Source organism: Evansella halocellulosilytica (genome assembly GCF_002335745.1).
GTDB classification, from domain to species: Bacteria; Bacillota; Bacilli; order Bacillales; family Salisediminibacteriaceae; genus Bacillus_CA; species Bacillus_CA halocellulosilytica.
Genome location: NZ_NIST01000001.1, coordinates 1,863,737 through 1,921,407 on the forward strand (window position 1 = coordinate 1,863,737; position 57,671 = coordinate 1,921,407).

57 protein-coding genes, 1 pseudogene and 1 riboswitch (2 of these 59 running past the window's edge) are annotated in these 57,671 nt (G+C 39.3%); of the genes and pseudogenes, 40 read left to right on the plus strand and 18 right to left on the minus strand.

Annotated elements, in window-relative coordinates:
* The 15 genes from CD001_RS08865 to CD001_RS08925 all read left to right on the plus strand — a co-directional run.
* A protein-coding gene (locus CD001_RS08865) for a glycosyltransferase (RefSeq protein WP_096187153.1) crosses the window boundary here: on the plus strand, window positions 1-500 show its end. The gene continues 697 nt to the left of window position 1, outside the view; 500 of the gene's 1,197 nt are visible here — the last part of the coding sequence; the start codon falls outside the window, past its left edge; its stop codon occupies window positions 498-500.
* 50 nt (window positions 501-550) lie between these two features.
* On the plus strand, window positions 551-2,341 hold the full coding sequence (locus tag CD001_RS08870; protein ID WP_096187154.1) for an ABC transporter ATP-binding protein: 1,791 nt from the start codon (window positions 551-553) through the stop codon (window positions 2,339-2,341).
* A gap of 43 nt (window positions 2,342-2,384) precedes the next feature.
* Window positions 2,385-3,431 carry a glycosyltransferase gene (locus CD001_RS08875; protein WP_096187155.1) on the plus strand — a complete coding sequence of 349 codons (1,047 nt, stop codon included), beginning with the start codon at window positions 2,385-2,387 and terminating at the stop codon, window positions 3,429-3,431.
* 55 nt (window positions 3,432-3,486) lie between these two features.
* A complete protein-coding gene (locus CD001_RS08880; protein ID WP_096187156.1) occupies window positions 3,487-4,410 on the plus strand; it encodes a phosphoribosyltransferase family protein in 924 nt (307 codons plus the stop codon).
* Between the two features lie 90 nt (window positions 4,411-4,500).
* Window positions 4,501-5,538, plus strand: a complete 1,038-nt coding sequence (galE, locus tag CD001_RS08885) for a UDP-glucose 4-epimerase GalE (protein WP_096187157.1) — start codon at window positions 4,501-4,503, stop codon at window positions 5,536-5,538.
* A 94-nt stretch (window positions 5,539-5,632) separates the two neighbouring features.
* Complete coding sequence (locus tag CD001_RS08890) at window positions 5,633-7,573, plus strand: asparagine synthase-related protein (RefSeq protein WP_096187158.1); 1,941 nt, start codon at window positions 5,633-5,635, stop codon at window positions 7,571-7,573.
* Window positions 7,574-7,587: 14 nt separating this feature from the next.
* Entirely contained in the window at window positions 7,588-7,719 is a 132-nt protein-coding gene (locus CD001_RS25955) for a paeninodin family lasso peptide (RefSeq protein ID WP_142303563.1), read from the plus strand.
* A gap of 317 nt (window positions 7,720-8,036) precedes the next feature.
* Window positions 8,037-10,007: an asparagine synthase-related protein gene (locus tag CD001_RS08895; protein ID WP_096187159.1), complete on the plus strand. Its 1,971-nt coding sequence runs from the start codon at window positions 8,037-8,039 to the stop codon at window positions 10,005-10,007.
* Window positions 10,004-10,159 (plus strand): paeninodin family lasso peptide, encoded by a 156-nt coding sequence (locus CD001_RS25960; protein ID WP_142303564.1) that lies wholly within the window; start codon window positions 10,004-10,006, stop codon window positions 10,157-10,159. Before CD001_RS08895 ends, CD001_RS25960 begins: the two co-directional genes overlap by 4 nt.
* Before the next feature lie 164 nt (window positions 10,160-10,323).
* Window positions 10,324-11,259 (plus strand): aldolase, encoded by a 936-nt coding sequence (locus CD001_RS08900; protein WP_096187160.1) that lies wholly within the window; start codon window positions 10,324-10,326, stop codon window positions 11,257-11,259.
* Window positions 11,256-11,570, plus strand: coding sequence for a lasso peptide biosynthesis PqqD family chaperone (locus CD001_RS08905; RefSeq protein ID WP_096187161.1), 315 nt, complete (start codon window positions 11,256-11,258; stop codon window positions 11,568-11,570). Before CD001_RS08900 ends, CD001_RS08905 begins: the two co-directional genes overlap by 4 nt.
* Before the next feature lie 37 nt (window positions 11,571-11,607).
* Window positions 11,608-12,051: a lasso peptide biosynthesis B2 protein gene (locus tag CD001_RS08910; protein ID WP_096190537.1), complete on the plus strand. Its 444-nt coding sequence runs from the start codon at window positions 11,608-11,610 to the stop codon at window positions 12,049-12,051.
* Window positions 12,044-13,210, plus strand: coding sequence for a nucleotidyltransferase domain-containing protein (locus CD001_RS08915; RefSeq protein ID WP_096187162.1), 1,167 nt, complete (start codon window positions 12,044-12,046; stop codon window positions 13,208-13,210). The genes CD001_RS08910 and CD001_RS08915 overlap by 8 nt, the downstream gene beginning before the upstream one ends.
* Window positions 13,211-13,220: 10 nt before the next feature.
* Window positions 13,221-15,023 (plus strand): ABC transporter ATP-binding protein, encoded by a 1,803-nt coding sequence (locus CD001_RS08920; protein WP_096187163.1) that lies wholly within the window; start codon window positions 13,221-13,223, stop codon window positions 15,021-15,023.
* A 341-nt stretch (window positions 15,024-15,364) separates the two neighbouring features.
* Entirely contained in the window at window positions 15,365-16,342 is a 978-nt protein-coding gene (locus CD001_RS08925) for a metallophosphoesterase (protein ID WP_179298672.1), read from the plus strand.
* A gap of 261 nt (window positions 16,343-16,603) precedes the next feature.
* Here CD001_RS08925 and CD001_RS08930 read toward each other — a convergent pair whose 3' ends face one another.
* Window positions 16,604-17,452, minus strand: a complete 849-nt coding sequence (locus tag CD001_RS08930; RefSeq protein ID WP_096187165.1) for a M55 family metallopeptidase — start codon at window positions 17,450-17,452, stop codon at window positions 16,604-16,606.
* A 239-nt stretch (window positions 17,453-17,691) separates the two neighbouring features.
* Between CD001_RS08930 and CD001_RS08935 the strand changes: the two genes are divergently transcribed.
* Entirely contained in the window at window positions 17,692-18,438 is a 747-nt protein-coding gene (locus CD001_RS08935) for an SAM-dependent methyltransferase (protein ID WP_096187166.1), read from the plus strand.
* A gap of 130 nt (window positions 18,439-18,568) precedes the next feature.
* Here the strand turns inward: CD001_RS08935 and CD001_RS08940 are convergent, their stop codons facing one another.
* Window positions 18,569-18,778 (minus strand): hypothetical protein, encoded by a 210-nt coding sequence (locus tag CD001_RS08940; protein WP_096187167.1) that lies wholly within the window; start codon window positions 18,776-18,778, stop codon window positions 18,569-18,571.
* Between the two features lie 442 nt (window positions 18,779-19,220).
* Here CD001_RS08940 and CD001_RS08945 point away from each other — a divergent pair, with 442 nt between their 5' ends.
* Window positions 19,221-20,063, plus strand: coding sequence for an MBL fold metallo-hydrolase (locus CD001_RS08945; protein WP_096187168.1), 843 nt, complete (start codon window positions 19,221-19,223; stop codon window positions 20,061-20,063).
* Window positions 20,064-20,231: 168 nt separating this feature from the next.
* On the opposite strand, the gene CD001_RS08950 is transcribed toward CD001_RS08945, so the two are convergent.
* The 6 genes from CD001_RS08950 to CD001_RS08975 form a co-directional block, all read right to left on the minus strand.
* On the minus strand, window positions 20,232-21,314 hold the full coding sequence (locus CD001_RS08950; protein WP_096187169.1) for an isocitrate/isopropylmalate dehydrogenase family protein: 1,083 nt from the start codon (window positions 21,312-21,314) through the stop codon (window positions 20,232-20,234).
* Between the two features lie 34 nt (window positions 21,315-21,348).
* Window positions 21,349-22,854, minus strand: coding sequence for an FAD-dependent tricarballylate dehydrogenase TcuA (gene tcuA / locus CD001_RS08955; RefSeq protein ID WP_096187170.1), 1,506 nt, complete (start codon window positions 22,852-22,854; stop codon window positions 21,349-21,351).
* Between the two features lie 56 nt (window positions 22,855-22,910).
* The gene (locus tag CD001_RS08960; protein WP_096187171.1) at window positions 22,911-24,110 is read right to left on the minus strand and encodes a 2-methylaconitate cis-trans isomerase PrpF family protein; all 1,200 of its coding nucleotides are present in this window, start codon (window positions 24,108-24,110) and stop codon (window positions 22,911-22,913) included.
* 148 nt (window positions 24,111-24,258) lie between these two features.
* Window positions 24,259-25,197: an NAD(P)-dependent oxidoreductase gene (locus tag CD001_RS08965; RefSeq protein ID WP_096187172.1), complete on the minus strand. Its 939-nt coding sequence runs from the start codon at window positions 25,195-25,197 to the stop codon at window positions 24,259-24,261.
* A 20-nt stretch (window positions 25,198-25,217) separates the two neighbouring features.
* Window positions 25,218-25,703 (minus strand): AbrB family transcriptional regulator, encoded by a 486-nt coding sequence (locus CD001_RS08970; protein ID WP_096187173.1) that lies wholly within the window; start codon window positions 25,701-25,703, stop codon window positions 25,218-25,220.
* Window positions 25,700-26,224, minus strand: coding sequence for an AbrB family transcriptional regulator (locus tag CD001_RS08975; RefSeq protein ID WP_096187174.1), 525 nt, complete (start codon window positions 26,222-26,224; stop codon window positions 25,700-25,702). The genes CD001_RS08970 and CD001_RS08975 overlap by 4 nt, the downstream gene beginning before the upstream one ends.
* 116 nt (window positions 26,225-26,340) lie before the next feature.
* Between CD001_RS08975 and CD001_RS08980 the strand changes: the two genes are divergently transcribed.
* Window positions 26,341-27,207 (plus strand): LysR family transcriptional regulator, encoded by an 867-nt coding sequence (locus CD001_RS08980; protein WP_096187175.1) that lies wholly within the window; start codon window positions 26,341-26,343, stop codon window positions 27,205-27,207.
* A gap of 68 nt (window positions 27,208-27,275) precedes the next feature.
* Here the strand turns inward: CD001_RS08980 and CD001_RS08985 are convergent, their stop codons facing one another.
* The 3 genes from CD001_RS08985 to CD001_RS08995 are packed head-to-tail and all read right to left on the minus strand — an operon-like array spanning window position 27,276 to window position 30,346.
* Window positions 27,276-27,725 (minus strand): tripartite tricarboxylate transporter TctB family protein, encoded by a 450-nt coding sequence (locus CD001_RS08985; RefSeq protein WP_096187176.1) that lies wholly within the window; start codon window positions 27,723-27,725, stop codon window positions 27,276-27,278.
* A complete protein-coding gene (locus tag CD001_RS08990; protein WP_096187177.1) occupies window positions 27,725-29,215 on the minus strand; it encodes a tripartite tricarboxylate transporter permease in 1,491 nt (496 codons plus the stop codon). The genes CD001_RS08985 and CD001_RS08990 overlap by 1 nt, the downstream gene beginning before the upstream one ends.
* Window positions 29,216-29,248: 33 nt before the next feature.
* Window positions 29,249-30,346 (minus strand): type 2 periplasmic-binding domain-containing protein, encoded by a 1,098-nt coding sequence (locus tag CD001_RS08995; RefSeq protein ID WP_096187178.1) that lies wholly within the window; start codon window positions 30,344-30,346, stop codon window positions 29,249-29,251.
* Between the two features lie 324 nt (window positions 30,347-30,670).
* On the opposite strand from CD001_RS08995, the gene CD001_RS09000 reads away from it, so the two are divergent.
* The 7 genes from CD001_RS09000 to CD001_RS09035 all read left to right on the plus strand — a co-directional run bounded on the left by CD001_RS09000 (window position 30,671) and on the right by CD001_RS09035 (window position 37,520).
* Entirely contained in the window at window positions 30,671-31,651 is a 981-nt protein-coding gene (locus tag CD001_RS09000; RefSeq protein ID WP_096187179.1) for a LacI family DNA-binding transcriptional regulator, read from the plus strand.
* 6 nt (window positions 31,652-31,657) lie between these two features.
* Window positions 31,658-32,551 (plus strand): ribokinase, encoded by an 894-nt coding sequence (gene rbsK / locus CD001_RS09005; RefSeq protein WP_096187180.1) that lies wholly within the window; start codon window positions 31,658-31,660, stop codon window positions 32,549-32,551.
* Window positions 32,548-32,937, plus strand: coding sequence for a D-ribose pyranase (gene rbsD, locus CD001_RS09010; RefSeq protein ID WP_096187181.1), 390 nt, complete (start codon window positions 32,548-32,550; stop codon window positions 32,935-32,937). Before rbsK ends, rbsD begins: the two co-directional genes overlap by 4 nt.
* Window positions 32,938-32,953: 16 nt before the next feature.
* On the plus strand, window positions 32,954-34,453 hold the full coding sequence (locus CD001_RS09015; RefSeq protein ID WP_096187182.1) for a sugar ABC transporter ATP-binding protein: 1,500 nt from the start codon (window positions 32,954-32,956) through the stop codon (window positions 34,451-34,453).
* Window positions 34,440-35,384, plus strand: coding sequence for an ABC transporter permease subunit (locus CD001_RS09020; protein WP_096187183.1), 945 nt, complete (start codon window positions 34,440-34,442; stop codon window positions 35,382-35,384). Before CD001_RS09015 ends, CD001_RS09020 begins: the two co-directional genes overlap by 14 nt.
* A gap of 16 nt (window positions 35,385-35,400) precedes the next feature.
* Window positions 35,401-36,327, plus strand: coding sequence for a ribose ABC transporter substrate-binding protein RbsB (gene rbsB / locus CD001_RS09025; RefSeq protein WP_096187184.1), 927 nt, complete (start codon window positions 35,401-35,403; stop codon window positions 36,325-36,327).
* Between the two features lie 842 nt (window positions 36,328-37,169).
* Entirely contained in the window at window positions 37,170-37,520 is a 351-nt protein-coding gene (locus CD001_RS09035) for a CHY zinc finger protein (protein WP_096187186.1), read from the plus strand.
* A 703-nt stretch (window positions 37,521-38,223) separates the two neighbouring features.
* On the opposite strand, the gene CD001_RS09040 is transcribed toward CD001_RS09035, so the two are convergent.
* On the minus strand, window positions 38,224-38,436 hold the full coding sequence (locus CD001_RS09040) for a hypothetical protein (protein WP_096187187.1): 213 nt from the start codon (window positions 38,434-38,436) through the stop codon (window positions 38,224-38,226).
* 303 nt (window positions 38,437-38,739) lie between these two features.
* A riboswitch (SAM riboswitch) is annotated at window positions 38,740-38,834 on the plus strand.
* Window positions 38,835-38,931: 97 nt separating this feature from the next.
* On the opposite strand from CD001_RS09040, the pseudogene CD001_RS09045 reads away from it, so the two are divergent.
* From CD001_RS09045 to CD001_RS27435, 4 genes and pseudogenes are all read left to right on the plus strand, one after another.
* Window positions 38,932-39,092: pseudogene (locus tag CD001_RS09045) on the plus strand (dimethylsulfone monooxygenase SfnG); the annotation flags it as partial.
* Window positions 39,093-39,148: 56 nt separating this feature from the next.
* The gene (locus CD001_RS26880) at window positions 39,149-39,493 is read left to right on the plus strand and encodes an NADPH-dependent FMN reductase (protein WP_257009757.1); all 345 of its coding nucleotides are present in this window, start codon (window positions 39,149-39,151) and stop codon (window positions 39,491-39,493) included.
* 257 nt (window positions 39,494-39,750) lie between these two features.
* Window positions 39,751-40,197 carry a pyridoxamine 5'-phosphate oxidase family protein gene (locus tag CD001_RS09055; protein WP_096187188.1) on the plus strand — a complete coding sequence of 149 codons (447 nt, stop codon included), beginning with the start codon at window positions 39,751-39,753 and terminating at the stop codon, window positions 40,195-40,197.
* A gap of 23 nt (window positions 40,198-40,220) precedes the next feature.
* The gene (locus tag CD001_RS27435) at window positions 40,221-40,769 is read left to right on the plus strand and encodes a hypothetical protein (protein WP_218839246.1); all 549 of its coding nucleotides are present in this window, start codon (window positions 40,221-40,223) and stop codon (window positions 40,767-40,769) included.
* On the opposite strand, the gene CD001_RS09060 is transcribed toward CD001_RS27435, so the two are convergent.
* Window positions 40,710-41,810, minus strand: coding sequence for a citrate synthase/methylcitrate synthase (locus tag CD001_RS09060; protein ID WP_096187189.1), 1,101 nt, complete (start codon window positions 41,808-41,810; stop codon window positions 40,710-40,712). The genes CD001_RS27435 and CD001_RS09060 overlap by 60 nt on opposite strands.
* A gap of 121 nt (window positions 41,811-41,931) precedes the next feature.
* Here CD001_RS09060 and CD001_RS09065 point away from each other — a divergent pair, with 121 nt between their 5' ends.
* Complete coding sequence (locus CD001_RS09065) at window positions 41,932-42,807, plus strand: LysR family transcriptional regulator (RefSeq protein WP_096187190.1); 876 nt, start codon at window positions 41,932-41,934, stop codon at window positions 42,805-42,807.
* Between the two features lie 20 nt (window positions 42,808-42,827).
* Entirely contained in the window at window positions 42,828-43,808 is a 981-nt protein-coding gene (locus CD001_RS09070; protein WP_179298675.1) for an alpha/beta fold hydrolase, read from the plus strand.
* A 77-nt stretch (window positions 43,809-43,885) separates the two neighbouring features.
* Here the strand turns inward: CD001_RS09070 and CD001_RS09075 are convergent, their stop codons facing one another.
* Entirely contained in the window at window positions 43,886-45,721 is a 1,836-nt protein-coding gene (locus tag CD001_RS09075) for a M4 family metallopeptidase (RefSeq protein ID WP_096187192.1), read from the minus strand.
* Window positions 45,722-46,444: 723 nt separating this feature from the next.
* Between CD001_RS09075 and CD001_RS09080 the strand changes: the two genes are divergently transcribed.
* The 4 genes from CD001_RS09080 (at window position 46,445) to CD001_RS09095 (ending at window position 50,662) form a co-directional block, all read left to right on the plus strand.
* Window positions 46,445-48,370: a 5'-nucleotidase C-terminal domain-containing protein gene (locus CD001_RS09080; protein ID WP_179298676.1), complete on the plus strand. Its 1,926-nt coding sequence runs from the start codon at window positions 46,445-46,447 to the stop codon at window positions 48,368-48,370.
* 215 nt (window positions 48,371-48,585) lie between these two features.
* Window positions 48,586-48,831: a hypothetical protein gene (locus CD001_RS09085; RefSeq protein WP_096187194.1), complete on the plus strand. Its 246-nt coding sequence runs from the start codon at window positions 48,586-48,588 to the stop codon at window positions 48,829-48,831.
* Between the two features lie 114 nt (window positions 48,832-48,945).
* Complete coding sequence (locus CD001_RS09090; RefSeq protein ID WP_096187195.1) at window positions 48,946-49,956, plus strand: DUF5050 domain-containing protein; 1,011 nt, start codon at window positions 48,946-48,948, stop codon at window positions 49,954-49,956.
* 76 nt (window positions 49,957-50,032) lie between these two features.
* Window positions 50,033-50,662 (plus strand): hypothetical protein, encoded by a 630-nt coding sequence (locus CD001_RS09095; RefSeq protein ID WP_096187196.1) that lies wholly within the window; start codon window positions 50,033-50,035, stop codon window positions 50,660-50,662.
* Window positions 50,663-50,862: 200 nt separating this feature from the next.
* Here CD001_RS09095 and guaC read toward each other — a convergent pair whose 3' ends face one another.
* A complete protein-coding gene (guaC, locus tag CD001_RS09100; RefSeq protein ID WP_096187197.1) occupies window positions 50,863-51,846 on the minus strand; it encodes a GMP reductase in 984 nt (327 codons plus the stop codon).
* 376 nt (window positions 51,847-52,222) lie between these two features.
* Between guaC and CD001_RS09105 the strand changes: the two genes are divergently transcribed.
* Window positions 52,223-52,600 (plus strand): winged helix-turn-helix transcriptional regulator, encoded by a 378-nt coding sequence (locus tag CD001_RS09105; RefSeq protein ID WP_096187198.1) that lies wholly within the window; start codon window positions 52,223-52,225, stop codon window positions 52,598-52,600.
* Window positions 52,601-52,782: 182 nt separating this feature from the next.
* Here the strand turns inward: CD001_RS09105 and CD001_RS09110 are convergent, their stop codons facing one another.
* A complete protein-coding gene (locus CD001_RS09110) occupies window positions 52,783-53,289 on the minus strand; it encodes a type 1 glutamine amidotransferase domain-containing protein (protein ID WP_096190538.1) in 507 nt (168 codons plus the stop codon).
* A 337-nt stretch (window positions 53,290-53,626) separates the two neighbouring features.
* On the opposite strand from CD001_RS09110, the gene CD001_RS09115 reads away from it, so the two are divergent.
* From CD001_RS09115 to CD001_RS09125, 3 genes are all read left to right on the plus strand, one after another.
* On the plus strand, window positions 53,627-53,890 hold the full coding sequence (locus tag CD001_RS09115; protein ID WP_096187199.1) for a CD3324 family protein: 264 nt from the start codon (window positions 53,627-53,629) through the stop codon (window positions 53,888-53,890).
* 171 nt (window positions 53,891-54,061) lie between these two features.
* Window positions 54,062-54,697 carry a FusB/FusC family EF-G-binding protein gene (locus tag CD001_RS09120; RefSeq protein ID WP_096187200.1) on the plus strand — a complete coding sequence of 212 codons (636 nt, stop codon included), beginning with the start codon at window positions 54,062-54,064 and terminating at the stop codon, window positions 54,695-54,697.
* 20 nt (window positions 54,698-54,717) lie between these two features.
* Entirely contained in the window at window positions 54,718-55,278 is a 561-nt protein-coding gene (locus CD001_RS09125; RefSeq protein ID WP_096187201.1) for a GNAT family N-acetyltransferase, read from the plus strand.
* 148 nt (window positions 55,279-55,426) lie between these two features.
* On the opposite strand, the gene CD001_RS09130 is transcribed toward CD001_RS09125, so the two are convergent.
* Together CD001_RS09130 and CD001_RS09135 are read right to left on the minus strand one after the other, a co-directional pair.
* Window positions 55,427-55,813, minus strand: coding sequence for a MerR family transcriptional regulator (locus CD001_RS09130; protein WP_096187202.1), 387 nt, complete (start codon window positions 55,811-55,813; stop codon window positions 55,427-55,429).
* Between the two features lie 49 nt (window positions 55,814-55,862).
* Window positions 55,863-57,398 carry an MFS transporter gene (locus tag CD001_RS09135; protein ID WP_218839247.1) on the minus strand — a complete coding sequence of 512 codons (1,536 nt, stop codon included), beginning with the start codon at window positions 57,396-57,398 and terminating at the stop codon, window positions 55,863-55,865.
* A gap of 180 nt (window positions 57,399-57,578) precedes the next feature.
* On the opposite strand from CD001_RS09135, the gene CD001_RS09140 reads away from it, so the two are divergent.
* On the plus strand, window positions 57,579-57,671 hold the beginning of the coding sequence (locus CD001_RS09140; RefSeq protein ID WP_096187203.1) for a VOC family protein. Its footprint extends 135 nt past the window's final position; only the first 93 of its 228 coding nucleotides appear in the window; the start codon lies at window positions 57,579-57,581; the stop codon falls past the right edge of the window.

Below are 57,671 nucleotides of genomic sequence, written 5' to 3' on the forward strand. Positions count from 1 at the left end.
TTGGGAGATTATCTGTTGAAAAAGGGCAGGATTTAGCTATTAAAGCGATGGCAAAGCTCGTGGAACGAGGACATCATGTGAAATGGTACTGTGTTGGGGAAGGGAAGGCAAAACAATATTATGAAACGTTGATTCAGCAATATGGCTTAGAGGATAAGTTTATTTTGCTTGGGTTAGATACAAATCCATATTCGTACATGAAACAATGTGATATCTATGTTCAACCGTCTCGGCATGAAGGGTATTGTATAACGTTGGCAGAAGCGAAAGTCTTCAAAAGGCTAATTGTGACGACAAACTTTACAGGCGCTAAAGAACAAATACGGCATCGCGAAACGGGCCTAATTGTCGGGGCGGATGATCGAGAGATTTATCTGGCAGTTGAAGAGCTATTGCAGAACGAATGCTTGCGCAGCACAATATTTGATCATCTTGAAAATGAGCAAGTGGATCAATCATTTGATGTCAATCAATACTTTCTCGATACAATTAATGGTTAAAGATTTGCAAAAAGAATGAATCATGACCATAACAAAAAGGTGTGAGCATAATGTTCGAAGCGGCTAAAAAGTTATCCGTACTTTTTAATAAACAAGAAAAAAAGAAATTTATCCTTTTATTTGCAATGATGATCATTGCAGCGATTTTTGAAACGATAGGAATCGGCTTAATCGTTCCATTTGTAGGTGTCGTTACGAACGCTGACTTCATACAGCAGCAAGCCGTTTTAGCCTATATATATAACCTATTTAACTTTCAATCTACGAATGGGTTCATTGCATTTTTAGTTGGGATTCTTCTTTTAGTCTTTTTATTGAAAAACATTTACTTATTATTTTTCTTTTACGTACAGTTCAGGATCATTCTCAATCAACAAGTGAAGTTATCTCGTACATTATTTCATGAATATTTAACAAAGCCTTATACTTTTCATTTGCAGCGAAACAGTGCCGATCTCTTGCGCAATGTGAACGGTGAAGTTTCTAATGTCTTTCAAGGGATCATGATGTCATCGTTCCAATTGGCAACTGAACTTCTTATTGTTGCATGTATTTTAATGTTACTTTTTATCACGGCACCTCTTGCAACCTTAACTGCATTCATAATTCTTACTGTCAGTGTTCTTTCTTTCTATATTTTATTTCGCAAGAAGATTAGCCATCTCGGAATTGAGCAGCAAAGGGTGAACGGAACGATGATTAAGTGGGTTAACCAAGGTTTAGGTGCAAGTAAAGAAGTAAAAGTTTCCGGGAAAGAAGCGTACTTCGTGGATGCTTATGGAAGACAAAGTCAAATAAAAGCAAACAACGGTAGGTATTTAAAAATGCTTGAGCAAGCACCAAGATTATTTATTGAAACGATACTAGTCTTTACCGTGTTAGCCACAATGCTCATTGTCGTTTTCCAAGCAGCAAATACTACAGAAATTGTTTCAACTATGGCACTTTTCGCAATGGCTGCATTCAGGTTAATGCCTTCGATTACTCGGGTTATGGCTTTGATTACGGCAATCCGTGTGCATCAGCCTGCGCTAAATGTCGTCTATGAAGATCTTTTTAATACAAAGAGGAAAGAGAAAGAAGAAAACGAAACAGACGAAGAACAGATGAAAACTGTGAGAAACAACGATAAAAGGTCCTTTGTACAATCACTGCAATTGAACGATGTATCTTATCGCTATCCGATGCAGGAGGAATGGGCGGTGAAAAATATCTCATTAACGATTCCAATTGGTGAATCTGCTGCATTTGTCGGTGCTTCAGGAGCAGGGAAAACTACGATTGTTGATATCCTTCTAGGATTATTAATACCTGAAAAAGGCTCTGTCCTAATTGATGGGAAGGAGTTGAAAAAGCAAAAATCGCTATGGCAGCAAAAAATCGGCTATATCCCGCAATTTATTTTTTTATCAGATGATACGATTCGGAAAAATGTAGCTTTTGGATATGAAAGTCATGACATTAATGATGATGACGTCTGGAGAGCATTAGAACAAGCACAGCTGAAGGAATTCGTTGAACAGCTTCCGGATCAATTGGAAACAAATGTCGGAGAGCGAGGCGTGAAATTATCAGGGGGACAGCGGCAGCGAATTGGAATTGCAAGAGCACTCTACACGAACCCAGAAATTTTATTTATGGATGAAGCAACTTCAGCATTGGATACGAACACTGAGAAGGAAATTATGGAGGCAGTAGATGGGCTCAAGGGAGAAAAAACGCTCATTATCATTGCTCATCGTTTAAGTACGATCGAAAACTGTAATATCGTCTTCAAAGTAAATAAAGGCAGGCTCGTTAAAGTTGATCAAAAATCCGAAAGGATCAGGGAAGTCAATTAAATACACAAAACGTCAGATGTCACAAATTATAAGGGGTGATTCTATGCCAACCATCAGTATTATTGTTCCGATCTATAATGTCGATCAATATTTACATAAATGCATTGATTCAATTTTAAATCAATCATTTCAACAGTTTGAGCTTTTACTAATTAATGATGGATCTACAGATCAATCCGGAGAAATTTGTGACGAATATTCCTTGATTGACGATCGGATTCGTGTGATTCATAAGGAAAATGGTGGAGTATCTTCTGCAAGGAATATGGGAATTGATATGGCTGACGGAGAGTATATCGCGTTTGTCGATCCTGATGACACTATTGCTCCAAACATGTATGAAGTGCTGCTAAATTCAGCTGCATCATTTTGTGCTGATATGACAGTCTGCCCAATAAAAACGATAAACGAAATCACTGGGACCGAGTCTGTTTCACAAGTATGGAAAGAAGTGAATTGTGTCCTTGACCGGCATGTGATTCACGAAAAAATACTCCCAAGTATTTTACAACAAAAAGTATACAGTTTAGTTTCTTCAGTAAATAAGCTGTATCGAAAGACGCTTTTTGATCAATCGGGTGTTCGTTTTGATGTAAGGAAGCACCATAGCGAAGATGCCTTATTAAACTTTACTTTTATTACGAAGATTGAGTCGCTTGTTTTTGTTAATGAGCCGCTGTATAACTATTTCATCCGCTCGAGAGAATCATTAACTCGAAAGGTTCGAGAGGATTTTTATGAATATATCCTTGATAATAAACAATTTATGCTTCGAATATGCAAGACAAATGGCCTGAACGCATATGAAAAAACAGTTATAAATCATTTTACAAATGTGACGATAAATTACATTCAAGTAATTGTAAATAGTGACTTACCGAATAAGCGAAAGCTTGAAATTGTTTCAACAATCGTAAATGATGATCAATTTCATCAAGATATTGGAAAATATCATCCCCCAACTCTATTTCTCAAACTCTTGAAATATATGTGTTTCCTAAAAAGTGAGAAGCTACTCTTTTTAATGACGTATTCAAAAGGAAGGCTGCAGCGTACGGGCTATAAAAAAATCGGCGATCCTATTAGCTAGAACAGGATCTACGTAGGTTAAAGGATATAGCGGTTTAAAAGGTGGTGTGTCATATATGTACTATCGAAATTATACTAATTTACAAAGTCTAATAAAAAAGAATATCGTTCTGCTCCAATCAGGAAAGTTCGATATAATCGTAGGAATCCCAAGAAGCGGAATGGTTCCAGCTTACATGATTGCCCTATATTTGAATAAAAACTGCTGTGATCTAGATGCCTTTTTGCAAAATCGTCCGTTAAAAACAGGGATTACTAGAACGCCAAAAGACGATTTGAAGTATCCACATGACGCGAGGAAAATACTCGTAGTTGATGATTGTATTGCTAGCGGACGTTCACTATCATTGGCGTTACAAAACGTTCCACAGACGGAAAGGGACAAAGTCGTCACTCTTGCGATTTATTCTTCAGAGAAAAGTAGAGAAGACGTTGATTTTTTTTTCGAGTCCCTTCCAGGACCAAGATTGTTTGAATGGAATATTTTTCATAGCAGCATAGTGAAAAGAGCGTGCTTTACGTTAGATGGTGTCATTTGCAACGGTCCGTCCGAAAAAGTCGTCATAGGATCTCAACACGATACGGACTTGATGATGAATTCAGATCCTGTCATTATTCCTTCAGGAAAGATTGGCTGTGTTGTATCCAATCGTACGGAAAAATACCGTGAAATAACGGAGAAGTGGCTTAAAAAACACGGAATTGAATATGAAACATTAATGATGAATGAAAATGGAAATAAGTCGTCTGAACACTTTAAAGCAGAAGTGTACAAAAAATCGGGTCAAGAACTTTTTTTTGAAAGGGATAGAAAAAAAGCACTAGCAATATTTAAATTAACAAAAAAGCCAGTGTACTGTGTTGGGACGAACGAAATGTTCTCTAAAGGAGTTATAGTTTCAGCATTTTATGGTTCGAAGGTATCAAAAAAATTTTTAATTGAAAATATGAAAAATCAGATAAGAAAATTATATTCTTAATGGAAAATATCGTCGGAAAATTTTATGCTCCACTCTAATACGGTTATCTTTAACAATAGTGAAATAATGATGATTCGGAAGGAGAAAAGGATGAAAATCTTAATCACTGGCGGTGCCGGCTATATTGGCACTCATACGTGTGTAGAGTTATTAAATGGTGGATACGAAATCGTCGTCGTTGATAATTACTCAAACAGTAAACCGGAATCATTAGATCGTGTGCGTGAAATTACGAATAAGGATTTTCCGGTGTACGCAGTTGATATACTGGACCGGAAAGCACTAACATCTGTTTTTACAGAAAATGAAATAGACGCTGTTATTCATTTCGCGGGTTTGAAAGCAGTTGGGGAATCAGTATCATTCCCTCTTCGTTATTATTATAACAACGTTACGGGTACGCTTATTCTTTGTGACGTGATGAGAGAATTTGCAGTAAGTAAGATCGTTTTTAGTTCGTCAGCAACTGTTTACGGTATGCAGGAATGCGTGCCATTTCATGAAGATCTGCCGCTGCAAGCTACTAATCCGTACGGACGTACAAAGCTGATGATTGAAGAAATATTGCATGACATTTATCAGTCAAATCATAATTGGAGTATAGCGTTACTACGTTATTTTAACCCAATAGGTGCTCATCATAGTGGCCTGATTGGTGAAGATCCTAATGGGATTCCAAATAATCTTGTTCCTTATATCTCACAAGTTGCTGTCGGAAAACGCGACAAGCTTCACGTATTCGGAAATGACTATCCGACTCATGATGGAACGGGAGTGAGGGATTATATTCATGTATCTGATTTAGCAGCGGGGCATGTAAAAGCTTTAGAGAAAGTTTTACAAACTGAAGGGATCGAAGCTTATAATCTCGGAACAAGTATTGGCTACAGTGTGATGGAAGTTATTCAGGCATTTGAAGAAAATTCCGGAAGAGCAATTCCTTATGAAATCAAAAATAGAAGACTAGGGGATATTGCTGTCAGCTTTGCTGATTCACAAAAAGCGGAAAAGGAGTTAGGGTGGACAGCAAAAAAAGGTCTTGATGATATGTGCCGTGACGCCTGGCGGTGGCAAGAAAAGAATCCAAATGGCTATGAGGAAAAGGAGCAATTGTTAAATAAAAACTGATTGTAGAAAAACGGACACCTTTTTAAAGAAAGAGGTGTTTTGTTCTTTTTCTTTTCAAATAAGCTAGGTTGTTCATAAATGGGGAGGTAAAACGATGAGTGCGATTGCCGGTGTGTTACACGTAAATCAAGAGCCGATAGAAAAAGAACATATAAGTAAGATGATGGAGCCGCTGAAACGATATCCTGCTGACAATCATCAAATATGGCGCAAAGATAAGGTCTTCTTTGGCTGTCATGATCAATGGATGACACCAGAATCGATAAGAGAACCACTCCCTTACTATGATAAAGAAAGAAGGCTAGCTATTACAGCAGACGCAATTATTGATAACCGTCAGGAATTATTTGATTTGCTGCTAATCGACCGAAGGATAAGAGGGACAATGCCTGATAGTTTATTAATTTTAAATGCGTACGATAAATGGGGCGAAAATTGTCCTCAATATTTAATTGGTGACTTTGCCTTTATGATTTGGGATGAGAGGCAGATGAAGTTGTTTGGCGCCCGAGACTTTTCTGGAACAAGAACACTTTATTTTTTCTGCAAAAATAAACGCTTTGCATTTTGTACATTGATTGAACCGCTGTTAGCTTTATCATATTCACCACGTAAGTTGAACGAAGAATGGCTGGCAGAGTATTTAGCGATAACAGGAATGATCGATTCGGCTGATGCAACACTTACACCGTATGAACATATTCAACAACTTCCTCCGTCACACTCTATTTCAGTGACAAGAGAAAAATTGGACATAAAAAGGTACTGCACGGTTACTTCTGTAAAGCCATTACATTTAAAGTCCGATGATGAGTATGTGGAAGCGTTCCAAGAGGTTTTTCAGCTGGCAATTGATTCGAAATTACGTACACATCATAAAGTCGGCTCCCAATTGAGCGGTGGATTAGACTCAGGGGCAGTTGTTAGTTTTGCAGCAAAAAGCTTACAAAAGGAAAATAAAAGACTGCACACGTTAAGTTATATTCCAGTAGACGATTTTATTGATTATACACCGAAACAATTAGTCGCGGATGAGCGACCATTTATTGAAGCGACTGTTAATTATGTTGGAGGAATGACCGACAATTATTTTGATTTTCAAGGGAAGGACTCATATTCGGAAATTGATGACATGTTAGCGATGACTGAAATGCCTTATAAGTTTCTTGAAAACTCCTTTTGGCTAAAGGGGATGTTCGAAAAAGCACAGGAAAAAGGACTTGGCATATTGTTAAACGGTGACAGAGGGAATTATTCGATATCATGGGGTTCAGCGATGCACTATTACGCCATTCTTTTAAAAAAAGTGAAAGTCTTTCAGCTTTACCGAGAACTGAATGATTATTGTAAACAAGTTGGCGGGGCCCGCTTAAGAAGGATTCCGCTTATTGCAAAAATCGGTTTCCCGATCTTGAACGAGTTATTTTCATCTGAAAAACAGTGGCAGCTCCCCCCTTTAATTAGGAATGAATTTGCAGAACAGAGCGGAGTATATACAAAATTGAAACAGTTTGGAATCGATCGGTCGGGCTGGTTTTCTAGATCAAACATATATAAAGAAAGAAAACAGCTCTACGAAAATATTTTTCCATGGAATTCAGGGAATGCCTTTACTTGTAAACTATCTGTACGATACGGCTTATGGAAACGTGATCCGACAAATGACTTACGTGTCGTTCGCTTTTGTTTATCTGTACCCGAAGAACAATATGTTCAAAATGGGATTGACCGTTCCTTGATCCGACGCGCGACAAAACATTATTTACCTGACAAAGTGAGACTAAATCAACGGTTGCGTGGCGTTCAAGGGGCAGACTGGATACATCGGATGATCCCACATTGGAAGATGGTGATAGAAGAACTTGAACGAATGAGTAGAGATGAGCGGATCTTATTTTATATTGACGATAAAATCATCCATGAAGCTCTAATAAAAACTCGCCAAGGACCGAAGGCTGAACTGGCTACAGATCCCGATTACAAAAATATGATGAGAAGCTTGATCGTCTACCGCTTTATACAAACATTTGCTTGAAAGGAGGTGAACATATGAAAAAAGAGTGGCAAAGACCAAGTCTTGAGGAATTGAACGTTAAGATGACATTGTTAGGGGAAACCGGATCACACTTAGATAATGACTTTCCGGAAGGAACTGGAAGGGAAGAGCTGACATTTAGCTAACGTATGAAATAAGTTAGCCATTTCATGACTGATTTATAAATATACTTATGTTCGATTATTTCATAGGTACTGTCTTATTCATAATGGTACTTTATTATAGACAGTACCTTTTCCTTCTACAATCCGCTTATACCAACTTACATCATTATGCGATTGACATTTAGAAATAAAGGTGATAATTTTGATTTATAGTATATTCTTTATAACGAACAAAAAGGAGTTAGCGAAAATATAATTTATTTACAGTAACAATCTATTTTTTTATCCTTTTCGTTCGTTATTGAGAATCCCACTTCGACTAGGTAGGGGGGAATGAAATGAGTGCAATTGCTGGTCTTATTCATTTTCATCATGAACCTAATTTCAAAGAACAATCTAGTAAACTAATTGAATATTTTCGTCAGTTCCCGATTGATGATGTTCAAGTATGGCAGCACGATCAAGCTTTTCTTAGTTGCCATCATCAATGGATTACCCCTGAATCTGTTGGTGAACGACTGCCTTATTATGATCATGAAAAGAGTCTGGTTATTACAGCAGATGTCATTTTAGACAACAGGGATGAATTGTTTGACATGCTTGATGTGAAAAGAAGCGTAAGGAAAAATATGACCGACAGTCAATTATTGTTACTCTCCTATTCGAAGTGGGGAGAAGCTCTTCCGAAATATTTACTAGGCGATTTTGCTTTTATGATTTGGGATGATAGAAGGAAAAAGCTTTTTGGAGCTAGAGACTTTTCTGGTGCACGTACATTGTATTATGTCGAGGATCATCATCGATTTGGATTTTCTACTTTAATCGAACCATTATTCACGCTGCCTAATATGAATAAGAATTTGAATGAAACATGGATCGCCGAATTTCTGGCGATTCCGAACACGATCGAGGCGGTTAATATGAAGCACACTGTATATGAATCGATTATGCAAGTTCCTCCCTCTCATTGTATTACTGTTGATGAAAACGAAACGAAGCTGTTTCATTATGAGCGGATCGGTGCCGATGAAAAACTGACGCTCAAATCTAATGAAGAATATGAAGAAGCGTTTAGAGACGTATTCAATAAAGCAGTGACAGATCGTTTACGTACTTATGGGAAGGTTGGCTCTCATTTGAGCGGTGGCTTAGATTCGGGGTCAGTCGTTAGCTTTGCAGCTGAAGCATTAAAAAAAAAGAACCAACAGCTGCATACATTTAGCAGCATTCCGGAGAAAAACTTTGTTGACTGGACGGATCCATATTATGTTCCTGATGAACGTCCCTATATGAAAGAAGTCGTCCAGCACGTTGGCAACATCTTACCTGAATATAATCGTTTTGAAGGGCAAGACCCTTATACAGAAATCGATCACTTTCTTGAATTAATGGAAATGCCATATAAATTTTTTGAAAATACATTTTGGTTAAGAGGAATAAATGAAACAGCACATAAAAAAGGTGTAAAAGTTCTATTAAATGGGGCAAGGGGCAACCACTCAATTTCTTGGGGGGCATTGTCCTTAAATTACGACTACTATGTTTCACTGTTAATAAAATTGAAATGGACTCGTTTATACAACGAATTAGATCATTATTGTCAGACGTATCGAACTGGAAAAAAGGTGATGATCCCTTTTGTTACGAAACGAGCCCTGTCAATGATGAAAAATAAGTATAAAGGGAACAAACGGTCTAATGAACATCTTCCGATTTTAGTTAATACGCGGTTGGCACAAAAAACGAACGTATTTGAAAAAATAAAAGAATCCGGAATTGTCCTTGGAAGTGAAAAAGTGTCGAATATGAATGAATATCGGAAATGGCATTACGAGTCACTATTTTCTTGGAATAAAAGCGGGACAGCCGAGACGAAGTTATCGTTGCGCAATGCGCTTTGGAACCGTGATCCTACCAATGATTTACGTGTAATCCGCTTCTGTTTATCGATACCTGAAGAGCAATATACGAATTACGGCTATGAACGCTCGTTGTTACGGCGGTCTATGAAACATCAGCTTCCCGATAAAGTGAGGTTAAACCATTATAAACGCGGGCTTCAAGGAGCAGATACCGTCCACCGAATGCGGCAAAATTGGCATTTATTTCTTCGTGAATTAAAGCAGATGGTCACGGATCCACTTGTGGCTGATTGGATAAATGGAAAGGTCGTTCATTCAGCAATCATTCATTTAGGAGAGGAACCTCGACAAGACGTTATTTTTACGAATGAATTTAAAATGTTAACCCGAGCGTTAATTATGTATCGCTTTGTAAAAAATCACGTAACGAAAGGAGGTGCAGTATGAAGAAAAATTGGAGCAAACCTATGATGAGTATACTTGATGTTAGTGAAACGATGAATGGACCAGGAAATGCGAATGCAGATTGTTTTGACGCGTCAGATGGAAAAGATGAAACACATGATGGAAGATCGAATGCAAGCTGCTTAGGTAGTTAAGATAAAATCTTCATAATCCTTTTTGTTAAGCCCTTAATAACACATTCTTTTTAAGGGCTTTATTTTTTACAATCGTTTTTAGAACTTTGGATAAGTAAAGCACCGTTCGCTGACTGATAACCTTTTTAACGATCAGCAAAGTTTTGTTATAGATGGAGGCACATATGACAACTCATGATCAAAAGATTTATAAGGCATTTGGATTAAGTATTGCAAGTGAATTTGCTTTGCCCGAATTAGTAACAATGCATCATCAAGAAGGAAAATCAGCAGATGTGACGATTTCAAGATGTGACTTAATCGACATGTGGGAAGCTTCTTCTGTTTCTAATAAATATTTCGTCATTAACGAAGACCACATCATGTTTAAAATTCCGGGCACGGGCGTTTTCTTAGTACGAAATGGTCGAGAAATCTTAGTTTCTCCTGAGACTGATAGCAAACACGATTACATGCGGCTTTATTTATTAGGAACGTGCATGGGGGCTATTTTGCTACAAAGAAGAATCCTTCCGTTACATGGAAGTGCAATCGCGATTGATGACAAAGCTTATGCAATTGTCGGTGATTCTGGAGCGGGGAAATCGACTCTAGCTTCCGCTTTATTACAAGAAGGCTGTCAACTGTTGAGCGATGATGTCATTCCAGTCTCTTTATCAAATACGGAAAATCCGTTCGTAACACCAGCTTATCCGCAGCAAAAGCTGTGGCAGGAAAGTTTGAATGAGTTTGGATTGAGTTCAAAACAGTATAAGCCGATTATTGACCGCGAAACAAAATTTTCAATCCCAGTGAGAGAACAATTCAGTGACACGTCATTGCCGCTTGCTGGTGTATTTGAATTAGTGAAAACAGATCATGAAGAGATCGAACTTAATCCGATTGATACACTCGCTCGATTTGAAAAGCTATTTTCTCATACGTACCGCCAGTTTTTCATTGCTCCATCAGGCTTAATGGATTGGCATTTTCATACGTGTGCGAAAATCGTCAAAAAGATCGATTTTTATCAACTAAAGCGTCCAGTATCTCATTTTACGGCGCATAAGCTTTCATCGTATATTTTGACAGCAGTTAATCCGGGGGTGGTTGTGAAATGATGATTCATCATGAAACGCTTTCTTTACGTGACACGATTTCTCAAATAGAAGGAAATATTGTCAGTGATATGGACGGAGAGAAAGTGATGTTAAGTATACACAACGGAAAATATTACAATCTTGGAGAAATAGGCGGAGTCATTTGGGAATTGATCGATAAACCTATCACTGTGGAATTAGTCGTTGAATCACTGCTTTCTGAATATGAAGTTAGTCAAAACGATTGTGAAGAGCAAGTTTTAGCATTTTTGAACCATTTATTGAAAGAATCGCTTATTAACATTGAAAATGAACCTTTGGAAAGGGAATAGGATCGTGAGTAAGATAAAGATGTTTTTTGAATTACCGATGAATGTAAAGCTTATGTGCATCGAAGCATTTGTGTATTTAGGCTGGGCACGGGTCTTAAAGGTAAAGCCATTTTCAAAGGTAGTTCCAATCCTAGGTCAGCACATGGAGGAAACTACGACTGTAGAGCCTGATGATCAAACGAGGCAAACATTAAGTCGAGTTTCAGAAATCATCGAATTAGTGAGCCGTTATACTTTCTGGGAAAGTCAATGTTTAGTGAGAGCGATTGCTGCAATGAAAATGCTAGAAAAGCGAGGGATTGAAAGTACTTTATATTTAGGAACAGCAAAGGATGAAACAGGGAAGCTCATTGCTCATGCTTGGCTGCGCAGCGGTCCTTATTATATTTCAGGTATGAAAGGTATGGAACGCTTTACTGTAGTTAGCAAGTTTGCAAAAAGATTGAATTCACACTCTGTTCAAGGAGAGAAATATGGATAACTTAGCATTCAAGTTACGTTTATCGAATGAGTTAAATCTTATACTTGAAATGATCGAAAAAGATGTTCATGAGATTAATGTCGATACAGAAAAGTTCAGGCAACTCGACTGGAATTTTTTTATAAAATTGTCACTGCATCATCGTCTTTATCCGATGTTATATCCAAAGCTGAAAAGACTGAGTGAAAGAGGTGTTCCACCCTCAGTCGTCAAAAAGCTTTATATTCATTATCAAAAAAATACGTTTCAAATGCTTCAATTAAGAAAGGAAATGGAGATTGTCAACAATTTGTTTACTGAAAATAATATCCGACTCCTCTTCTTAAAAGGACCTCATTTAGCTCAACAATTGTATGGAGATTACTCGCTTAGAACGTCTAATGACCTAGATCTCATTGTAAATATCGAAAACTTAAAGGAAGCTGAGCGACTTCTTGATCAGCTAGGCTATGTAAAGGATGATTACATTCGCACGATATTAAGTGACTGGAAATGGAGACATCATCACGTTACGTATTATCACCCTCAAAAAGGCACGAAAATAGAAATTCATTGGCGAATGCATCCAGGTCCAGGTAAAGAAGCAAGCTTTCAGGAGTTGTGGGAAAGGAAAAAAGAATGCACTGACACGTTGTATTCATTAGGAAATGAGGATTTATTTGTATTTCTTATTTTACATGGGGCACGGCACGGTTGGTCACGACTTAGATGGTTAGTTGATATACAAAAGCTATTTAAGATAAATGTGGATATTGCTAAAGCAGTACGTATCATGAAACGCTATAGAAGTGAGCATATGTGTGGGCAGGCTGTCATTCTTTTGTCCTCTTTATTGAACACACATATCCCTGAGGGTATACACTCATTGCGAATGACGAAAAAAGCGAAAAACCTAGCTGAAGGTGCAATCTTTTATATTGAGAGAATGGTAAACCTTCATACTACTCCTGTTCCAGAAGAAGTCTCGACTTACCATAAGCGCTACTTATTTACATTAATGCCGATATCACAAAAACTCTTGTTTCTTTTAAGTTTTCTTTATCCTTACCCTGAAGATGCCGAAACACTACCACTGCCGAAGACCTTACATTTTTTATACTTTCCGCTTCGACCAGTCTTATGGGTTTGGAGAAAAACAAGAAAACAAGCATTCACATAGGGGGATAACGATGGAATCAGTTGTTTACTTTTTAAAACAAATTCATTCTTATGCAGGAAAAGTCCTCTATATAAACTTGGGTGCGATGCTTCTTATCAGTTTGCTTGACGGTATCGGTATTTTATTATTAATTCCAATGATCAGCATGAGCGGCTTTATTAGCATTGATGCAAGTGAAATGCCATTTTCTAGTGCTTTACAATTTTTGCAAGCGATCCCAAATACAATCGGCCTCCCAGTCATATTAGCCTTGTTTGTCGCGATTGTCGTCTTACAAAACTGGCTGCACCGACAAATAACAATAAAAAATGCGGTCATTCAACACGGTTTTTTCCGTTATATGAGAGTGAAAACGTATGACTCACTCCTCCATGCAAATTGGGGATTTTTTATAAAAAAAAGAAAGTCAGATTTGATTAATGTATTAACGTCTGAAATAGCTCGTGCTTCTGCAGGAACGAACTCTTTTTTACAATTTTTATCTTCACTCATCTTTACAGTTATCCAAATTGGCCTTGCTTTTTGGCTGTCTCCCATCATTACAACATTTGTCCTGCTTTGCGGACTCGTACTTCTCTTTTTTAATCGCAGATTCCTTAAACGGTCTCATGAGCTTGGAAAACGTAACTTTCAACTCGGGAAACAATATTTAGGAGGTATAACCGATCAAATAAATGGTATAAAAGATATAAAGAGCCATACGCTGGAAGACTCACGCCTTAATTGGTACCGGAACGTAACGAAAAATATTGAAAATGAGCAAGTTGAATATACGAAACTTAAAACGAAGTCACAATTTTATTATAAGACTGCATCAGCGATTTTTATCGCTCTGTTCATATTTGCAGCAGTGCAATTATTTCATGCTCACGGAGCAGAGCTCATGCTGATCATCGTTATTTTTTCCAGGCTTTGGCCGAGAGTTGCCTCGATCCAAGGCACGTTGGAAGAAATCGCGACAATGATCCCGGCATTTAAATCGGTCGTTCAATTACAGCAGGAGTCTAAAACTGCGAAGGAACTGCCAAATGTGTCAACGGAATATCAGCAGGAAAGAACATTAGAACTCGTTAAGGGCATTGAATGTCGACAAATTTCCTTTCGTTATCAAAAAGAGAGCCATACGTTTGCGATACAAGATATTGACCTGTTTTTACCTGCAAACGAAATGACTGCAGTCGTCGGACATTCGGGTGCTGGGAAAAGTACATTGATTGACACCTTAATGGGCTTAAATAAACCGGATGAAGGGGATATATTCATTGATGGTGTCCAGCTAAATAAAGAGAACATACAAGCCTGGAGACGGATGATCAGCTATGTTCCACAAGATCCATTTCTATTCAATGAAACGATTAAGGAAAATTTACAGCTAGTTAAACAAGATGCAACGGATCAGGAAATGTGGGATGCACTCGAGTTTTCGTCGGCAGCAGATTTCGTGCGGAAACTTCCGGAAGGGTTAAATACGGTTCTTGGAGATCGTGGAATTAGACTTTCAGGCGGTGAGCGGCAGCGACTCGTTTTAGCAAGAGCGATATTACGTAAGCCATCTGTTTTAATATTGGATGAAGCGACTAGCGCATTAGATAATGAAAACGAAGCAAAGATTCAGAGCGCGATTGATCGCCTAAAAGGAAAAATGACGATTCTCGTAATCGCTCACCGTTTAACGACGATCAGAAATGCAGACCAAGTTGTCGTACTCGATCAAGGGAAAGTAATTGAAAAAGGCGGTTTCAGACAATTAGCAAACGAAAAACGAGGGGTATTCAGCCATTTGCTGAAAAATCAAATGAAAGCAACCTTATAATGCGTCTTCAAAAAGGAGGACAAAAAGAGCCAGGAGCGTCAAATCCCGAGCTTCCACACGGATGTGGTGGATTCAGTGTTCCCGCAGGACGCCGGGGTTTTAGCCTAAGGTTCTATCGAACGTTTTGTCTGGTTGACAGATATACTACAAAGCTTAGCTTGTAGAGGAAGAGACGGAGTTTTTCAAGGCGACGAAGTTTTGAGTTGCGGAGTGTATGGTTGTTCATACGGAGAAACGAGTCAACGTAGAGATATGAAAGTTATTTTTTCCCGGACTTTTTGAACATCCTCTTATAAGTCATGAGTGGAGAGGTTTTTATGAGAAAGGTGAGGAGGATCCTCTTGATAGTCGTCGTATTCCTAGTAATGATGCTGATCTTATTTACAATTTGGGATAATAATCGAATCATCGTTGTCGAACAAAAGATTGAGATTGATGACCTTTCTTTAGAATTAGATGGGTTTACTATTCTTCAAGTTACCGACTTGCACGAAAAGGAGTTTGGTCATAACCAATCAAAGCTGATTGAAAAAATAAATGGAATTGAATACGATGCGATCGTCTTTACTGGTGATATGCTGGAAACGGGGAACACAACTGACTTTCACCCCTTTTATTCACTAATAGAAGGAATTGATCAGAAGGAACATGGATTGTTCGTCCCAGGAAACTCAGATCCAAAACCATATCTATTACACAGAGAGATACCATACGAAATGCATGAATTTATGAAAGGGATGGAAGAAAGAGGAATACAACCTCTCGAATCGATATACACAATTGAGAGAGGTTCTGTCAATATCCATTTTGTAGAATTTGAATTGTCACTTCTTGAGGTTGAAGACAATTTGCAGGAAATTGAAAAGCTATTCGACGCCGATCACGATCAAAGCTATTATGATTACTTAACGCATCAACATGAGCTGCTAAAAGATATGAGAAATTTAGATTCATTAGGGAAAAATGATGTGTTGATCGCCCTTTATCATTATCCGTTAGCCGATCAAAAAATCGATCATTTAATCCGTGATCCGAATATGAATTTGAGAAACTTTGATTTAATATTAGCAGGGCATTATCACGGCGGACAAATCCGACTTCCCTTTGTCGGAGCTTTATTTGTGCCAGAGCCTTATATGAAAAGAAATGGTCTCTTCCCTCCGCAGGACAGAGTCAAAGGCTTATGGGAACATCGTGGTATTCAGCAGTATGTAAGTGCTGGTTTAGGGAGCAGTAACGCGATTCCTTTCCTTAACTTTCGTTTCCTAAATCCTCCAGAAATAAACGTCATCACCTTAAGAAGAAAACCATCTAGCTAATGGTGCCTGGCACCTGGGAAAAAATGGATCTCTTAACTGTTGTGATTTATTGTATCAAAAGGAATTAGTAAGAGAGTTGATATTACGACGAAACTCGGAGTTCCTACGAAGAAATCCGAAGTAGTTACGAAGAAACTAGGAGTTGTTACGACTAACCCTGGAGTTACTACGACGAACTTCGGCTTACCTACGACAAAAACTAGTTTTCCAAAAACAACGTCCTGCTCGAAGCGGAGCAGGACGAAATATGTAGAGTATCACTCAAGCATTCACTTGGCCAAGAACACCATTTGTTGCAGCCATCCCAATTATAACGCAACCCCACATATGTTTATATGCACTTACATAATCATCACACGTAAAACGGATCGTTTTTTGCCCAATAAGTTCAACTGATGGAATCGTTGTCGTCATATATGCTTGGTTTGTTCCTTTAAATCTGATCTCAAATGTCACTGGTCCATCAACTTCGTATGGCTTCACACGGTGAGCATTTTCAACTGCAGCTTTTGCTTTTTCTTTAATTGTTTGTTGTGCTAGTTGAGGGGACATTAAATCCGCTGAAAGCCGGTCGACTCCTCGCTTTACGACTGCAGTTTCAATGTCAGGAAGCGTTTGTTTGACCTCTTCACACACAACATCATCACCGGAGATGAGTAATGCTGGAATGTGATAATGACCAGCAACTCCGGCATTCATTTCTGCTTCACCAACAACTTTACCGTTAATCTTCATTTCCTCAACACAAATTCCGGCAAGAGTATGATTAATAACCGCTCGTTCTGAGCCACCTTCACGGCCGTGATAACCAATAAAGAATACCCCATCAAAGCTTTCATCAATTCCTTCCATTTGACACATGACTCGATTGTTTCCAGAAATGAGACGGGCACGTGGATCAAGATCTTCAATGAAGATATTTGACATATTTCCATGACCATCGACAACGACAACTTCGGTTGCTCCGCCATCGTAAGCACCTTCAATTGCAGCGTTGACATCTTGTGTCATCAAACGGCGAAAACGTTGATACTCATCGTTCTTTTTTAATTGCTGATTCGTCGCAACTCCTGAAACGCCTTCAATATCTGCTGAAATAAAAATTTTCATGTTAGTAATTCACACCTTTTTCAGAATATTTCCTCCATCATAACATATGAGCTAATCAAAATCGTAAATGTTAATCCGTTTACACGTGGTTCGCATGAAGCATTAATAAGGTATAATGATGAAGTGTTTTAAAATTTCTGACAATTTTGTGAAGGAGTTGACGGTTATTATGATTGTATACCAATTTAACGAATTATTGATAAATGAAGCAACGAGTAAACTTTAAAAGGGAGAGTTTTATGGACAAAAACAAATACGCAACGATTGCTTTGGAACATCATATATTTAACAACCCAATTCGTTCAGACAAAATGGATAGAATCATCGAGTTCATCGATTTAACAGAGGACAGTAAGGTGATAGAAATTGGCGCTGGTAATTGTGAATTACTCATTCGGTTAGTTGAAAAGTATAATGCTTTCACAACTGCAATCGAGCTATACAAGGACCAGATCGATGAAGGAACGAAACGCGCTAAAGAAAGGATTTCTTCAGAGAAGATCACATTTATACATGAAGACGCGAAGTCTGTGATCAAAAACTACACGACAAATCGCTTCGATTTAGCTATTTGTATTGGCGCGACTCATGCGATAGGGGATCTAGATTCTACACTAGAAACACTTAGGAAATGTGTGAGGAAAGGGGGCTACATTCTTATTGCAGATTGTTTTTGGAAGAAACAGCCAAGTCAAGAGTATTTAAGAGAACTTGGTGGCAAAGAAGCGGATTATGGATCTCATTATGAAAACATTGAAGCGGGAGAAAACAAAGGGTTGATACCAATATGGTCATTTACAGCTAGTGATGACGAGTGGGACGAATTTGAATGGTTGTATGTGCTTTCGGTTGAAAACTATTGCTATAAAAACTCGGATGATAAAGATTGCACGGATATGTTGAATGAAATACGAAGGTGGAAAAAGGTCTATAACAAATGGGGAAGGGAAACGTTAGGGTTTGGAATATACCTTTTTAGAGCTTAACGACAGAAAAAAATAAAAAATAGCTGGGACAAATGTATTTTTTGACATGCAAAATCCGAACAAATTCTATGGTTAGAACTTGTTCGGGTTTTCCATGTTACTCGTTATGTTCTAGCTTCATTTCCAAAACCTACTTTAATTTCTTAAACAAGTCAAAAATACTGAATGACGTTTTCCGATAAACTTTGTTGTTAGGAGCTTTCTTTGGATTCTTTACCCATCCGACTCCTTTTTTTCCGTAACCTGGAGATACTGCCTTTTTGACTGATCGCTTCGCTCTGCCGGTTGTTCTTGCCTTTAATGACTTTTTTAAACTTGGTTTCCGCATGCCAATCTTCATCGTTTCTATCCCCTCTCCTAGGTCTTATGATCTAAACTAATCATATTATCGAACTTGGAATGGATCAAGGGATTTTTGATACTTGAACCGTTTATTCTTTTGAAGGACATACAATCCGCTATTTTCAAAAAATACGGTTATTTTTACACGAGTGAGGACAGGAGATCCTTTATTGCCTCAAAATCAGATGGAAGTGGCTGAATAATTGGCTCATAACGGAACGTGTCCTCTTGTCATACAAAATAACGCTTTTTACTAGCAATAACGAATCCAGTGTCCGTGAATCTTCGGATTGCCCCTAGATTGGTCTGGATTTATCCCAGATTAAACGGAGTTGGACAGGATTGAACCAGATTTGAACCAGCACCATCTTTTCAACATGGAGACTGAATGAGACATCAATCGCTTAGACAAAATAAGCATAAAGAAAAGAGGGATTAAGATGGAAGCGAACATGGCATATGGCAGTGATTACAAATATATACCTGCCACAACGTTAAAAAGCGGAGCAATCACTCGAGTACTCCCAGATGTTTTTTGTTATACCATTCAAGTGGCAAATATGATTTTTATTGGGCATCCGGAAAAAAGTGAGTTCGTATTAGTCGATGCGGGAATGCCGCGATCAGCGCATAAAATCATAAAAACAGCAGAAAAAATATACGGGAAAGGAAGCCGCCCGAAAGCGATTATTTTAACGCACGGTCACTTTGATCATGTCGGGGCGATCATTGAGCTTATTAACCAATGGAATGTTCCGGTTTATGCTCATGCTTATGAACTTCCATATTTAACAGGTGAGTTCGACTATCCAGAACCTGACCCTTCAGTCGAGGGAGGTCTTATTGCCAAAGTCTCATCTTTTTTTCCGAAAAAGGCGATTCAAATTGGTGAACATGTAGAAGAGCTTCCTTCTGACGGAAGTGTTCCATTCGTAGACGATTTCCGTTGGATACATACACCGGGACATACTCCAGGACACGTTTCATTTTTTAGAGATTTAGACCGTATGTTAATCGCTGGCGATGCATTTATCACTGTTAAACAAGATTCATTATGTAAAACATTTGCCCAGACGGTTGAAATACATGGACCGCCTCGTTATTTTACGACTGACTGGAATGCTGCACATGAATCAGTCAAAACATTAAATGATCTACATCCGGCATTTGCTATTACAGGGCATGGCAGACCTGTTTTCGGTAATAATTTAACGACCGGCTTAAACAAATTAGCTGCCGATTTTGAGAGGGTCGCAGTGCCTGACAAGGGAAAGTATGTTTAAATAGATTTTACACCCCGATGAATGGCACACTGGCACACAACCATTTCTACTAATTTTTTCGCAACGGTAGCATGTTGAATTATCCGAGGATGTCAATTATTAAGAGGAATGAAAAAGGCTGACAATGGATATTCTTCAGCCTTAATCATTTAGATAGAGGGACTTTCTTTAACTGCTTATTCTTTCTTTAATAACTTCTAACAGGCATTCTGTAAATTCCGTTGTAGTTAAATTGCCGCCAAGGTCCTTTGTTCTGTATCCGGTAGCAAATGTATTTTCTACTCCTTCTTCTATAAGAGAAGCTGCGTATAAAGCATGGTTATCACTGTTTCGTATTCCAAGCCATTCGAGCATCATTTTTGCAGATAAGATTTCAGATATGGGATTTGCTATATTTTTTCCTGCTATGTCAGGCGCTGATCCATGTGTTGCTTGAGCCAAAAGAAAAGAGTCACCAACATTGAGGCCAGGAGCTAAGCCGAGACCACCGATTAAACCGGCAGCTTGATCTGATAATATATCGCCGAACATATTGGTCGTTACAATCACGTCAAAATCCTCAGGCCTTTGAACAAGATGCATAGCAAATGCATCTACATGATAATCATCTGTCTTTACGCCTTTGTAGGATTTTCCTATGCGATGGCAACTGTCATAAAATAAACCACATCCTTGGCGCAGTACATTTTTTTTATGAACAATCGTCAGCTTTCGTTTCCTTGCCATAGCTAACTCATATCCTACTTTCGCTACTCTTTCAGAACCATTTCTAGTGACAAGCCGAAGAGACAGCACTGTATCGGGGTCTGTCATAAATTCACCAGTGTTATAAAATAAATTCCGGTCAGCATACATGCCTTCAGTGTTTTCTCTAACAATAACTAAATCAACATTTTCATGGCAGGAGGGGATGCACGGGAATGTTTTAGCGGGTCTTACATTAGCATATAAATCAAACTGTTTTCTTAACTTTCCGCTTGCATTTACCATATTAGGGTTATCCGTCTCATAAGCATGAGTGGTTAATGGACCTAATACTCCTGCATCACATTTCTTTAATCTAGTGACAGTTTCATCTGGCAGTGTTGAACCGTGCTCATTAAAAGACGTAAGACCTATCGGTAATTTTTGATAAGTAATGGATAAACCTTCAGAGAGGTCTTCTACATACTGTAAGACTTTTATTGTCTCTCTAACAATTTCCTTGCCAATTCCGTCGCCTTCCATTATTGCAATATTATAATGAGCCATAGGAACCTCCAAATTGTATATGACTTAAACTTTCTCAGAAGTAAGTAACATTCCTTGTATAAAAGGCAGCGGATTCTCCAGCAATTTTTCCAAATACTGCTCCCGACATTAAGCCGGAGCCTCCAGGGTAATTATGATAGAAGAGTCCCCCAACCATTTCTCCTGCTGCAAATAGTCCTCGTATCGGTGAGCCTTGTTCATTCAGTACTTCACTAAATTCATTTACATGAAGAGCACCAAAAGTAAATGTGATTCCGCAAGTAACTGGGTAAGCATAGAATGGTCCCTGTTCAAATCGGAGTGCCCAATTAGTCTTAGGTGGAGTTACTCCAATTGTGGATTTACCGTCTTTGATGCTAGGGTTGTACTCTCCTTCATTTACTCCATCATTATAATCTTTTATCGTTTTTAAAAATTCTTCTTTGTTTATTTCTATTTTCTCTGCTAGTTCTTCTAATGTATCAGCTTTTATACACGTAGCTTCTTCCAAATCATACTCTTTTCTCAGAAGAGGGCGTACTTGGGAATCAAAGAGTTGATAAGCTAGTTGATCAGGCTGATTTAAGGTTTCTTTTCCATATTTAGCGTAAGTGTAATTTCTGAAGTCTGCTCCTTCATCTACAAAACGTTTACCATTTTTGTTCACAATTAGTCCAAGTGGGTAAGAAGATTTTTTATAGATATCTCCAGGTTTATTGAAATCACCAACTTTGGGAGCATGATAGTCTGTAGTATGTGCATGGCAGCCTTCCCACTGACCGCGAGGCTGGGCACCGACTGCGAAAGCCATTTGAATCCCATCACCTGTATTGTATTCTGTACCTCGAACGACTGCATATTCCCATTGGTTTCCAAGGTGCTTCATACGTTTTTCTTTATTAGCTTCAAATCCTCCGCAAGCTAAAATGACTGAATTGGCTGTAATGGTGTATTCTGTCTTGCCTTTTTCTTTCACAGTCAGGCCAGTAATTTTTCCCCCTGTCTCATTATGGAGTTTTGCAGCATATGCTTCATAAAGTATATCAATACCTAAAGATTCAGCTTTATCTATCAATTTTTCGATTAAGCCAATCCCTTTACGATTGGTTTTAACCGGGAGACCACCCCAAAATTGTTTCTTTCCATCATTATTAAAAAATTGATTTTCATTCAGTTCAAACTCTACGCCATTCTTATTCATCCATTTAATTGTTTCCAATGAGTTTGAAACGAGACGGCTAGCTAGTTTTGGATCACTTTTTCCTTTTGTGACTTCCATCAAGTCGTTATAAAAATCTTTATCATCGTATACAGGAATATCGATTTTTTCACCTTCTTCGCCTTGAAGCTCAGGAATGAATTCAGAAAGGGCTTCTTTATTTTTATATGCAAAGCGAATAGCCCCATCAGTAAAAAATGAGTTGCCGCCTCTTTTGTGTTTCGGTCCTTTTTCTAAAACGAGTACATTGGCCCCGTTCTCTCTCGCTGAGATAGCTGCACATAAAGCCGCATTTCCAGCTCCAACTACAACAACATCATATATATTTTCGTCTTTTTTCATATGGCCATACCTCCGTTTGTTGAATATTCAAATTATTTAAGTTGAAAATGAATCTATTATGTTGTTTTCGTCTTTTCAGTTTTGTAAGTATCGGATGTTTTTTTCCATAATATTTTGGAAGGAATGTAGGCATATCCATCCATTAGCCTACGAGATGTTCTTGCTACTGCTGATCTCGTAACATGGTACTGGTCACCTTTATAACCCAGCTTTATACTAAAATCCATCGTACCTGATGGATGACCAATTGTAATATCTCCATTACTAGAAAACTTACTAACTTCATTTACAACAGTTCCTTCGATTAAAGATGCAGTGGAAGTACAAATGCCTCCGGTAACAGCAAATGCTTTATGCATCTTACCCATAGCCAATGCTCTTGCTGTAAAGTGAATACTTTCTTCTGCTACGTTATTTCCGTTAATCCCTTGATAAGACTGGGGAGGGGAGACGAAGATAATTTTAGGAACGGATTGAGAAATTAATTTTGCTTCTTCTTTTGTCTTTACAAATCCCAGCATGCATGCACCTATTGCCCGTATTTCCTCAAGTAATTCTAACCGTTCAGGAGATGTTTCGATTTGTTCAGGTGTTTCTGTACCAGTGAGACCAATGTCGGAAGCTCTTATGAACACTGATGGTGTTGAAGCATCCACGATACTAATTTCTATCTTTTTTCCATTTTCCAAAGTGACAATATCTTTAGGTTTACCAGTCGGAAGCGTTTTTCCCGTTTTAGAACCACCAGAATTTACAAAATTAAGCATGATTTTTGCACCAGGTCCCGGAACCCCTGGTATATAACAGTCACCTGTTGTTTCGGCTTTCCCGTTTCGTACTGGAACTTCTGATTCAATGATTTTTTGAGTATTTGAATTATAAATTCTAACGACTGTTACAGGCTCTACTGCAGGAACAATTCCTTCGTCAATGGCAAAAGGCCCGACCCCTGAAGAGATATTTCCGCAATTACTTCGGTAATCAATGTGCTTTTTGTCAATTGAAACTTGACCGAACGTATAATCAACATCAGCATCTTCACGTAAAGAAGGTTTAATAATTGCCACTTTACTTGTTAAAGGATCTGCTCCGCCTAAACCGTCGATCTGACGAACATCCGGGCTTCCAAATAATGAGAGAATCACTTCTTCCCGGTGCTTTTCATCTAATGGGAGCTCATTCTCCATAAGATAGACACCTTTACTCGTACCGCCTCTAATAATTGCCGCTTTAATCTTTCCGAAGTCCTGTACCATATGCATACTTCCTTTCTCAAGTTTCTTCTATGTTTATAATGATAAGAGAACTTGAGGAATAACTAAAATATTAATATTTTATTGTTTATGATAAAAATAGTTTATGATAGATCGTGGAAGGAAGGGCTTAATCTGGCGAATATGTTATTTATAAAATATCTGTTTTACTAAAAAATTTATCTATATTGTAAAGAGCAGCTTCCGCAAACCGCTGAAGCACTTCAGCTGTTATATAGCCAATGTGAGGAGTGAGTATAATATTATCGCATCCCTTATAAGGGTTATGAACAAGTGGCTCTTCTGAAAATACATCAATTCCAGCACCTGCTAACTTTCTACTGCGGATTAATTGGGCCAAAGCTTTTTCGTCTACAAAAGCAGCTCTTGATGTATTAATAAAAATTGCATGATTTTTTAATAGTTGAAGCCTTTCCTTACTTAAAAACCCTTTCCATTCAGGGGAGTATCTCATATGAAGACTTAAAACATCAGAGGTTTTAAGGACCTCTTCCAATGTACCTACGTCCATATTATCGTTAAGGACTTCCGTTTCTGACCCAGTCGGGCGCCATACTTTAATGTTCATTCCAAGAGCCGTACCTACCTGTGCCACTCTTTTTCCGATTGTGCCGTATCCTAATATACCTAACTGCTTTCCGTTTAGCTCCATGCCAGGAGTTTGCACCCATCTATCGTCCTCAATCAATTTTTGATGAAGAGGGAACTGGCGGGCAGCACCGATCATTAAGCCAATCGTCAGCTCCACTACTGAAGAGGCAGAGCCACCAGGTGTAGTAGTAACCTCAATATCATGATCTTTTAAAGCATCTAAATCAAGGTGTGCAGTTCCTTTACCAGTTTGGGAGATTAATTTTACATCCCGAAGCATAGAGATGAGTTTGCGGTCGAGCGTGGTTCTTTCACGAACTAAAACAATAGCATCGGTTCCTTCCGCTAATTGAATCATTTCTTGCTCCTCAATAGGTCTTGTGACAGAAATGATCTCGTATCCTTTCTTTTTCAAGTGATAAGCAGCAGATGTTGACTGATAGACATCTTCAAAATCACCTAATACAAGTATTTTCATTTAAAATCCTCCTGTCGTAATTAAATAAACAATAAAATTGATAATGGAACAATCACTAAAATTAACGCCAATCTGAATAGGTGAGTAGATATAATCGTGTTCATTGGCAGGTTAAGCCCATCTGTTATAACGACAATTTCACTAATTCCTGCAGGTGCAGCACTACATGCAGCAGTTAGTAAATCCCATTTTAAAAAACGATTAAGAAACAAAACGACTAAGCTAGTGACCAAAATGTGAGAGAATATTAATAAAAGTGCAGGCTTCCAGAGGCTAGAGAGAGTATGAAGAAGATCACTAGAAAAATTTAAACCTATTAATCCTCCTATTAAAGACTGGATGTTTTTTTTGATTTTTGAGCTAATTGGGGTGATTCTTCTCCAAAAGCTTTGCAGTACAACAACCGCTCCTGCTGCTCCGAGCATAACCCCTAAAGGGATGCCTGAGAACCATCCAATAGTACCTCCTGTTAAAGCTGCAAATATTAAAACAATCCTTTCCTTCATGAACTCACCCCCTTTGTCTTGGCTTTGGCAGTCCTTATTTTTTGAATATAATTTACAAACAAAGATAAGAGAAATACGACTACTACGACTCGGACAATATGCAGAGAAACGACTAATAATGGATCAAGGTTCAATTCATTTGATAATGTAGCCATTTCAGCGATTGATCCAGGTGCTGCTGCGATAATGGCTGTTTTTATAGAAAGAGGATACAGACTGCTAAGTAACCAGCCTAATCCAAAAATAATACAAAGAACCCCGGCACTTATAATCAGAAGTCCATAAACTATCTTTTTAAATTCCTGCATATTAAATTGTGAGAAAGAAAGGCCAACAATTATTCCTAGTAAAACCTGAGCAATAAAAATGATCAATTCATTAGCTGTAAATAGACTCAGTCCATAAACTTTCCACAATCCAACCGCAGCCATTGCCCCAAGAAATGCTCCCATAGGAATTTTTAGACGTATTCCAGTCCAGCCTCCTATGAAAGAAAGGACTATAAATAATATGTAATCCATGACGCCTGCTCCCTTCTAAGAAGTATTCTTCTCTTCACTTTTACAGAGAATTATTCCATAATTGAATTAATCTTAATTTTTCGAAGAATAGACTGTTTACAGGCAGGTGGAGATCCTTGGATCAAAAAGACTGGTTAATTCTTAAAACATTAAATGAGGAAAAAAACATTACGAGAGCTTCCGAAAAATTGTTCATTTCCCAGCCTGCACTTACATATCGTATAAAACAATTAGAGAAGGATATGGGCATAACCATCCTCTGGCGTAACAAACGTGGTGTGAAATTCAGTGCAGAAGGGGATTATTTAGTCAACTATTCCTTACGTATGCTGAAAGAATTACAAAAGATGAAAGACCGTGTAGTCAATATGAATAACTCTACTGAGGGAACAATCAGACTAGGTGTGTCGAGTAACTTTGCCCGTTTTGCACTCCCGGATATTTTAAGAGATTTCACAAGTAAATATAAAAACATTCAATTTGTCTTATATACAGGGTTAAGCCCGGAAATAGTAAAAATGCTCGATGATGAAGATGTCTATGTTGGTATCATACGTGGGGACAACAAATGGAACGAGCAGCAAATAAAACTTAATAAAGAAACAATCTGTATTATTTCAAAGGTCCCGATAAAGATGGAAGAACTTCCTTCCTTACCGAGAATCTCTTACAGAACAGACTCGGAGCTACACGGCATAATTGAGAGATGGTGGCAGAAGAATTACACTGTCCCCCCAAATATAACGATGCACCTTGATAATATCGAAACGAGCCGCAAATTGGTTTTAAATGGTCTTGGTTATGCGATAATCCCTAGTATTGGTTTAAATGAAGTTGAAGAAGACTTATATATTTATCCAATAAAAGACCAAGAGGGAAAGACAATTTTACGGAATACGAGCCTTATTTATAAAGATAACTCTCTTAATTTTCCTGTTGTAAATACATTTATCGATTTTTTAAAGGAGTATTATAAAGCTTAATAGATTAGTACAGACCAGATCATCATCTGTCTATCTATGTTGATGACCTGGTCTTGTTTTGTTGATAATTACCAGTTCATAAAATTATGTGGCCAGTGTAGATTCATATAATGGTCACCAAACAAATATAAACAAAGAAATGTGATGAGTACTGCTGCTAACACCTTCCACCACTTCAATTTCGTGACGAAGTAAAGAAAAGCACCTAGAAAAACAATAGATCCTACTTTAAACCCTACTAAATAAATGAGAATTAAGAGAAACAAGATCCATAAAATGTATGTTAAAGCTTCTGTTAGGTTGGGGTGAAAAGGATCAGAGTCAGCTTTCTTTCTTACTGTTCTGAATATACCAACGGCTAATTCTAAGACGACAAAGAAAATAGCAATAAGAGAAATATACAAAGGGAAAAATCGGGCTCTGTCGCTGAAGGACGTCGCTTCCATTGCAAACCAGAGAAACAGCAAAGTAAGCAGGGCAGTGAAGGCTATGTGTACTTTTGATTTACTGATATACATTACATCGCCCTCCCATCATTTGCTTTTATTTGATCTTCTTTCTTTTTAAAATAGACTCCTGTGAATACAATAAGAACGATTAACACCCCAATTATGATGACTCCAGGTCTCGTAAGCCAAGTAAATTCATATCTAGACATTGAAATCCATAAATATCGTTCAGTTGCTGGAGCTAAGACAAAACCGATAAGCATTGGTGCTCGCGGCCAATCTAGGCGTAACATAATCCAACCAAGCATTCCAATTACAACAAAAACAATTAAATCTCCCCAATTGGAAGAGCTTTGGAATGCGCCGAGGAGAATAATGATTAACAGAAACGGTACAAGCTTTTTGGCAGGTATATTGCTTATTTTTGAAATTGGTTTACTCAAAAGCAAACACGCTGCCGCCCCGATTACATTTGCAATGACTAAGGTCCACACAATAGACAATGTTAATGAAAGCTCGGTGGTTACCAAGCTCGGTCCTGCCTGCAACCCTAATAAGGTTAGACCTCCCAACAGGATAGCAGTAGTGCCGCTTCCCGGAATTCCAAACATCAACGTAGGTATTAATGAACCACCTTCCTTAGCATTGTTTGAACTCTCAGGAGCGACTACACCACGAATATCCCCATCACCAAACCGATTTTGCCGAGACGTTTGTTTTGCAACTCCGTAAGATACCCAATCAACGACACTCCCGCCAACACCGGGTATGAAACCAAGAACAGAACCAAGTGCAGAGCTTCGAAGTACTAGCCATTTATTCGCAACAATATCCTTGAAACCTTTTGTCCACCCTCCTAATTTTGGAACTTTTTTTGAAATGCTTTGATCTGCTGCAAGTAAGTCTACCATAACTGGGAAAGCAAATAGTCCAAGTGCAAATACTGCTAGAGGAATACCATTAAATAAATAGACGAACTCAAATGTATATCGATATTCCGGCACAGCAGGTGCACTGCCAACACTTCCAAGCATGAGTCCAAATAATCCTGCTAAAATCCCCCGGACAGGGAACTTTCCAGCCAAAATTCCAACCATGCTTAGCCCTAGTAAAGCGAGCATAAATAATTCAGGTGATCCAAAAGCAAGTACTAATGGCCTAATAACAGGGATAGAAAGGTAAAGTATGACTCCACCAATAATTCCTCCAATCATGGAAGCGATAAACGCAGCGCTTAATGCTCTCGAAGCTTCTCCGTTTTGTGCTAAGGGATATCCATCCATAATAGTAGCTTGAGACCCCGAAGAGCCAGGGACACCTAATAAAATTGATGGGAAGGTGTCCCCAGTGTGCAATACAGCAGTCATCCCTATTAGTAGAGCCATTCCGGAAAAGGGGTCCATACCGTAGACAAATGGCAGGAGTATAGCCATACCTACTGTACCGCTTAATCCAGGAAGAAGACCGATTGTTAATCCTAATCCGATTCCTAATAGCATAAATAATAGTCTTGATGGTTCCAAAATCATTAACAATGCTTCTATTCCAGCTTCTATCAATGTTGGTCCCCCTTTAGTGCGGCTTTTTTACTTTTAATCAACGGTGACATCATACTCTTCTAAGAGAAATTGTTTTACCCATTCAATAACATCATCCGAAACATCTAACATATTGTTAAGTGCACTGTCCAGCTCTTCCCCAATATATGGTTCATAACCGCCAAGTACTTCTTCTCCTTCTTCCATAAAGGATTGTTCATCAATCATTTCTTCAGCACCAGCTCTAAGTTCTTCTATTGCTTGTTCAGGTGCGTCTCCATGTGTCCAAATAACTTTTTGAATAGTGAAAGAAGAGGTTACAAATGTTTTATAAGCCTCCCATGCAACCCCAGAAGGTTCTTCACCATGCAGGTCTTCATAAAACTCTTTTAAAGTTGGAAGGTCAGGGAAAGCCGGGTCTCTTACCAATTCTCCATTTTCCATTTGTCCAAAGGAATAAAGCGGCTCCGCTGTTCCTTGATCTATAAGAGGTTCTATACTCGAGTTATACGCAGAAGTAGTTTGATAATCAATATTGGATTCTCCCTGTTCAAATGCGACACGTGCCGGACCTCGACCTTCATAACCCATATTTGCTTGTACATCTAGGCCTAGAACTTCAAACGATAATAACGTAACTAAATCTAATCCAGTCGAGCTAATACCGGCATATACTAAAGGTTCTGGGCTATTCTGAATATTAGCTGCAATTTCCGGGTTTGTATAAACTACTCCGCCAGTAGGGAAACCAACAATAGACTTCATTTCATTTAAATCGTAGTGAACAGCAGATTGCCCCAATAAAAATGGAGTATGGGTAGATGCACTACTTGTCAATACATTTAATCCATCTGCTTCTTTCATAGTGGCATATTCATTTGCACCCGTAATACTTTCTCCTCCAGGAACATTGACTACTTGAATATTCGGATTACCATCTGTATGATCCGCTAAAAAAGGAGCTACAAATCTTGCAAATACGTCAGTCCCTCCGCCAGCGCCAAATGGAACTAACATTTCAATACTAGCGTCTTGATAGAAAACCTCGTCTTCTCCAGATACCGTCTCACTTTCTGTATTGCATGCTGCAAGGCTTAATGTAACCGCTGTCAAAACTGAGATCAAAAAAATGTAACGTTTTAGTCTCTTCATTTTCATTCTCCTTTCTAGCAGTTTGTTTTTTAAAACTTTAATAAATTTCAAATATTTAGACTAATAAAATGTTATTATAGTGACTATGATAAATCAAATAGCAAAAATTAATGAGGACCATAAATATTATTTATGATAGAGATTTAAGACGAAAGGTCCGGAACTAGTTTAAAGTGTACATAACTACTATTTACTAAAGTTTCGTAGAGTCAACTAGAGTTACGATGATGACCAAGGAGTAAAAAAATAAATTAGTTGACATTTATGAAGGACAATATTATCATTTTATGTAACCGGTTACACAAAGTTTGAGGCGGGATATTGATGACGACGATTAGAGATGTTGCGAAACATGCAAATGTATCAGTAGCAACGGTTTCAAGAGTAATAAATAAAAAAGGATATGTGAGTAAAGAGGCTGAAAAAGCAGTATTAGCCTCGATTAAAGAACTAAATTATCAACCAAATTCAGTTGCGAGATCTCTTTATCATAAAACGTCAGGCATGATCGGATTAATTTTGCCAGACATAACAAACCCTTTTTTTCCGGAGCTGGCTCGTGCGATTGAAGATGTGGCACTGACATACGGTTACACAGTCGTTTTATGTAATACAGATGAAGAAGTCGAAAAAGAGCGTAAATATTTAGACGCGTTAAAGCAAAAGTATGTTGATGGAGTAATTTTAACGACTAATCAGCTCACATTTAACGATTATGAACAATTAGATGTCCCAATCGTTGCACTAGATAGAGTCGTGAGTGAACAAATTCCAACCGTAGTTTCGAAAAACAAAGATGGAGCTATTGAAGCGACAGAACATTTAGTTAAACAAGGATGCCAATTCCTCGCTCATATTCGCGGACCGAAAGGATTAGGGCCTGCAGATGATCGATACTTAGGATTTAAAGAAGTTGTTGAAAGAAGATGCTTAGCGAATATCGTCATCGAAGCAGACTTTCATATTGACGGCTCTGAAAAAGTAACGAGAGAGCTATTAGAAAAACATCCATCTATCGATGGGATCTTTGCTAGCAGTGATGTGACAGCAGCAGGTGTAATGAAAGCGGCACATACAGTCGGAAAGCGAATTCCAGATGATTTGCAGGTAGTCGGATTTGACGGAATTCCACTAGGTAATATGCTCGTCCCATCATTAACGACAGTCGAACAATCGATTTATGAAATGGGTGCTTTATCTGCGAGACTACTAATCAAACAAATTGAGAAAAAACCATTAGAATCGTTCCACTATGAAGTACCGACAAAGCTTATTGTTCGAGAAACGACGACAGGGAGGGACTGATATACGATGAAGAAACCAACAATTACGGTTATAGGCAGTATTAATATGGACATGGTTACGACAACCGATCAAGTACCAGATCAAGGTGAGACCGTGTTAGGTAAAGCGTTTCAAACCGTTCATGGTGGGAAAGGTGCGAACCAAGCTGTTGCAGCAGCACGGCTTGGTGCAGACGTTCACATGATCGGCAGAGTAGGAGACGACCCTTTCGGCAGTGTATTAAAGGATGGATTAGAAGTCGAAGGTGTTTCTACGTCTTGTGTGGAACCGGTTACACACAAAAGTTCCGGAGTCGCATCGATTATATTATCGAACCAAGACAATCGGATTATTGTCACGCCAGGTGCAAATAACGATGTTACACCTGAATACGTTCAACAATTTTTAGACGTGATCACGAACAGTGACGTTGTGTTGCTCCAATTTGAAATTCCGTTGAAAACAGTTGAATACGTCCTTCAATTGTGTGAGGAACATGGAGTACCAGTTATTGTAAATCCAGCACCAGCCCAACAGCTGAAGCTAGAAAGCTGGTTAAAGGCAACATGTATTACTCCGAATGAATCGGAAAAAAGTCAATTATTTAGCGACTCGATTGACAGTCCATTGTTAGAAAAGTTAATTGTGACGAAAGGAAATGCAGGGGCTGTTTATTACGAACGTGATAAGGAAATACAAGTTTCGAGTTTTGACGTATCCCCTGTCGATACAACAGGAGCTGGTGATACGTTTAATGGTGCATTCGCATTCGCGATCGCCCAATCGATGCCGAAACAAAAAGCGTTATTGTTTGCAAATGCAGCAGCCGCGTTATCGGTTGGAAAGTTTGGGGCACAAGGTGGGATGCCAACGTTGAAAGAAGTAGAAACGTTTATGACAGAGCGAGGTGCTGACAAATGAAAAAACAAGGGATGTTGAATCGGGACATTGCAAGAGTTTTAGCAACATTAGGCCATACCGATCAAGTCGTTATCGCGGACTGTGGCTTGCCGATTCCCGATCATGTCGAATGTATTGATTTGTCATTAAAGCAAGGGTATCCGAGTTTTATCGACGTATTAGAAGAACTGCTCGAAGACATGGAAGTAGAAGCATGCATTGCAGCAGAGGAAGTTGTCGATAAAAATGAGCCAGTTCACGAAAAACTGCTCGCAACATCAATCCCTGTGACATATGTTCCTCATGAGCAATTTAAAAAGGAAACGAGAAATGCGAAGATGATCATTCGTACCGGAGAAAATACTCCTTACGCGAACGTCATTCTCCAAGCAGGTGTGATCTTCTAGAAACGAGGTGTTAAACATGATCATTCAAATGCAAGGAATCGATAAGTCGTTTAGTGGAAACCAAGTGTTAAAAGGCGTGGAATTCTCGTTAGAAAAAGGGGAAATACATGCGCTTATGGGGGAAAACGGGGCTGGCAAGTCGACGCTGATGAAAATTCTTACGGGGATTTATGAAAAAGACAACGGCACCGTTGAAGTAAAAGGAAAGAACACCGATTACAAGCATCCGAAAGATGCTGAAAAAGACGGGATCGCTGTCATTCACCAAGAATTGAACATTCTTCCAGAACTGACAGTAGCAGAAAATCTGTTTTTAGGAAACGAACAGACGGTAGGAAAGACAGGTTGGCTGAAAACGAAAGAAATGAACGAGCTGGCTGAAGCAAAAATTGCTGAGCTCGGATTAAACTTAAAAGCAACCGAGCGAGCAGGAAATCTATCAGTCGGGAAGCAGCAAATCATTGAAATTGCGAAAGCGTTAATGACAAATGCGGATATTATCATTATGGATGAGCCGACTGCTGCCTTAACAGACAGAGAGATTGATACATTGTTCAAAACGGTTCGTGAGCTGCAAAACAAAGGGGTCTCATTTATTTATATCTCCCATCGAATGGAAGAAATTTTTTCTCTTTGTCAGCGAATTACCGTCCTGAGAGATGGAGCGTATATCGGCACGAAAGTGATTAAAGAGACGGACTTTGATGAAATTGTGAAAATGATGGTCGGCCGTGAATTAGGAGGTCGTTATCCAGATCATGACTTAACACCTGGAGACGTAAAATTAGAAGTGAAAAATTTGACGAGAAAAGGTGAGTTTGAAAGCGTTTCCCTCACTGTTCACGAAGGAGAAATTTTGGGCATCTCAGGATTGATGGGAGCCGGAAGGTCAGAGCTAGTTGAAACGATCTTTGGTTATCGAAAAGCGGATGCCGGAGAACTGTTGATCAATGGGAAAAAACAAGTTTTCAAAAGTCCAAATCAAGCGATCCAAAAAGGGATTGGTTTTGTCTCTGAAGATCGAAAGTCTAAAGGGTTAATCGTCGATTTTTCGGTGAGAGACAATATTAGCTTAACGAATTTATCTGAGATTTCCTCTTCTAGTTGGCTTTCAAGTCAGAGAGAGCTGGAGTTATGCCAAAAGCTTGTCGAAAAACTTAGCATTAGAACGTCGGGACCTGCACAGCAGGCAAAGTCTTTAAGTGGCGGAAACCAGCAAAAAGTTGTCATCGCCAAATGGCTCGGAACCCGACCGAAAGTATTAATTTTGGACGAGCCGACCCGTGGAGTCGATGTCGGAGCGAAAAAAGAAATTTATACGATCATGAATGAGCTAGCGAAAGAAGGAGTGGCAATCATCATGGTTTCCTCAGAGCTGCCAGAAGTGATCGGGTTAAGTACAAGAGTGGCAGTCATGTTTGAAGGAAAATTGATGAAAATTCTAGACAGAAGCGACTTATCAGAAGAAAAAATCATGCACTATGCCACAGGAGGGGATAAACATGTTCGACAATAAAAGGTTGAATTCACTGTTATCGACGATTGGTCCCTTTATCGGACTGTTGCTCATTATCATCATTATTACGATATTAAACCCAAGCTTTTTAAGTTTTTCAAACATTTTAAACGTACTGAGACAAGTATCGATAAATGCACTTATTGCCTTTGGAATGACCTTCGTTATTTTAACCGGTGGAATCGATTTATCAGTTGGTGCAATACTTGCGTTTTCCGGTGCAGTGACCGCAACGTTAATGGCATCAGGAGTCGATCCAATACTAGCGATGCTTATTGGTTTATTAGTAGGAGCCATTTTAGGTGCGATTAACGGTTTCATTATTGCGAAAGGAAAAGTAGCTCCGTTTATTGCGACGCTTGCAACAATGACGATTTATCGAGGATTGACGTTAATGTTTACGGACGGCCGTCCTGTTTCTGGATTAGGAGAGTCAGCGATTTTCGAAATGCTCGGCCGGGGATATTTCTTCGGAGTTCCTGTTCCGGCAATGACGATGATGATCAGCTTTCTCGTATTGTATTTAATCTTAAAGAAAACGACATTTGGTCGTCGTGTTTATGCGGTTGGTGGAAATGAAGAAGCATCGATTTTGTCAGGAATTAAAGTTGACCGGATTAAAATTTATGTCTACTCCCTAACCGGATTTTTATCGGCATTAGCGGGAATTATTTTAACATCTCGTCTTAATTCAGCACAGCCGACAGCTGGTACGATGTATGAGCTCGATGCGATTGCTGCGGTTGTGTTAGGTGGAACGAGTTTAACAGGTGGACGTGGTTGGATCGTCGGTACCTTAATCGGTGCCTTGATCATAGGGGTCTTAAATAATGGCCTCAATTTACTGGGAGTGAGCTCTTTCTTCCAGCAAGTAGTTAAAGGTAGTGTCATCTTGTTAGCGGTACTATTGGACCGCAAAAAAAATGCATAACAAAGGGGAGATTACAATGAAAAAAGGATTATGGTTTATGATGGTTGGTTTACTCGCACTTGTCATGATGGCATGCTCAACAGAGCCGCCAACAAGCGACGGAGAAAATAATGGTGATGGAGATGTGGACGGTGAATTTACAGTCGGCTTCTCGATCTCTACATTGAACAATCCATTCTTCGTAACATTGCAAGAAGGAGCCGAGGAAAAAGCAGAAGAATTGGGCATTGACTTAATCATGGTAGACGCTCAAGATGATGATGCGAAACAAATTAATGACGTTGAAGATTTAATTCAACGTGGCGTCGATTTAATTCTCATTAATCCAACAGACTCTTCATCTGTTATTTCAGCAATTGAATCTGCAAATGCAGCTGACATTCCAGTCATTACGGTCGATCGCGGAGCAGATGGCGGGGACGTTGTTTCACACATTGCTTCCGATAATGTTGCAGGCGGAGAAATGGCAGGAGAATTACTCGCAGAATTAGTCGGTGAAGGTGAAGAAGTGGCTGAACTTGAAGGAATTCCAGGTTCATCTGCAGCTCGTGAAAGAGGAGAAGGCTTCCATAACGTTGCAGCAGATTCATTAGACGTCGTCACTTCTCAAACGGCAAACTTTAATCGTGCAGAAGGCTTAACCGTAATGGAGAACATTTTGCAAAGTAATCCAGATATTAAAGGTGTATTTGCCCATAATGATGAGATGGCACTTGGAGCATTAGAAGCTGTTGAAGGTTCAGGAAACGATGAACTCGTCATTATCGGTTTCGATGCGACAGATGACGCTGTTGAAGCAGTAGAAGCAGGAAGACTAGCTGGTACAGTTGCTCAGCAGCCAACGCTAATTGGTGAAGAATCAGTTGAAGCCGCTGTGGCGTTGCTTAGTGACGAGTCGATTGAAGACTTCATCCCAGTTGAATTAGAATTAATAACAAACTAAAATAAAAACGAGTCCGGTATTTGTCGGGCTCGTTTTTATTTAAAAGTGACGACCTCGAAAGCGATGCGGAGAAGTTGCGTCAAAGCAAGTAGAAGTTGCGTCCAAACGAAGAGTTGTTGCGTCGAAGAGCGGAGAAGTTGCGTCCAAACGAAAAGTTGTTGCGCCAAAGCAAGTAGAAGTTGCGTCCAAACGAAAAGTTGTTGCGTCAAAGCAAGTAGAAGTTGCGTCCAAACGAAGAGTTGTTGCGTCGAAGAGCGGAGAAGTTGCGTCCAAACGAAAAGTTGTTGCGCCAAAGCAAGTAGAAGTTGCGTCCAAACGAAGAGTTGTTGCGCCAAAGCAAGTAGAAGTTGCGTCCAAACGAAAAGTTGTTGCGTCAAAGCAAGTAGAAGTTGCGTCCAACCGAAGAGTTGTTGCGTCGAAGAGCGGAGAAGTTGCGTCCAAACGAAAAGTTGTTGCGCCAAAGCAAGTAGAAGTTGCGTCCAAACGAAAAGTTGTTGCGCCAAAGCAAGTAGAAGGTGCGTCCAAACGAGGAGTTGTTGCGCCAAAGCAAGTAGAAGTTGCGTCCAAACGAAGAGTTGTTGCGTCGAAGAGCGGAGAAGTTGCGTCCAAACGAAAAGTTGTTGCGCCAAAGCAAGTAGAAGTTGCGTCCAAACGAAAAGTTGTTGCGCCAAAGCAAGTAGAAGTTGCGTCCAAACGAAAAGTTGTTGCGTCGAAGCAAGTAGAAGTTGCGTCCAAACGAAAAGTTGTTGCGCCATAGCAAGTAGAAGTTGCGTCCAAGAGCGGAGAAGTTGCGGCGAAACTCAGAGTACCTACGACGAAACGAAAAAAGGAGGCATACAACATTGAACATTCACGGAGTGCATGTAGTTGGTAAAAAGGTCGACAATGAAACTCGCTGCGAACATTACAAAAGTGAGATTGATCGTATCGCGATAAAATTTAAATGCTGTCATACATATTATCCGTGCTATACCTGTCATGAAGAATTAGCCGATCATCCGCCTGAGAGGTGGAAGCAAGATGAGTTTAATGAGAAAGCCATTCTGTGCGGAGCATGTGGAACAGAGATAACGATAAATGAGTACATGCAAGCACAATCTGTATGTCCTCATTGTCAAGCAGCGTTTAATCCAAAGTGTGCATCTCATTTCCATCTCTATTTTGACGTTAATATGGCATGTGATAAATATTAAGGCTACGAGTCGATTTCATACAATTTATGAAATCGCAACTGTAGCCTTAAACACCGCTTATAAAAAATTGATTGAAATTTCTTTCAAATACTAATGACAAAAGTAGGGAAGGATTTGTGATAAGCGAATGTGGAAAAACGATATGGGTCAACGGAAGACTGTAAATTAAACTCAAGTGTGATAAAAATGTTCAGCACACGTGCTGTCGTCAAATTTTTATTTAGAACGACTTATACAGAAGACCATAAGTAAATGAAAAGATGGTGCCCCTTTCATTTTGACCTTCGAAAAATCGTTCTTATCGTTATATCTATTTCAATACATGATCTTGTAAAAGGATTTTTTCTCCATAGACAAAAGATGATTGGATCCAAAATTCTCTTTAGATAGTGCCAAACGACGAAACATAGCTTGGTACGGTCAAATGAACTTTTTCTGGACTTCGATTTATAACTTGTCTTTCAAGGCTGATTCTCTTCTTGTTTCTTCACTTTCTTTTTATTTGACTTTGTTACCATCATGCGACCATTTCCAATGCGATTTTCATTTTTCAAGGTCTTTGACTTAGGCATTGTACCACCCCCCGATACAAAAGATGCATTAGAAAATACTCGATAAAGAGTCTTTTGAAGCACTCTTTCCGCACACGTTGCATACCCTATAGTGCAAACGTTTTTAGCCAAACGTTTAATCCGGGGCATCGTTATAAGACGATGCTTTGGATGCCTGAAGCTTCGACGACAATCGCTACATTATCATTGAAAAAATAAGCTAAATTTTTTTCTTTATTATAGTTAGAGAAGTAAATATCGTTGTACTCTTTTCCATTACAGATAAGAGTCTCTATCGGTGTACCAGGATCTAAGGTATTCAAAATCTCCACTATCCCGCCTTTTTCCCGATAAACTTCTGACATGTTTATCCCTCCTTTTAGTAGCGTTAATACAATTTATGTGAGAAAGTGATAAAGTGTTTGGACAACCGTTTCCATTTCAAGCAAAAAAGGCTTGCCATTTTCTTATATATCTGTATTGATAGATTTGAAAAAAATTTTCTATGATACTTGAGAGTCAGAGAATCCGAAGAAGCGAAAAAAGAAGGTGAAGATGTTATAAAACGTTGAAGGAAGCCATCTGTCTCCAATTACAACCTGTATTATTGGAATTTTTTGACGGATGAAAAATATATGCTAGACTAAGTTTTAAATTAAATAAATGAATTCTTATCTAGAGAGGTGGAGGGACTGACCCTATGAGGCCTCGGCAACCACGGTGCCAATTTCAGAAGAGTCTAACTAGATTCCGAAGGTAAAGAGCAGCTTTTTATGTGATCAATCCCTTTTCTCATCTAATGAGAGATGGGGTTTTTTAAGATTGCTAAAGATGACTACTTAATGGAATCAACGAAAGGTCAATCAGGTATGTGGGCAAACTCAACATTTAAAGATCTCGTTCATTATAATGACGGCTTTAAAACCGGACTAATAGGTACCGCAGAACAATTGGCCGACCGGATTATTGAGCTGAAAAAAATGGTGCTGACCTCGTTTTGGCTGGTCACTTGCATTACGAGGGTCATCCCTCTCGTCAAAGAAAAAAATTTACAATAGAAAAAGGTGCAATTACGATATGAAACTGGTTGGGCTATGTGGCAGTTTAACGAAAAACTCGAAGACACTTTTAGCGGTGAAAAAAGCAGTGAACGATGCTAAACAATTTGATTCATCAATCGAATCAGAAAATATTCATTTGCATAACTATAAATTAGATTTTTGCGATGGACGTGATCCTTCTGATTATGAAGGAGATACGCATACCGTTATCGAAAAAATAGTAGAGGCCGATGCTTATATTATTGGAACGCCTGTTTATCGCGAGTCATTAACCGGTGCTTTAAAAAATGTCTTTGACCTTATTCCAAATGACAGTTTTCGCGGAAAAGTAATCGGTTTTATCGCATCTGGCGGTTCATAACATCATTTTCTTGTAATTGAACATCACTTAAAGCCGATCGCCAGCTATTTCCAAGCTCATACACTACCAGGTTCTGTCTATGTCCATAATGAGCATTTCGCTGATTCCGAGCTAATAGACAGAGAGATTATCAACCGGCTGTGTGATTTAGGTGAGAGTATCGTTCAATTTCATGAAAAAAATGTTCATCAAAATGTTGGTGCTAGTGGCCCGGTCATCGCAAGAAAATCATTAAGTCAAATGTAAAGGAGAATGTCATGGCAAAAGTAAAAGAAACACTCCATCCTGAATTAGTCGATTCATTACAAGGTGAAAAAATCGTCTCACTTGTCACGACAGATGCAGAAAGGAATCAACCAGATTTAAGCGTGATATCGTGGTTAGTCGCTCACAAAGACGGAAAAACCGTAAAATTTGCAGTAGGACATAAAGCAAATTCAGCAAAAAATATTCAAGCAAACCCTCAAGTCATCTTAGGCGTAACTGGAGCTGGCAGCTGCTATTCAATTAAAGGAAAAGCAACTGTCTCTGATGTCATTGAAAAAACAATGAAGCTCCGTATCGTGACAGTTGAAGTAGAGTCTGTCGAAGATGTCATCTTTTATGGAGGGAAAATTACAGTTGAACCAGCATACGAAAAAACATACGACCCCGATCTTGCAAAAAAGCTTGACGAAGAAGTATACGGTTTATTAAACGAATAAAAGTTTGGTGACATCGCTAGGAGTTGCGTCTAAGCTGTGAGAAGTTGCGTGCAAACTCAGAGAAGTTGCGTGCAAACTCAGAGAAGTTGCGTGCAAACTCAGAGAAGTTGCGTTCGAACTCAGAGAAGTTGCGTTCGAACTCAGAGAAGTTGCGTTCGAACCCGGAGAAGTTGCGTTCGAACCCGGAGAAGTTGCGTTCGAACCCGGAGAAGTTGCGTTCGAACCCGGAGAAGTTGCGTCTAAACTCAGAGAAGTTGCGTGCAAACTCAGAGAAGTTGCGTCTAAGCTCAGAGAAGTTGCGTTCGAACCCGGAGAAGTTGCGTTCGAACCCGGAGAAGTTGCGTCTAAACTCAGAGAAGTTGCGTGCAAACTCAGAGAAGTTGCGTGCAAACTTAGAGAAGTTGCGTGCAAACTCAGAGAAGTTGCGTCCAAACACAGATCTACTGCGACGAAGGTACGAGTACACAGTCACGTCGGTGCCAGACACTCCGGTGTCTGGCACCACACCTTCTTTACTGCTTCGGTATTTCACCTTTATAAAGAGATTCTGGACGATAGATGCGATTGTCTGAAGCTTGCTCGAGAACATGTGCTGTCCAGCCAGCTATTCTGCTCGCAGTGAACGTAGGTGTGAATAACGCCTCAGGCATATTGACAGCTCGGAGGACAGCTGCTGCGTAGAATTCAACATTCGTATATAGCTTTCGGCCAGGTTTGTATTCTTCGAGTAAACGGATCGCTGTACGTTCCACATGATTTGCAAGGTCGAGCCATGGATCTTCATTCGTTAACTGGCTCGTCACTTGCTTCAATGCTTCAGCTCGCGGGTCGCTCGTTTTATAAATGCGGTGACCGAACCCCATTAATTTCTCACCCGACCGTAATTTTTTCCTCAGCCAAGCTTCTGTTTGATCTTTCGTGCCAATCGATTCAAGCATCGACGTGACCTCACTAGGTGCACCGCCGTGCAGCGGGCCTTTCATGGCACCGATCGCACCGGTTATCGCCGAGGATAGATCAGATTCGGTTGAGGCGACGACTCTTGAAGCAAAAGTCGATGCGTTCATGCCATGTTCCATCGTGAGAATAAAATATGCATTCAACGCTTTCACATGCGCTTCTACCGGCTCTTGTCCTGTCATCATGTAAAGGTAGTTTGCAACATGATCAAGGGAATCGTGAGGACTGATGACTTCCTCTCCTCTTACGACTTGTTGACGAGACGTAATGATCGTCGGTAAAACCGCAGTTACTTTCATCGCTTCATCAACTGTAGGCGGCCATTGAAACTGGTCGTCCCCCATTGCAGAAATACATGTTCTAAGAACGCTCATCATTGACATGCTTTTTGGTAAAAGATGAATCATTTCCTTAATATGAGTAGGCAGTTTTCGATATTGGTGAAACGTCCGTTTTAAGTTTGCAAGCTCAAGCTCATTAGGAAGTTTGCCATGCCATAATAAGTAACAGATCTCCTCGAATTCTTTCGTTACGGCCAATTTTTTTGCCCAATGTCCTCGATAAATTAACGATCCCTTTTTTCCGTCGATAAAACTTATTTTTGTTTCTGAAGCGATAACTCCTGCAAGCCCTTTATTTATCGTTCCTTCCATTTTGTACTCCTCCTATCTGTTTCGTTAAGTTTAAGGATAAAACAGAAAGATAATTAAGAAAATTAAATATTTATAGTATAATTGATTATGAAAATTAATTAATGGATCGGGGGCATGTCAATTGAACGTCAATTGGATTCGTACATTTGTCACCGCGGCAAAGTATGAGAACTTTTATCAGACTTCTGAAGCCCTCTACTTATCACAGCCAACGGTAACCGTTCATATAAAACAACTTGAAAAAGAGCTCGGTGTTCCGTTGTTTATTCGAAAAGGGAGAAATGTTGCTCTCTCGTCGTATGGACGCGAATTTCTTCAACATGCACACGCAATGATGGAAACGCTCGATGACGGTGTTACTCATATCGAAAGAATGAGACAAGGGTATAACAAAACGTTAACGATCGCAGTCTCGCCACTCATTGCATCGACCTATTTGCCATATTGGATTAAAAAATTTATGAAACTCCACCGTGAAGTCGAAGTAATCGTTCGTGTCATGGAATCAACTTTCATTTCTGAAGAAGTTGCTCAAGGTCTTGCTGATTTAGGGTTATCAAGAATGGAAAGCAGAGTACTCGGGTTAACGTGTGAAAAAATCTACGAAGAGCCGGTTAAAATTGTCGCTCCACATGATGGAGGAGATCTCGAAAGCAGCCCGCCGATCGAACTGGACGATATGATTTATCGTGAAGTGTTGTTAACACATAACCATCCTGAGTATTGGGACACATTGTTAATCGAGCTGAAAAGTCTTTATCGAACGATGCGAACGATGAAAGTGTCGCAAGTCCACGTTACGAAAAGGTTTATCGAAGAAGGAATCGGCTTTTCGATTTTGCCCCGTTCAACAGTGAAACGAGAATTAGCAGAAGGTAGGTTGCTCGAAGTAGAGGAAAAGAATCTTAGTTTGCCGAAAGCGGCTACATATGTAATGAGTAAGCACGAAAGTGAAGAAACGTCCGATTTTATTAACAACGTCAAAGAGTTGTTGTGATCACAGAGGAGGAAATGGCGATGAATCGATATACACCAGCTATTGAAGGGAAGTCAAGTGTTAGCAGCTTAGAAAAAATCACGTTAAATGATTTGGAACAATGGATTTTAATTCGCGGAGAGGATACGAGTAATCCAATTTTGTTATGCCTGCACGGTGGACCAGGGAATGCACAAATCGGCTGGGCTCCAAAATATCAAGCGGCCTTAGAGAAGGACTTTGTCGTCGTAAACTGGGATCAACGTGGTGCAGGTCTCTCGTATGACGAAAATATAAGTGAAGATTCAATGAAAATAGCCAATTTCGTTGATGATGCTTATAAACTGACAACCTATTTACTAGACCGATTCAATCAAGAAAAAATAACGGTTGTAGGGCATTCGTGGGGATGTATCATTGGCATGCATTTAGTTCATCAATATCCAGAGCTGTTTCATCGCTATATCGGTGTCGGTCAAAGTGTTCATTTGCCAAGAGGAGAGCGGCTGAGCTATGAGTTTACAATGGATTACGCGAAAAGAGAAAATGTCGTAGAAGCGATAGAAGAGTTGACGAAAATCGGTGTACCCCCTTATAAAAAAATGATGGAAGGTTTGTCAACACAACGGAAATGGCTGAACAAATTTGGCGGAGTTGTCGCAAAAGACCCTGATTTTTTCAGCAAGCTTGGGAAGACGATACGAGAAAGACCGGAATATAACGAAGAGGATTTAAACCGATTGCAAATAGGAAATACGTTTTCGCTCACGACGATGTGGTCTGAAGTGCTAACCGTCAATCTATTGGAACAAGTAAATGAAGTTGATGTCCCAGTCAACTTTCTTATAGGCGAACATGACTACAACACACCACGAACGCTAGTTGAAGAATACTATGACGTCATAAAAGCTCCATTTAAACAGAAATTTTACATTGATGATGTCGCGCATAACTTCCCGTTTGAAAAACCTGATCTTTTTGCAAAAACATTAAAAAGCATTTTCAAAGAAACGAGTCGCTAGGAGAGTGACTATGGTCGAAAGAAATGGTTGCTGTATAAAAGGAAATGGCAGGTGCCAACACCTGCCATTCTTGTCTTTTACCAAAGAGGTGGTCGCGGGTCATCTTCAATTGACCAGCCTTCGTAAAGACCGATATCATCAAAAGCGTCTAATGTCGCATTGTATTCATCACTATCTTCTCCGTATAAATCAATGGCTGATTGAAGCAATGCTTCACGGAATTCAGCAAACGTTGCATCGTAATGCAAGTAGTCGTAAGTTCTGTACCATGTGTCAGCAACAACTTCTCTACCCATATCATATTCTTCAGAGACGAGATATGCGTGGTGGTACAAGATTGATGAGTTAACGTGTACACCACCGTTGTCTATGTTAGTAGGAAGGTAGTAATATTCATCCATATGTGCCGGATAGCGACCTTCACCGTCAATGCTGTATGCCCAATAATTTTGATTTACAGGGAATTGACCAGGGTCTTCACCACTGCGGAGCGCGGTACGACCATCTTCAAGCCACGCTTCCCCCATAATGTCTTCTCCAATATCCCAGCTTCGATCGTCAACGATACTGCCAAATACATCGGAGTAAGCTTCATTGATTGCACCACTTTCATGACGATAGCGAAGACCGCCATTGTAGTGAGTGACACCGTGAACCATTTCGTGTGCCGTAACGTCAAGTGCAGCTAGCGGAATGAATTGTTGGCCATCACCATCTCCGTAAGTCATCATCGCAATTCCGTTACTCCAAAATGCGTTGTTATACTCAGTTCCATAATGAACACGTGACTCGATCGCCATACCCTCATCATCGATTGAGTTACGACCGTGATTTTCCAGGAAATAGTCGTATACAATTCGGGAATTTGTATGAGCATCAACAGCCGGACCTTGTCCAACAACTTCCCAAGAACTGCTATCTCCTGTATACTCTACATCTTTCCACGATGCATTATCATTTTCATATAACCAAATTTGGTTTGCTGTATTTTTCATGTTGTAAGTATAAATGCCATCCATTTCACTTGACCTTTCATCTGCTAAGTAAAACGTTCTCCCTTCTCCAGGAGCACCTGAATGAGAGATATTCATAAGCTTTTCTACACCAATCGTACCTAAACCTTTTCCTCTCGCAGGGCGGAACTCTCCCGTATTATCAACAGCGATCGGATTACGGTCTGTCTCAGCACTTGCTGGAGCAGCCTCAACTTCTGTATCGATCATTTCACTGAAATGGCTGAGACCAGTCATTGCATCGTACCGATCAATGATCTCACCAGTATGTGCATCAACGTAAACATACCAGTTTCCAGGAGTACCTGTATGGATTTCTAAGTTGACTCGGTAAGCAAGGTAATAATCATCTTCGAAAGGATAAACAACTAATTCACTCTCTTCAAAAGCAACTTCTTCTGCAGCCTCAACTTCAGTTTTTGCAGCTTGTACTGCGTCATTTTGATTTACAGCTGGTGTTGTATTTAAGTCTAGTTTTTCGAGTTCGCTGTCAAAATGACCGTTTACTGTTGTTACGACATTTTCATCGTCAAAATGGACGGTTAATTGGTGACGGTCAACTGGGACTCCGTTCTTTGTTTGCTGGAGGCGAACATGTGTCATGCCTAAATCATCTTGCTTCGTTTTCACTTCTTGTAAATTGTCTGCAGCGTTTTCAATTTCAAAGAAGTCATGATTTTGATCGATAAAGCTCTTGGCATTTTTGGCATCTGCATTTGCGAAGCGTTCAGACAGTTTGCCTGAAACAAATGATGGTGGTCCTTGCTTCCCTTTTTGATCGAGAACTCGAACTTTATCGTTGTCCTTTAACGAATTGCCTTCTGCAAATGAGGCTCCACCTCCTACGAAACCAGAACTAAGAATCAGACCAGATAAGAAGACAGCGGCAAATCTCTTCAAGATTATCCTTCCTTTCTGAAGTTTATTTGTCCGAAATATCGGGTCTTGAAAATTCCGATACTCGAACTAATTTAAGCGTAAGAAATAATCCAACGATATTCAACAGAATATTCTGTCAATTCTTGTTTGTGAATATAGAGTCGATAAGTGTAAAGACTTTTTACGACAGAAAAGGATGTGTCATCTGTCTCAGGTGGCATATCCTCTTTTTAGGAAGAATGACCTTCAAATCCGTGCTTGTCATATCGGTCATTAGGCGGAAAAACAAGGAATGATGCATTTGAAGGCAATACATGAATTAATAGGAGAAATTGTCAAAAAATACTTAGGAATGCTGTCGGAAATAAAAACATTGTCTAAAAAATAGTTCAATATTCAATGAATCGTGAGACTATATGAACAAATTCGTATCCTATCAGTGATCTGATAGGTTTTTGAGAAAATGAAAAGGTTGCTGGAACATGGGTGGTTCTGTCGAATGGAATAGAATACTATTCGGGTTAAGACTTTAGACATGGATAGGTGGACGGAGAGAAAGAGTAAACAAACATGTGCTGCTATTTCTGTGACTTAAAGAGGATATATGTGGGAAAAGAAGCCCTTTTTGACATGAAAAATCAATAATCGATATGGACAATCACTCTATTAGACTATGTGAATATTGCGAAATGTTCGTTATAATGATGACGCTTGAACTACTATGTTAAAAAGGAGCTGATCCTGTTGAAAAAAGGTTTATTATCATTACTAACTGCAGTTCTTTTCATTTCTCTTATCGGTGTACACCCAGCAGATGCTGCAAAATCAGATCATGTTACGAAAGGGGCATTTTTAGTAGCTTTATTAGATACGATCGGTGTTGATGTTGCGCCGTATGAAGATGCAGAAGTCTCTTACTCAGACGTTTCTGAAGAGCTAGTACCCTATATTGAGGCTGCAACGCGTCTTAACTTAATTAATGATAGTGAAGACGCTATGTTCGGACCAAATGAAAAAATGACGAGAGAGCAAGCGTATGTACTGCTCGTTCGTTCACTGAACTTGCTTCATGACTATGATGAAGATTATTTGGATCAATTTCGAGATGCTCGTGCTGTAAGTGACTGGGCGAAAAGTGATTTAGCAGCCGCAGCAGCGTTAGATTTATTAGAAGGATTTCATAATAAAACAATACGACCGAAAGCTCCGTTAACATCAGATTATATGGAAGGGATGTTTGATCGGTATGACGGTAATTTTGAGCGGCTTTCATTTGTAGCGACGAACGACTTACACGGCCGAATCCTTCATTCAGATGAAAATGGTGAAATGGGGATGGCAAAAATCTCTACAATCGTCAATGAGATCCGTGATCAAAATGAACAAACATTTCTTTTTGATGCAGGTGATACGTTCCACGGGACAAACTATGTAAACTTTAGTGAAGGTGCTGCTGCTGTAGAAGTAATGAATGCGATGGAGTATGACGGTATGGTACTCGGAAACCATGATTTCAACTTCGGACAGGAACGTCTGACACAATTATTCGATATGGCTGAGTTTCCAGTGATGAGCGGGAACGTTCGTTATGAGGAGAATGACGAATTTTTAACAGATCCATACGTGATTTTTGAAGTGGATGGAAAAGAGATTGCCGTATTAACGATGACAGCAGAAGATACAACGGTCAAAACAGCTCCAGCAAATATTGAAGGGCTTCACTTCGAATATGAAACAGAAGCGATTCAAACGTTAGTTGATGAAGTAAAAGATGATGTCGATCATATTTTCCTCCTGTCACACGCTGGATACACAGTCGATAAACAGATGGTTGATGCAGTCGATGGCATTGACTTCATTATGGGCGGGCATTCACATTCAACGATTGAATACCCAGAGCTATATGAAGACACATATATTACGCAAGCATGGGAGCATGGAAAAGCAGTAAGTGTGAATCACGTTCTCTTCCATGATGGTGAATTCGTTGGAATTAACGGTTATTTAGCACGTGATCATGAAAACCTTGAAGAGGATCGAGCAATAAAAACAATTCTTGATGATATTGAAGAAGAAGTTGGCGAGGCGATGAGTGAGGTCGTTGCAAATATTGACGTTGATCTAGACGGATCACGTGAAAACGTTCGAACTCAAGAGACGAATCTCGGAAACTTAATTACTGATGCGATGAAGGATTTAACAGATGCAGACATTGCGTTTACGAATGGCGGCGGAATTCGAGCTAATATTGCAGCTGGTGATGTAACGGTTGGCGATGTTTTTGAAGCTTTCCCATTTGCAAACTACGTCATTATGATTGAAGTGACTGGCGAGGATATTTTACAAAGTGCTGAGCACGGTGTACGGTTATACCCGAATGAAAACGGGGGCTTCTTACACGTATCAGGCATGAGTTATACGTTCGACCCTTCACAACCTGAAGGTGAGCGTATTGTCGAACTACTCATTGATGGTGAGCCCGTTGATCCAGATGCCACATATCACGTAGCAACGAATGACTTCATGGCGTCAGGCGGAGATGGCTTTAGCTGGTTAGCTGATGGCGAACTTCTCGCAGACACAGGGCAGCTATTAAGTGAAGTACTCATCAATTACCTGCAAGCAGATAAACAAATTCCAGAAGTCGAAGGACGAATTAACGTACAATAATTTGCAGATCTCTCACATTCCCAAAAACCCCCAGGTGCCTGGCACCTGGGGGTTTTTTGGGAATTGGATCAATGTTGTCGTAATGAGAAACTGGTGATTTTTCTAGTCTTCAGATTAGAATCATTCTAGTTAGCGGATAAAGTGCTGATTTTCGCGGATAAATCGAATTTTTTACAGGATAAAATCAATATTTTCACGGATAAATCAATATTTTCATGGATAAACCAAATTTTTTGCAGGATAAAATCAATATTTTCATGGATAAACCAAATTTTTTGCAGGGTAAAATCAATATTTTCATGGATAAACCAAATTTTTTACAGGATAAAATCAATATTTTCATGGATAAACGAAAATTTCCACAAGACAAATCCTCTCACCCTTATATAAGAAAAGCAAAAAATGACTCTCCACCTACGGAAGAGGCATTTTTTGCTAGAAAACCGTCCATTGAGGTGTGAGGTATAACCACATAGAGCCGCTAAAATTCCCACAATTAATCCAAAAAAGAAGACTTCAATTCTGGAATTATATGCTAAACTGTAGTCGGATGCAGAAATCAGGAGGAAGATAAAGTGAGTAAAATCATATATTTTATCGTAGTAGCCGTACTGCTCACAGCCGGATGCGAAGAGAAAATAGAATTGACCCCTCCATATGATCTAGGGAATGACCCGATTAATGCACAGCAATTCAGTTTTGTGATTCAAGATGAAGAGTGGCTATATTACATAGACGGAAAAAAAGATGATCAAATTACACGGACGAATGGTGAAGTAACCGAAACGTATGAAGGCACGTATGCACGTGGAATGAACCTTTATGAGGATGACATTTACTTTTCCCATTTTGGAGATGAGAGCGGGATTTTTCGCGTCAATAAAGAAGATCCATCTGACCTTGAGCAGCTTACCGATATCCATACAAGCAATGCAGTCATTGTGAATGACTATTTGTTTTTTAACCAATATTCGTCCAGTGATCAAAGTAAGAACGGTCTTTACCGATTAAATCTCGACGATCATACGCAAGAAAAGCTCGTAGATGGCATGATAAACGGGATACAATGGTCAGACGGTTGGATTTATTATGGGATTCCGTCAGGAGGGAAAGTGTTGAGAATGTTACCATCAGGGGATGAAATGATGGAATTAAAAACAAATGACGGATTAAATGTTAGCGCTAGGGGTTATATGATCATCAACGATTGGATATATTTTGAAAATGACGATCGACTATTTGCAAGCTATTACCGAAGTGAGAACTGGTCAGACAATATTTATCGAATGAAATTGGACGGATCTGAAATTGAACCGATAGCTCAAGGAAGGCTGGGCAATTTTAACGAAAGCGAACAAGTCATTTATTACTACACTGAGGATAGGAACCATAGACGTCTTTATCAAATGAAATTAGACGGCAGTAATCAAACGATGCTCTATGAAGGTGAACTGAAATGGACTTGGATCAATGTCGTCGATGATATCCCTTATATCATGGTAAATTGGGGCACGAGTACCCCTGAACCGACTGAACTGTATTATTTCGACGCTGAAAAAGGCGACATGAAGCAATTTGAGGAATAGCGAGTGGCATCAATAGTTTTATATGTGGAAAAATGAGCTTGATTACCGATAAAAAGGGGTAAGGGTGGAGTCGTATATGGAACAAAACAATATCAAGCCTGAGGTAATTGGTGGAGCAATTGGTGTCATATTTATGGCCTTATTTGGTATGTTATGGACGTTTACTGGTACGATGGGGCTTGCTGGATGGGGAGCACCCTTCGTATTCATTTGCGGACTGATCATCGGATTGATGGTATTCGTTGGAGGTATTTTGTTATTAATAAAATCTAAAGGATTACCTAATCATAACGCGGAAGAAAATTTGCTTCATGGGAAACGACTCGGGCGATCTTTTAATAGAGTTTTTATCGTTCAAGGGTTGGCGATTGGTGGCTCTATTGCCATTTTGAACATAACAAACCGACAAGACTTGATACCCCCAGTCATTGCGGTCATTGTCGGCCTGCATTTTTTCCCATTAGCAGTGTTGTTCAAAGTTAGAGTCTATCATTTGACTGGATCATTGTTCTGTTTACTGGCGGTTGTAGCAGTCTTTACGATGCCTGTTCAATATATTGTTGGAGATTATACAATGAATGTCCAGATGGCTGCTGTAGGTATTGGTGCAGCACTCATCCTTTGGGCAACGAGCTTGGCAATCCTTTTTTCAACGAAAAACTTGATGGGTAATCTGAACATAGATGTGCAAAGAGAAGTGAAGTAAAAATGTTTTAGCAAGCCGAAAGCAGGAATCAGAAAGCAAGAATCCGAAATCCTAAATTAGAATCATTCTAGTTAGCGGATAAAGTGCTGATTTTCGCGGATAAACCAAAATTTCCACAGGACAAATCCTCTCACTCTTATATAAGAAAAGCAAAAAATGCCTCTCCACTACGGAAGAGGCATTCTTGACTAGGAAAGCTTTTAATAGACGCGGTCACCGTTAAAAATTGAGCTTTTCACAACGACATAGTCAACGTGACGAATAGAATCGAGCTTGTTTCCTCCGGCATATGAAATAGCAGATTGCAGATCTTGCTCCATTTCGATGAGCGTATCTTTTAAAGAGCCTTTATGCTCCACGTACATTTTCTTTCCTTCAACGTTCTTCTTTTCACCTTTTTGGAACTCAGAAGCGGAGCCGAAGTATTCTTTATAGAGCTTTCCGTCTTTTTCAACTGTTTCCCCAGGAGATTCTTCGTGGCCAGCAAATAATGAACCGATCATAACCATTGTTGCGCCAAAGCGAATGGACTTCGCGACATCTCCGTGGGTACGGATTCCTCCGTCAGCAATAATGGGTTTCGTTGCAGCCTTTGCACACCAGCGAAGTGCAGCCAATTGCCAGCCGCCAGTTCCAAAGCCAGTTTTGATTTTTGTAATACACACTTTCCCTGGACCGATACCGACTTTTGTTGCATCTGCACCAGCGTTCTCTAATTCTCTTACTGCTTCAGGTGTTCCAACGTTGCCAGCGATGACAAAGCTTTCAGGCAAGTATTTCTTAATATGCTGAATCATCTCGATCACAGCATTGGAATGACCGTGTGCGATGTCGATCGTAATGTATTCAGGTGAAAGGTGTTCCTCTTTCAATTGTCGGACGAATTCATATTCCTCATCTTTTACACCGACACTTATCGATGCGTATAAGCCTCGTGAATTCATATCTTTAATAAAATCGATTCGTTTTTCTGGTTCAAAACGGTGCATAACATAGAAATAGCCACCTTCTGCTAAGGTGATTGCAATTTTTTCATCTATAATTGTCTGCATGTTTGCAGGTACGACAGGCAATTTAAATGTACGTCCGCCTAAGCTGATAGATGTATCACACTCAGAACGGCTGTTTACTACACATTTTGCGGGAATCAATTGAATATCTTCATAATCAAATACATTTTCCATGACTCTCACTCCTAAAAACCGAATGTTATATACGTTTTAAAAATAAAATGTTCGTACATAGAGTAATTTACACGAATTTAATCAAGATGTCAAAGATTTTTGTGAAGATCGTGACATGAGTATAAACGTGAATATTGTTCTTTATTTTAATATTTTTATACGGGCAAGATATTTGAATTAAACTTGGATTATGTTTAAGGTAAATGGGATAAACAACTAAAAAGGCCGTTTGTTGAAGTTGGACAAAAGAATGCTGTCTATATACATGAACTCGATAGGAAACAGAATCTAATCTAAATGAACCGTGATCCTGCGCACACAAAGGATCGTTTATGTTATTAATCAACAAATTGATTTTTGAAAAGGAGGTTTGCGTATGGGCGATACATTACGTGAAGAAATTCGTGAAAAGCTGCTTAATGGTGACTACCATTGTGAAAAGGAGCTGACACTTTCGATATTAAGTGGAAAGTGGAAGGTTGTGATCTTATGGCACTTAGGCGTAGAAGGGCCGCATCGATTCAATGACATGCAGCGGCTTTTTAAACACGTCTCTCATAAAACACTCTCCAATCAGCTGAAAGAGTTAATAGACGACGGAATTGTTAGCCGAAAAGTGTACCCAGAGATGCCGCCGAAAGTAGAATATTCGATGACCGAACTAGGTTATACGTTATTACCGATCGTAGAGATGATGTATGAATGGGGGAAAAATCGGATTGAACAGCTTAAGGAGGAAGGGGTACTTAAATAAACTAATCTTGGCATGTCGTTAAAGAAGTTCTCAGGAAGTGAATTCAGTTTACACAGAACCTCTTCGGACAAGCCTTAATGGTGAAAGCTTTCGTTTCCTTTATACGATTGTCCATAATTTTTTATATTATTTTATAAAAAGCCGTGGCAAGAATTATCTTTACCACGGCATATTTTTAGCTATTAAAGTAGCTTCAATGATTCACGGTTAAATGCAGGAAGATCGTCTGGAGTACGGCTTGTGACGATGTTTCCGTCTACAACAACTTCTTCGTCTTTGAAGTTTGCTCCAGCGTTGATAAGGTCTTTGCGAATCGAAGTAAATCCAGTGATATCGACTCCTTTTAAAAGGTCGGTATCGATAAGGAATTGTGGCCCGTGACAAATCGCAAAGACAGGTTTTTTATTTTGAATAAAGGACCGAGCGAATGCTGCGTTACGCTCATCAATACGCAACAAATCAGGGGAGAAGCCGCCAGGTACTAAAAGCGCATCATAATCATCTGCCTTTACTTCTGCGATCCCTTTATCAATCTTAAACGTATCTCCATTTTTACCTGTAATTTCTTCACCCGATTCTTGTCCAATAAGATCGACTGTGTGACCAGCTTCATGATATTTTTCGACCGGATCAGTTAATTCAATTTCCTCGACCATGTTCGTAACAAGAACAGCAATTTTTTTACTCATCATGGATCCTATCCTTTCATTATGGGATTTAACATGCTTGCTTTCCCTTTTTATTTTAGGAAAACATATCATTGCTGTAAAGAACGCACTTTTATTAGCGGTAGTTACCTAAAGGTTACTTACTAAAATGGAATGGTCTATAATAGATGATAGGAGGTGATGACAGTGGCAATGAAATTGTCAGATATTGCAGCTTCTCATGCAAAGCCTATTATTAGTGAGGCGATACTTTGCATGAGGAAAGAAAATCATATCATCGCCTAGTTTCGCTTTTACGAAAACTGATAACAGGCTTTGCACCTTATTTTTAAAAAATAAAGATAAGGGGCTGGCTAACGTGAGTCATGTAAAAGCATCTGCGGTATTACCGCAAGAATTAATTAATGAAATTCAGAAATATGTTCAAGGAGAATCGATCTACATTCCGAAGCAAAAATCGACCTATGAAAAATGGGGAGCACGTTCTGGTACAAGAGCGTTCATTGCGAACCGGAATTCCGAGATTAAACATAAATTTACAACGGGAATGTCAATCGACGAGTTAGCAAAGGAATATTACCTTTCGATTGATACGATAAAAAAAATAGTTTATAAGAAGTAACAAACGTTGCACCGGGCTACCAATTTAAAGGGAGTTCGGTGCTTATTAAAGATTTTTCGACAAGTGCCTGGCACTTGTCGAATTTTTATGGAAAGTTTGATTTATAATCATTCTTTCCATTTTAGCAATAGCGAGGTGCCTATTAAAATAAGAAATACGGAGGTGAATCAGATGGAACCTTTCATCTCGCCAAGTCAATATCACTTTATTCGATTCCAAGTAAAGAAGCTCGTAAACGGTTATGCAAATTCTCATGACAATGATGTCCGAAAAGCTTTGAAGTCAATTGTAAGTGAGAATGTAAAACATGAATGGCCTCATTTGAATGTAGAACAAAATGAGTTAATGGAGCCGATTACAGAAATTGAGGATAAAGAAAAAGCTGACATTTTTTTAGCTCAAATAAAGTCGTATGTGATTCCATTCAATGTTACAGACAAGCAAATCATAAGACTGTTTCCGAAAGTGAAGAAGTTAAAAGTTCCTTCATTCGAGGAGGTCGACATGAGGGATATTTCATATTTAAGCTGGATCGATAAAGGAACGTTAGAGAAATACATCGTGATGAGGCGCGACGACAAGTTAATCGGGATAAAAGGATCGTTTACGCGATCAAACCAAAAAGGGATATGTTCGTTATGTAATCAGTATGGTGATCTTGGCATGTTTCTCGCTGAAAAGAAAGGAAGAATCCAAGGCTCAATGATGAAAAGAGGCAATTACATTTGCAATGACAGTCAATTTTGTAATGAAAACCTCATGTCACTCGATAAGCTTTATACATTTGTTGAACGGCTAAAAAGGTAAAGAAGGAGGCCTGAAAATCAATGAAAGATGTTGAAGCGATTAAATTTTTAGAAAGCAAACGAGTTTTTTTACGGCCGATAGAACAGGACGACATTGACCTTATTTATCACCATACATTGTGGGAAAAAGAAGGACGTAGATTGACGGGAACGAAGGCTGTTTTTACTTATACGAAAGTTCAGCAATTTTATGAGAATGCTGCTGTAGATTCTAGCAGAATTGATCTGCTTATTTGTTTACAGGAAACAAATGAACCTATCGGCGACCTTGCGATGATGGACATTGATCATCAAAATCAACATGCAGTCGTAAGAATATCGATATTTGACCCAACTTATTTTGGAAATGGCTATGGTACAGAAGCGCTGTCGCTCTTACTCGAATATGGCTTTGACATGTTAAACTTAAATCGAATTGGCTTAGACGTCTTTGCTTTTAATGAAAGAGCCATTAAAGCTTATAAAAAACTAGGGTTTCAGCAAGAAGGAAGAATTAGAGAAACCCTTTTCTACAACGGTGAATATCATGATTCCATCATCATGGGAGTATTGCGCAATGAGTTTGTGAGGGATAGGCAATAAGCTTGATATTGTATCGAGTGGCAAATAATCGAAGGAAGTCTATAAAAAAGCACCTGTACGCAAGGTGCTTTTTACGTTTATTATTTATAGCATTGAAATAATTTCTATCTATGAGCTCCACAAAGCTACCGGTAGTGTTAGGATCACATCACTCATCAACAAACGCAATTTTCTTTCGTTTTCGCTTGATGTCCTCAATTTGATCTTCAAGTCGTTGTTTCACAGTGGCCAATGTATTGATTTGATGGCTGACTTCCTCCAACTTCTCTTCATATGCTTCAAGTACTTCTTCGCAGATACCATACATTTCTTGTTGAGGATAATCAGCATCACAATTTATAATGACATCGATTTGATCAATTGTTAATCCTAAATTTAGATATAATTGAATGGTTTGAATACGCTCAATGACAGATTCATCAAAGTCACGATAACCGTTCTGAAGCCGGTGTGAAGTAATTAAACCTTTCTTATCGTAATATCTGATTGATCGGGTACTGACATTTGTCATTTTAGACAATTGACTTATTTTCAATTGGGCACACCCCCTTTTCATTACCCATTATCCTATTTCCTCATCTCATTCAAATTGACCGTTTCTTAACTTCAAATTCCTCATGTCCCTCTACATCAGAAGTTGGTTTAACATGACGAAGCATGACAACCGAAAGAATGGCAAGGAATAGGCATAATACGGAACTGACAATCGCTGCAACATTAAAGCCATGAGTAAATGCCTCACGAGCCATGACTAACATTTCCTCGGGCACCTGATCTGCCAAAGCCAACGCCCCACTGAGTGAGTCTTGGTAATCCCCCGGGGATTCTGTATTGGAAGCCATGATTCTCTGACGATATACAGCACTGCTGATACTTCCCATTATAGCGATCCCAAGTGCAATTCCAAGCTCACCACTAATTTCAGCTATGGCCGAGGTAGAACCGGACTTGTTTGACGGCGCTGAACCGACGACTAAATCAGTACCCAGTACTAAAATAGGTGCAATACCTAGTTGTGCAATGACAAGACCCACAACCAAAATAAAAAAACTAGACGAACTTTCTACGAGAGACATCAGAGAAAATCCAATGGCCGCAATCACCATACCACTCCCTACAACATATGCGGGTGATATTCGACGTGATAAGATTGGGGCAACCATTGATCCAACAATAACAGCCATCGCTCCAGGAATGGTCCATAGTCCAGCTTGAAATGGAGATAAACCACTCACCATTTGTAGAAATTGTGGAAAGAGATACTCCATACCATTTATCGCAATCATGCCAAATAACAACAACACGAATGCTGCACAAAATGCAAGACCCTTGAACAACTTCACATCAACCAGCGGATCTTTAAGATTTCGTTGACGACGTATAAAAAGGGTCCCGATGAACAAACCCATGATGATGGATACAATCAGTTGCCACTCAAAGCCATACACTGGTATACTCTTAAAGCCGTAAACAATAAGAAGCATGGAGGTGAGGGACAAAATGACACTCAAGAAATCAATGCTTCCAGATTGAATACCTTGATGTTTGGGAATGAACAATGGGGCCGTCACAAGTAATAAACCCATAAAAGGCACGCTTACAAGAAATACGGATCCCCACCAAAAGTTCTCTAGCAATAGCCCTCCTACAAGGGGACCGATGGAAATACCGACAGACATCGTTGTCACCCAAATCCCTATAGCGAGTGACCTTTGTTTGGAATGGACAAACATCACACTGATTAAAGAAAGTGTAGCAGGCATGAGTGTAGCACCAGCGATTCCTAATATCGCACGTGCAATGATCAGCATTTCTGGACTCGTAGAGAATGCGGCCACAACAGAAACCGCGCTAAACGCTCCTGCACCTATCATTAAAAGTCTTCTAGATCCAAATCGATCACCAAGAGAGCCCATCACAAGCAAAAATCCAGCAATCATGAACCCATATATGTCTGTAATCCACAGTATTTGTATGCTACTTGCTTCAAGCGCTACACTCAAGTGGGGGATGGCCAGAAACAGTATACTGATATCCATCGTCACCACTAACGTTGGTAGTAATATTGCAAACAAGCCGAACCATTCTCGCCGTCCGGCTTTGGAGTCTTTATTCATCATGTTTGTTTCCTCCTCATATCATGTTGTGATTTGTCTTAACCACAAATTTTATTCGCTTATCAAATCATAAACTTTGACATTAGTGTCAAAGTCAAGAAAAAAATACTACAACCCATCTGAACTTTTTGCTGTGTGGTGAAACAGTAAAAAGCCCTAGCCGAAAGACTAGAGCTGAATTAATTGTTTTACCAGTTAAGCCTCTGGCAGGAGCTCTCAAAGGATGGCGATGGGTTTTACCGAGAAGCAAGTGCTTGGCTTATGGATAAATATGGA

Coding starts and splice junctions, on each gene's coding strand:
- CD001_RS26880 (WP_257009757.1), top strand. CDS start 39,149: ATGAAACTGGTTGGGCTATGTGGCAGTTTAACGAAAAACTCGAAGACA.
- CD001_RS08950 (WP_096187169.1), bottom strand. CDS start 21,314: ATGGCTCATTATAATATTGCAATAATGGAAGGCGACGGAATTGGCAAG.
- CD001_RS09085 (WP_096187194.1), top strand. CDS start 48,586: ATGGATAAACCAAATTTTTTGCAGGATAAAATCAATATTTTCATGGAT.
- tcuA (WP_096187170.1), bottom strand. CDS start 22,854: ATGAAAAAAGACGAAAATATATATGATGTTGTTGTAGTTGGAGCTGGA.
- galE (WP_096187157.1), top strand. CDS start 4,501: ATGAAAATCTTAATCACTGGCGGTGCCGGCTATATTGGCACTCATACG.
- CD001_RS08890 (WP_096187158.1), top strand. CDS start 5,633: ATGAGTGCGATTGCCGGTGTGTTACACGTAAATCAAGAGCCGATAGAA.
- CD001_RS08870 (WP_096187154.1), top strand. CDS start 551: ATGTTCGAAGCGGCTAAAAAGTTATCCGTACTTTTTAATAAACAAGAA.
- CD001_RS08975 (WP_096187174.1), bottom strand. CDS start 26,224: ATGGATTACATATTATTTATAGTCCTTTCTTTCATAGGAGGCTGGACT.
- CD001_RS09135 (WP_218839247.1), bottom strand. CDS start 57,398: ATGATGAATAAAGACTCCAAAGCCGGACGGCGAGAATGGTTCGGCTTG.
- CD001_RS09110 (WP_096190538.1), bottom strand. CDS start 53,289: ATGAGTAAAAAAATTGCTGTTCTTGTTACGAACATGGTCGAGGAAATT.
- CD001_RS09000 (WP_096187179.1), top strand. CDS start 30,671: ATGACGACGATTAGAGATGTTGCGAAACATGCAAATGTATCAGTAGCA.
- CD001_RS08875 (WP_096187155.1), top strand. CDS start 2,385: ATGCCAACCATCAGTATTATTGTTCCGATCTATAATGTCGATCAATAT.
- CD001_RS09060 (WP_096187189.1), bottom strand. CDS start 41,810: ATGGAAGGAACGATAAATAAAGGGCTTGCAGGAGTTATCGCTTCAGAA.
- CD001_RS08935 (WP_096187166.1), top strand. CDS start 17,692: ATGGACAAAAACAAATACGCAACGATTGCTTTGGAACATCATATATTT.
- CD001_RS08940 (WP_096187167.1), bottom strand. CDS start 18,778: ATGAAGATTGGCATGCGGAAACCAAGTTTAAAAAAGTCATTAAAGGCA.
- rbsD (WP_096187181.1), top strand. CDS start 32,548: ATGAAAAAACAAGGGATGTTGAATCGGGACATTGCAAGAGTTTTAGCA.
- rbsB (WP_096187184.1), top strand. CDS start 35,401: ATGAAAAAAGGATTATGGTTTATGATGGTTGGTTTACTCGCACTTGTC.
- CD001_RS08905 (WP_096187161.1), top strand. CDS start 11,256: ATGATGATTCATCATGAAACGCTTTCTTTACGTGACACGATTTCTCAA.
- CD001_RS09120 (WP_096187200.1), top strand. CDS start 54,062: ATGGAACCTTTCATCTCGCCAAGTCAATATCACTTTATTCGATTCCAA.
- CD001_RS08915 (WP_096187162.1), top strand. CDS start 12,044: ATGGATAACTTAGCATTCAAGTTACGTTTATCGAATGAGTTAAATCTT.
- CD001_RS08970 (WP_096187173.1), bottom strand. CDS start 25,703: ATGAAGGAAAGGATTGTTTTAATATTTGCAGCTTTAACAGGAGGTACT.
- CD001_RS25955 (WP_142303563.1), top strand. CDS start 7,588: ATGAAAAAAGAGTGGCAAAGACCAAGTCTTGAGGAATTGAACGTTAAG.
- CD001_RS08910 (WP_096190537.1), top strand. CDS start 11,608: ATGAATGTAAAGCTTATGTGCATCGAAGCATTTGTGTATTTAGGCTGG.
- CD001_RS09055 (WP_096187188.1), top strand. CDS start 39,751: ATGGCAAAAGTAAAAGAAACACTCCATCCTGAATTAGTCGATTCATTA.
- CD001_RS09095 (WP_096187196.1), top strand. CDS start 50,033: ATGGAACAAAACAATATCAAGCCTGAGGTAATTGGTGGAGCAATTGGT.
- CD001_RS08985 (WP_096187176.1), bottom strand. CDS start 27,725: ATGTATATCAGTAAATCAAAAGTACACATAGCCTTCACTGCCCTGCTT.
- CD001_RS09015 (WP_096187182.1), top strand. CDS start 32,954: ATGATCATTCAAATGCAAGGAATCGATAAGTCGTTTAGTGGAAACCAA.
- CD001_RS08960 (WP_096187171.1), bottom strand. CDS start 24,110: ATGGTACAGGACTTCGGAAAGATTAAAGCGGCAATTATTAGAGGCGGT.
- CD001_RS08900 (WP_096187160.1), top strand. CDS start 10,324: ATGACAACTCATGATCAAAAGATTTATAAGGCATTTGGATTAAGTATT.
- CD001_RS09020 (WP_096187183.1), top strand. CDS start 34,440: ATGTTCGACAATAAAAGGTTGAATTCACTGTTATCGACGATTGGTCCC.
- CD001_RS09105 (WP_096187198.1), top strand. CDS start 52,223: ATGGGCGATACATTACGTGAAGAAATTCGTGAAAAGCTGCTTAATGGT.
- CD001_RS08995 (WP_096187178.1), bottom strand. CDS start 30,346: ATGAAGAGACTAAAACGTTACATTTTTTTGATCTCAGTTTTGACAGCG.
- CD001_RS08920 (WP_096187163.1), top strand. CDS start 13,221: ATGGAATCAGTTGTTTACTTTTTAAAACAAATTCATTCTTATGCAGGA.
- rbsK (WP_096187180.1), top strand. CDS start 31,658: ATGAAGAAACCAACAATTACGGTTATAGGCAGTATTAATATGGACATG.
- CD001_RS09125 (WP_096187201.1), top strand. CDS start 54,718: ATGAAAGATGTTGAAGCGATTAAATTTTTAGAAAGCAAACGAGTTTTT.
- CD001_RS08930 (WP_096187165.1), bottom strand. CDS start 17,452: ATGAAAATTTTTATTTCAGCAGATATTGAAGGCGTTTCAGGAGTTGCG.
- CD001_RS08880 (WP_096187156.1), top strand. CDS start 3,487: ATGTACTATCGAAATTATACTAATTTACAAAGTCTAATAAAAAAGAAT.
- guaC (WP_096187197.1), bottom strand. CDS start 51,846: ATGGAAAATGTATTTGATTATGAAGATATTCAATTGATTCCCGCAAAA.
- CD001_RS08945 (WP_096187168.1), top strand. CDS start 19,221: ATGGAAGCGAACATGGCATATGGCAGTGATTACAAATATATACCTGCC.
- CD001_RS08965 (WP_096187172.1), bottom strand. CDS start 25,197: ATGAAAATACTTGTATTAGGTGATTTTGAAGATGTCTATCAGTCAACA.
- CD001_RS09070 (WP_179298675.1), top strand. CDS start 42,828: ATGAATCGATATACACCAGCTATTGAAGGGAAGTCAAGTGTTAGCAGC.
- CD001_RS08895 (WP_096187159.1), top strand. CDS start 8,037: ATGAGTGCAATTGCTGGTCTTATTCATTTTCATCATGAACCTAATTTC.
- CD001_RS25960 (WP_142303564.1), top strand. CDS start 10,004: ATGAAGAAAAATTGGAGCAAACCTATGATGAGTATACTTGATGTTAGT.
- CD001_RS09040 (WP_096187187.1), bottom strand. CDS start 38,436: ATGTCAGAAGTTTATCGGGAAAAAGGCGGGATAGTGGAGATTTTGAAT.